General features: G+C 68.1%; 51 protein-coding genes and 2 pseudogenes (2 of these 53 cut by a window edge). 37 read left to right on the top strand and 16 right to left on the bottom strand.

All coding sequences use genetic code 11. From position 1 onward, the window contains the following. From ACSNOA_RS08695 to ACSNOA_RS08750, 12 genes are all read left to right on the top strand, one after another. A protein-coding gene (locus ACSNOA_RS08695; protein ID WP_436657431.1) for a hypothetical protein crosses the window boundary here: on the top strand, window positions 1-398 show its 3' portion. Its footprint begins 46 nt before the window's first position; the window shows 398 of its 444 coding nt (coding positions 47-444); the start codon falls outside the window, past its left edge; its stop codon occupies window positions 396-398. Next, the gene (locus tag ACSNOA_RS08700; protein ID WP_436657432.1) at window positions 395-2,311 is read left to right on the top strand and encodes a hypothetical protein; all 1,917 of its coding nucleotides are present in this window, start codon (window positions 395-397) and stop codon (window positions 2,309-2,311) included. The genes ACSNOA_RS08695 and ACSNOA_RS08700 overlap by 4 nt, the downstream gene beginning before the upstream one ends. Window positions 2,312-2,499: 188 nt before the next feature. Then, window positions 2,500-2,949, top strand: a complete 450-nt coding sequence (locus ACSNOA_RS08705; protein WP_436657433.1) for a hypothetical protein — start codon at window positions 2,500-2,502, stop codon at window positions 2,947-2,949. A gap of 784 nt (window positions 2,950-3,733) precedes the next feature. Continuing rightward, window positions 3,734-4,096 (top strand): hypothetical protein, encoded by a 363-nt coding sequence (locus ACSNOA_RS08710; protein WP_436657434.1) that lies wholly within the window; start codon window positions 3,734-3,736, stop codon window positions 4,094-4,096. Window positions 4,097-4,109: 13 nt separating this feature from the next. Further along, window positions 4,110-7,145 (top strand): FxSxx-COOH system tetratricopeptide repeat protein, encoded by a 3,036-nt coding sequence (gene fxsT / locus ACSNOA_RS08715; protein WP_436657435.1) that lies wholly within the window; start codon window positions 4,110-4,112, stop codon window positions 7,143-7,145. Window positions 7,146-7,556: 411 nt separating this feature from the next. Then, window positions 7,557-7,913 (top strand): hypothetical protein, encoded by a 357-nt coding sequence (locus ACSNOA_RS08720; RefSeq protein ID WP_436657436.1) that lies wholly within the window; start codon window positions 7,557-7,559, stop codon window positions 7,911-7,913. Between the two features lie 282 nt (window positions 7,914-8,195). Then, window positions 8,196-9,230 (top strand): hypothetical protein, encoded by a 1,035-nt coding sequence (locus tag ACSNOA_RS08725; protein WP_436657437.1) that lies wholly within the window; start codon window positions 8,196-8,198, stop codon window positions 9,228-9,230. Window positions 9,231-9,260: 30 nt separating this feature from the next. Further along, on the top strand, window positions 9,261-10,193 hold the full coding sequence (locus ACSNOA_RS08730; RefSeq protein WP_436657438.1) for a hypothetical protein: 933 nt from the start codon (window positions 9,261-9,263) through the stop codon (window positions 10,191-10,193). A gap of 30 nt (window positions 10,194-10,223) precedes the next feature. Next, a complete protein-coding gene (locus ACSNOA_RS08735; protein ID WP_436657439.1) occupies window positions 10,224-11,246 on the top strand; it encodes an ImmA/IrrE family metallo-endopeptidase in 1,023 nt (340 codons plus the stop codon). A gap of 687 nt (window positions 11,247-11,933) precedes the next feature. Continuing rightward, entirely contained in the window at window positions 11,934-12,503 is a 570-nt protein-coding gene (locus tag ACSNOA_RS08740; protein ID WP_436657441.1) for a hypothetical protein, read from the top strand. 9 nt (window positions 12,504-12,512) lie between these two features. Continuing rightward, entirely contained in the window at window positions 12,513-12,818 is a 306-nt protein-coding gene (locus ACSNOA_RS08745; protein WP_436657442.1) for a hypothetical protein, read from the top strand. Then, window positions 12,815-14,131 carry a hypothetical protein gene (locus ACSNOA_RS08750; protein ID WP_436657443.1) on the top strand — a complete coding sequence of 439 codons (1,317 nt, stop codon included), beginning with the start codon at window positions 12,815-12,817 and terminating at the stop codon, window positions 14,129-14,131. The genes ACSNOA_RS08745 and ACSNOA_RS08750 overlap by 4 nt, the downstream gene beginning before the upstream one ends. A 1,443-nt stretch (window positions 14,132-15,574) precedes the next feature. Here ACSNOA_RS08750 and ACSNOA_RS08755 read toward each other — a convergent pair. Together ACSNOA_RS08755 and ACSNOA_RS08760 are read right to left on the bottom strand one after the other, a co-directional pair. Beyond that, on the bottom strand, window positions 15,575-15,796 hold the full coding sequence (locus ACSNOA_RS08755) for a hypothetical protein (protein ID WP_436657444.1): 222 nt from the start codon (window positions 15,794-15,796) through the stop codon (window positions 15,575-15,577). 41 nt (window positions 15,797-15,837) lie between these two features. Beyond that, complete coding sequence (locus tag ACSNOA_RS08760) at window positions 15,838-16,500, bottom strand: hypothetical protein (protein ID WP_436657445.1); 663 nt, start codon at window positions 16,498-16,500, stop codon at window positions 15,838-15,840. Between the two features lie 186 nt (window positions 16,501-16,686). On the opposite strand from ACSNOA_RS08760, the gene ACSNOA_RS08765 reads away from it, so the two are divergent. The 3 genes from ACSNOA_RS08765 to ACSNOA_RS08775 all read left to right on the top strand — a co-directional run bounded on the left by ACSNOA_RS08765 (window position 16,687) and on the right by ACSNOA_RS08775 (window position 18,636). Further along, window positions 16,687-16,935 (top strand): helix-turn-helix domain-containing protein, encoded by a 249-nt coding sequence (locus ACSNOA_RS08765; RefSeq protein WP_436657447.1) that lies wholly within the window; start codon window positions 16,687-16,689, stop codon window positions 16,933-16,935. A 117-nt stretch (window positions 16,936-17,052) separates the two neighbouring features. Beyond that, window positions 17,053-18,099 (top strand): hypothetical protein, encoded by a 1,047-nt coding sequence (locus ACSNOA_RS08770; protein WP_436657448.1) that lies wholly within the window; start codon window positions 17,053-17,055, stop codon window positions 18,097-18,099. A 120-nt stretch (window positions 18,100-18,219) separates the two neighbouring features. Next, entirely contained in the window at window positions 18,220-18,636 is a 417-nt protein-coding gene (locus tag ACSNOA_RS08775; protein WP_436657449.1) for a hypothetical protein, read from the top strand. A gap of 275 nt (window positions 18,637-18,911) precedes the next feature. Here the strand turns inward: ACSNOA_RS08775 and lexA are convergent, their stop codons facing one another. Continuing rightward, the gene (gene lexA / locus ACSNOA_RS08780) at window positions 18,912-19,556 is read right to left on the bottom strand and encodes a transcriptional repressor LexA (RefSeq protein WP_436657450.1); all 645 of its coding nucleotides are present in this window, start codon (window positions 19,554-19,556) and stop codon (window positions 18,912-18,914) included. A 539-nt stretch (window positions 19,557-20,095) separates the two neighbouring features. Here lexA and ACSNOA_RS08785 point away from each other — a divergent pair. The 4 genes from ACSNOA_RS08785 to ACSNOA_RS08800 are packed head-to-tail and all read left to right on the top strand — an operon-like array spanning window position 20,096 to window position 27,232. Next, window positions 20,096-21,664, top strand: a complete 1,569-nt coding sequence (locus tag ACSNOA_RS08785) for an N-6 DNA methylase (protein ID WP_436657451.1) — start codon at window positions 20,096-20,098, stop codon at window positions 21,662-21,664. Beyond that, window positions 21,661-23,154 carry an N-6 DNA methylase gene (locus ACSNOA_RS08790; RefSeq protein WP_436657452.1) on the top strand — a complete coding sequence of 498 codons (1,494 nt, stop codon included), beginning with the start codon at window positions 21,661-21,663 and terminating at the stop codon, window positions 23,152-23,154. Before ACSNOA_RS08785 ends, ACSNOA_RS08790 begins: the two co-directional genes overlap by 4 nt. Beyond that, window positions 23,151-24,308: a restriction endonuclease subunit S gene (locus tag ACSNOA_RS08795; protein WP_436657453.1), complete on the top strand. Its 1,158-nt coding sequence runs from the start codon at window positions 23,151-23,153 to the stop codon at window positions 24,306-24,308. Before ACSNOA_RS08790 ends, ACSNOA_RS08795 begins: the two co-directional genes overlap by 4 nt. After that, complete coding sequence (locus ACSNOA_RS08800) at window positions 24,305-27,232, top strand: type I restriction endonuclease subunit R (RefSeq protein ID WP_436657454.1); 2,928 nt, start codon at window positions 24,305-24,307, stop codon at window positions 27,230-27,232. Before ACSNOA_RS08795 ends, ACSNOA_RS08800 begins: the two co-directional genes overlap by 4 nt. A 129-nt stretch (window positions 27,233-27,361) precedes the next feature. On the opposite strand, the gene ACSNOA_RS08805 is transcribed toward ACSNOA_RS08800, so the two are convergent. Then, window positions 27,362-28,213: an abortive infection family protein gene (locus ACSNOA_RS08805; RefSeq protein WP_436657455.1), complete on the bottom strand. Its 852-nt coding sequence runs from the start codon at window positions 28,211-28,213 to the stop codon at window positions 27,362-27,364. Window positions 28,214-28,703: 490 nt separating this feature from the next. Further along, window positions 28,704-31,403, bottom strand: a complete 2,700-nt coding sequence (locus tag ACSNOA_RS08810) for a zinc-ribbon domain-containing protein (protein WP_436657456.1) — start codon at window positions 31,401-31,403, stop codon at window positions 28,704-28,706. A 154-nt stretch (window positions 31,404-31,557) separates the two neighbouring features. On the opposite strand from ACSNOA_RS08810, the gene ACSNOA_RS08815 reads away from it, so the two are divergent. Further along, window positions 31,558-32,340 carry a transposase family protein gene (locus ACSNOA_RS08815; protein ID WP_436657457.1) on the top strand — a complete coding sequence of 261 codons (783 nt, stop codon included), beginning with the start codon at window positions 31,558-31,560 and terminating at the stop codon, window positions 32,338-32,340. A 6-nt stretch (window positions 32,341-32,346) separates the two neighbouring features. Here the strand turns inward: ACSNOA_RS08815 and ACSNOA_RS08820 are convergent, their stop codons facing one another. Next, window positions 32,347-32,481, bottom strand: a complete 135-nt coding sequence (locus ACSNOA_RS08820) for a hypothetical protein (RefSeq protein ID WP_275896027.1) — start codon at window positions 32,479-32,481, stop codon at window positions 32,347-32,349. 51 nt (window positions 32,482-32,532) lie between these two features. Between ACSNOA_RS08820 and ACSNOA_RS08825 the strand changes: the two genes are divergently transcribed. Continuing rightward, window positions 32,533-32,874, top strand: coding sequence for a hypothetical protein (locus ACSNOA_RS08825; RefSeq protein WP_436657459.1), 342 nt, complete (start codon window positions 32,533-32,535; stop codon window positions 32,872-32,874). A gap of 48 nt (window positions 32,875-32,922) precedes the next feature. Here ACSNOA_RS08825 and ACSNOA_RS08830 read toward each other — a convergent pair. The 8 genes and pseudogenes from ACSNOA_RS08830 to ACSNOA_RS08865 all read right to left on the bottom strand — a co-directional run. Next, window positions 32,923-33,462, bottom strand: a pseudogene (locus tag ACSNOA_RS08830) (transposase family protein); the annotation flags it as partial. Between the two features lie 450 nt (window positions 33,463-33,912). Continuing rightward, entirely contained in the window at window positions 33,913-34,860 is a 948-nt protein-coding gene (locus ACSNOA_RS08835) for an S-4TM family putative pore-forming effector (RefSeq protein ID WP_436657460.1), read from the bottom strand. After that, the gene (locus ACSNOA_RS08840; RefSeq protein ID WP_436657461.1) at window positions 34,857-35,717 is read right to left on the bottom strand and encodes a CBASS oligonucleotide cyclase; all 861 of its coding nucleotides are present in this window, start codon (window positions 35,715-35,717) and stop codon (window positions 34,857-34,859) included. Before ACSNOA_RS08840 ends, ACSNOA_RS08835 begins: the two co-directional genes overlap by 4 nt. 14 nt (window positions 35,718-35,731) lie before the next feature. After that, window positions 35,732-36,232 (bottom strand): hypothetical protein, encoded by a 501-nt coding sequence (locus ACSNOA_RS08845; RefSeq protein WP_436657462.1) that lies wholly within the window; start codon window positions 36,230-36,232, stop codon window positions 35,732-35,734. Then, window positions 36,229-36,711, bottom strand: coding sequence for a hypothetical protein (locus ACSNOA_RS08850; protein ID WP_436657463.1), 483 nt, complete (start codon window positions 36,709-36,711; stop codon window positions 36,229-36,231). The genes ACSNOA_RS08845 and ACSNOA_RS08850 overlap by 4 nt, the downstream gene beginning before the upstream one ends. Continuing rightward, window positions 36,698-37,609 carry an AAA family ATPase gene (locus ACSNOA_RS08855; protein WP_436657464.1) on the bottom strand — a complete coding sequence of 304 codons (912 nt, stop codon included), beginning with the start codon at window positions 37,607-37,609 and terminating at the stop codon, window positions 36,698-36,700. Before ACSNOA_RS08855 ends, ACSNOA_RS08850 begins: the two co-directional genes overlap by 14 nt. Window positions 37,610-37,857: 248 nt before the next feature. Next, a pseudogene (locus ACSNOA_RS08860) lies at window positions 37,858-38,892 on the bottom strand (YifB family Mg chelatase-like AAA ATPase); the annotation flags it as partial. Window positions 38,893-38,922: 30 nt separating this feature from the next. Then, window positions 38,923-39,282, bottom strand: a complete 360-nt coding sequence (locus tag ACSNOA_RS08865) for a YraN family protein (RefSeq protein WP_436657465.1) — start codon at window positions 39,280-39,282, stop codon at window positions 38,923-38,925. 165 nt (window positions 39,283-39,447) lie between these two features. On the opposite strand from ACSNOA_RS08865, the gene ACSNOA_RS08870 reads away from it, so the two are divergent. The 8 genes from ACSNOA_RS08870 (at window position 39,448) to ACSNOA_RS08905 (ending at window position 48,482) form a co-directional block, all read left to right on the top strand. Then, the gene (locus tag ACSNOA_RS08870) at window positions 39,448-40,620 is read left to right on the top strand and encodes a hypothetical protein (RefSeq protein ID WP_436657466.1); all 1,173 of its coding nucleotides are present in this window, start codon (window positions 39,448-39,450) and stop codon (window positions 40,618-40,620) included. A 246-nt stretch (window positions 40,621-40,866) separates the two neighbouring features. Beyond that, complete coding sequence (gene rpsB, locus ACSNOA_RS08875; RefSeq protein WP_436657467.1) at window positions 40,867-41,697, top strand: 30S ribosomal protein S2; 831 nt, start codon at window positions 40,867-40,869, stop codon at window positions 41,695-41,697. Between the two features lie 135 nt (window positions 41,698-41,832). After that, entirely contained in the window at window positions 41,833-42,660 is an 828-nt protein-coding gene (gene tsf, locus ACSNOA_RS08880) for a translation elongation factor Ts (protein ID WP_436657468.1), read from the top strand. Between the two features lie 158 nt (window positions 42,661-42,818). Beyond that, window positions 42,819-43,586 carry a UMP kinase gene (pyrH, locus tag ACSNOA_RS08885; protein ID WP_436657469.1) on the top strand — a complete coding sequence of 256 codons (768 nt, stop codon included), beginning with the start codon at window positions 42,819-42,821 and terminating at the stop codon, window positions 43,584-43,586. A gap of 76 nt (window positions 43,587-43,662) precedes the next feature. Continuing rightward, window positions 43,663-44,220 carry a ribosome recycling factor gene (frr, locus tag ACSNOA_RS08890; RefSeq protein WP_436657470.1) on the top strand — a complete coding sequence of 186 codons (558 nt, stop codon included), beginning with the start codon at window positions 43,663-43,665 and terminating at the stop codon, window positions 44,218-44,220. Window positions 44,221-44,511: 291 nt separating this feature from the next. Beyond that, on the top strand, window positions 44,512-45,996 hold the full coding sequence (locus ACSNOA_RS08895) for a phosphatidate cytidylyltransferase (protein WP_436657472.1): 1,485 nt from the start codon (window positions 44,512-44,514) through the stop codon (window positions 45,994-45,996). 100 nt (window positions 45,997-46,096) lie between these two features. Beyond that, window positions 46,097-47,248, top strand: coding sequence for a 23S rRNA (adenine(2503)-C(2))-methyltransferase RlmN (rlmN, locus tag ACSNOA_RS08900; protein ID WP_436657473.1), 1,152 nt, complete (start codon window positions 46,097-46,099; stop codon window positions 47,246-47,248). 31 nt (window positions 47,249-47,279) lie between these two features. Next, window positions 47,280-48,482, top strand: a complete 1,203-nt coding sequence (locus ACSNOA_RS08905) for a DivIVA domain-containing protein (RefSeq protein ID WP_436657474.1) — start codon at window positions 47,280-47,282, stop codon at window positions 48,480-48,482. A 126-nt stretch (window positions 48,483-48,608) separates the two neighbouring features. On the opposite strand, the gene ACSNOA_RS08910 is transcribed toward ACSNOA_RS08905, so the two are convergent. Then, complete coding sequence (locus ACSNOA_RS08910) at window positions 48,609-48,833, bottom strand: DUF2631 domain-containing protein (RefSeq protein ID WP_436657475.1); 225 nt, start codon at window positions 48,831-48,833, stop codon at window positions 48,609-48,611. Between the two features lie 92 nt (window positions 48,834-48,925). Here ACSNOA_RS08910 and ACSNOA_RS08915 point away from each other — a divergent pair, with 92 nt between their 5' ends. The 3 genes from ACSNOA_RS08915 to ACSNOA_RS08925 all read left to right on the top strand — a co-directional run bounded on the left by ACSNOA_RS08915 (window position 48,926) and on the right by ACSNOA_RS08925 (window position 52,347). After that, window positions 48,926-49,792, top strand: coding sequence for a tetratricopeptide repeat protein (locus ACSNOA_RS08915; RefSeq protein WP_436657476.1), 867 nt, complete (start codon window positions 48,926-48,928; stop codon window positions 49,790-49,792). A gap of 177 nt (window positions 49,793-49,969) precedes the next feature. After that, window positions 49,970-51,553, top strand: coding sequence for a Rieske 2Fe-2S domain-containing protein (locus tag ACSNOA_RS08920; RefSeq protein WP_436657477.1), 1,584 nt, complete (start codon window positions 49,970-49,972; stop codon window positions 51,551-51,553). 173 nt (window positions 51,554-51,726) lie between these two features. After that, on the top strand, window positions 51,727-52,347 hold the full coding sequence (locus ACSNOA_RS08925; protein WP_436658350.1) for a TMEM175 family protein: 621 nt from the start codon (window positions 51,727-51,729) through the stop codon (window positions 52,345-52,347). Here the strand turns inward: ACSNOA_RS08925 and ACSNOA_RS08930 are convergent. Continuing rightward, complete coding sequence (locus tag ACSNOA_RS08930; RefSeq protein WP_436657478.1) at window positions 52,344-53,939, bottom strand: phytoene desaturase family protein; 1,596 nt, start codon at window positions 53,937-53,939, stop codon at window positions 52,344-52,346. The genes ACSNOA_RS08925 and ACSNOA_RS08930 overlap by 4 nt on opposite strands. A gap of 139 nt (window positions 53,940-54,078) precedes the next feature. On the opposite strand from ACSNOA_RS08930, the gene ACSNOA_RS08935 reads away from it, so the two are divergent. The 5 genes from ACSNOA_RS08935 to ACSNOA_RS08955 form a co-directional block, all read left to right on the top strand. After that, window positions 54,079-54,624: a GNAT family N-acetyltransferase gene (locus ACSNOA_RS08935; RefSeq protein WP_436657479.1), complete on the top strand. Its 546-nt coding sequence runs from the start codon at window positions 54,079-54,081 to the stop codon at window positions 54,622-54,624. A gap of 100 nt (window positions 54,625-54,724) precedes the next feature. After that, window positions 54,725-55,231, top strand: coding sequence for a YcxB family protein (locus tag ACSNOA_RS08940; protein ID WP_436657480.1), 507 nt, complete (start codon window positions 54,725-54,727; stop codon window positions 55,229-55,231). A gap of 126 nt (window positions 55,232-55,357) precedes the next feature. Continuing rightward, on the top strand, window positions 55,358-56,002 hold the full coding sequence (locus ACSNOA_RS08945; RefSeq protein ID WP_436657481.1) for a Uma2 family endonuclease: 645 nt from the start codon (window positions 55,358-55,360) through the stop codon (window positions 56,000-56,002). Window positions 56,003-56,045: 43 nt separating this feature from the next. Beyond that, window positions 56,046-57,257, top strand: a complete 1,212-nt coding sequence (gene dxr, locus ACSNOA_RS08950; RefSeq protein ID WP_436657482.1) for a 1-deoxy-D-xylulose-5-phosphate reductoisomerase — start codon at window positions 56,046-56,048, stop codon at window positions 57,255-57,257. Beyond that, window positions 57,257-57,671: the 5' end (the start) of a M50 family metallopeptidase gene (locus ACSNOA_RS08955; protein ID WP_436657483.1), read on the top strand. The gene runs 836 nt beyond the window's last position; only the first 415 of its 1,251 coding nucleotides appear in the window; it begins with the start codon at window positions 57,257-57,259; its stop codon lies beyond the right edge, outside the window. Before dxr ends, ACSNOA_RS08955 begins: the two co-directional genes overlap by 1 nt.

Genomic DNA, 57,671 nt, shown 5'->3' on the forward strand with positions numbered 1-57,671 from the left:
CCGCCGACGAGCTCGCGGGTACCGGTTTGGATTCCACCACCGCAGAGAAGACCGTCGACGGAAGCCTCGACACGGCTTGGTCCGCCTGCACCAACCATGAGCACCACCCAACCACCGGCCAGGCATGCCGGGCATCGTTCCTTGACTGCTTTCACTGCGGCAACTGCCTAATAACTCAGGATCATTTGCCGCGGCTGCTCGCCCTGCTCGACGCGTTGTCCGCCCGTCGACTGAAGCTCTCCGAGGACGACTGGTGGACCCGCTACGGCCCGACTTGGGCAGCCATACGCTTCGATGTCCTTGCCAAATTCACCCCAGCTCAGATCGAGCAAGCAAAGGCTGCTAAGCCCGCCGACGTGCTGCTAGACCTTGTCGAACCCATCTGGGAGCACCCGTGACCACGCCGCTCACCACCGCCAGCAACCCTGTGCATCCGTTCGACGAGGTATTCGTCTTCCACAACCGACCTTTGCGTGAAGGCACGTCTCTTCAGGACACGGCGCGGTTCAGCGATGATGCCTGGCCCTTGGCGCCGGTGACGCTGCAACGACAGGAACGCGGACTGGTGCTGCACTTCGAGATGGTGCCCGCCCGCTACCGCCGTGTCGCCAAAATTGTCTGCTACACCCTGCTGTCTGGCGACCTACCCCCTGGTGAGCCACGTCCGTCGATCACCAGTATCGTGGGCATCTTTTACAAGATTCGCAGCTTTCTGACCTGGCTGGAGCGCCGACCGGTACACCCGCCACGCGCCTCCCCACCGAGGATCGCTGAAACTACAGACGCCGACCTGGAGGATTTCCAGCGACACCTGCTGTCCACATTCTCTGGACACCAGTATCGTCTTTCCCACCGCTCGGCGGTCCGATACCTCTGGCGACTGAGGCAAATTCTCGGCGAGCACGCATTGCCATTCGACCCTTTACTGCTGCCGGGGTGGGGCGAGACCCCGCGGCGAAGGGCCGCAGAGAACGCAACCGACAGGATTCCCGAGCATGTCCACGCGCCTCTGCTGGTGTGGTCGCTGCGGTTCATTGACGATTTTGCCCCGGACATCCTCGCTGCGGTGGACGCATGGCGGCCCCTGAGAGGTCCCAGAGGAGCGGCCAGCCGGGTGGGGGTGGGGCGCAACACCGGTCTGGCCGATGACCTCCGTCGGTACCTCGACGCCCACATTGCTCGCCAACAGCCCCTGCCAGGCTACAAGGGCAAGCCCAACATCCGTGCAATCTCCCTGGAACTGCGCTGCGCCACCATGCCCTTGCGCCGCCACCAGGACCAAATCGATCAGGCCGCCGCGGTCGTCGGCATTACCCCCTACGCCCGAATCAATATCCCGATTAGCGGCCACCTTGACGAACAACCTTGGATCGATGGCATCTCGGTCGAGCCCAGTCGCGACAACGGTGTGTCGGCCCTATCTCGGATGCTCCAAGCCGCATGCTATGTCGTCATCGCGTTCCTGTCCGGCATGCGCGACAGCGAGGTAAAGCACCTACGACGCGGCTGCCTCACAGTCCAACGCGATGACCAGGGCGTTCCCTACCGATGGAAAGTCAACAGCCTGGCGTTCAAGGGCGAGACCGACCCGAACGGTGTGCCGGCCACGTGGGTGGTCGGCGCACCTGCCGCCCGTGCCATCCAAGTTCTAGAACAGGTGCAGCCACCAGAAATCGACTGGCTGTTTAGGGCACTCCACGTCGGACCGGGCATCGGCTCGGCCGGCCGTTCTGGCAACGCCACCCTGACCCTCGCCGCTACCAACCGGCAGCTCAACCGGCTTATGAAATGGATCAATGACTATTGCGCCACCCACGGCCGCGGCGACGGCATCCCGGCAGTCGACGGTCGGACCTGGCTGCTGACAACCCGTCAGTTCCGGCGCACTCTGGCCTGGTTCATCGCCCGGAGACCCGGCGGAACCGTCGCCGGCGCCATTGCCTACCGGCACCTGAGCATCCAGATGTTCGAGGGGTACGCCGGCACCTCCGACTCAGGCTTTCGCGCCGAGGTCGAATCCGAGCTGGCCCTCGCCCGCGGTGAGCATCTCTTGGCCATGATCGACCATCATCAGCACGAAGAACTAGTCGGCCCCGCCGCTGAGGAGGCCGCCCGCCGGCTACAGCAGTTCGGCGATCAAGCGCGGTTTCTCGGCATTACGATCAACGACGAGCGCCGGCTACGGCGGCTCATGGAAAGAGAGGACCCGGCCATATACCCGGGCCGGTACGCGACCTGCATCTACAACCACAGCAAGGCCCTGTGTCGCCAAAGACAAACGCTCTCTGGCTACACGCAGCCGGACCTATAGGGATGTCAACCCCTAGCCTGCCGCAACGTTGCCCTTACTAACGACAACCGAACAAGTTGGGAAACTGAACGCGCCCACCTCGACCAGCAACTCGCCCAACGGCCACCGCTACCGCCATTCCTGCATGCACAGCTGCAAGCCCGCCGTGACCACATCAACGAGTTCCTCGCCAGGGCCCAGGAATCGGCATGACCAGGAAGATCGATAGACCCACAACGCCCCAGGTCCATCAAGCCCTCGCCGAGCTTGCGGCTGAGACTGCCGGCCCGCCGCCGAGCGTTGTCGCTCTGGCCCGACGCCTTGGCTTGAGCAACACCACCTTCTGGCGCTACTACCCTGACATTGCCCGAGACGTCGCGGCTGCACGACGCGCTGCCCTCGCGTCGGCACCGCATCATTCGGAGCCTCGCCAACGAGACCAACTACAAGCGCAAACCGCCGAGCTGCGCCGAGCGATCCAGCAGCTCACCGAACAACTCAACCTCGCCATCGCGAACATCCAACGGCTTTCCATCGAAAACGACCAGCTCCGTCGGCAACTGGAGGCCGCGAGCAAGGTGGCCCGAATTCCCCTTCAGGCGAAAGTGGCATCATCCGACACCGGCATGCGGCGCGTGAATCCCAACTCAGGCGGCTAGTAACAGGCGTCTTTTGAGAGGCAGCTGATGGCTGGTCTGCCTGCGCCCGCCGCCCACCTCATCGTCGCCTGCCCAGAGTTGGCAAACCTGCTGAGGATGCCCGCACGGACGTGGAGACATCACCATCACGGCACAGGTCGCACCTCCGTGCAGTGGGCTCTGCACGTCTCCGGCGGAACATCTTTCCGCAACGCGCACACTTCACGGTTGCCCAGTTCGCGTGGCACGTAGGGCAGCGAGGGACACCGGATTTCTTGGTCAAGGTAGTAGTTTGCCCACTTACGCCGCAACCGGCGCACCGCGCCAAACGTAAGGACTCGGCCTGCTCTTTGGACTTGACTGCCTTCGATTCCCGCTTTCGTCTCTGCCGCTTGGCAGCCCCTTGCTTGACCTGCGCGCGGCGGCGTTGCACCTCGATCAGATCGCGCATTTGCTTCCGGACCTGTGGATCTGAAGAACGCCCTGCTGCACGCGTGCCCTGCTTAAGCAGTGCAAGTGCGCCGACGAAGTCGCCAGCACGGATCGAGCGATCTACCGAGACCAGGACCCAGATGAGGAAATCTTCGGGGGCGACCGACGACGATCGTGGTTCGCCCCCAGGTTCGCTGTCTCCCATAGAAGTCATTGTCTGGGGCCTCTGTCTAGTGGACATCCACCGTTCGTCGGGTAGGAGTGCCGAGCTTGGGTCACGGCGCAAGAGCTAGAGAGCTACAACAGCCTCGCTGTCTCGCAGGGGATGCCTCACACTGGAGCCTTGAATGGTTGGCGAAGGGATCGAGGCCCGGTGTCGAACGTGGAGTTGATCGTGGCGGCGTTGGGCGCGGGCGCGACAGCTGGATTGACGGATACTGCGTCGCTGGCGGTAAAGGACGCCTACGCCGGGTTGAAGCGACTGCTGCGGCCGTGGATGCGCGGGGAAGCGCGACAGGCGTTGGAGGCGAACGAGACTGAGCCGGAGGTTTGGGACGCCCGGATTGGCCAGGAGCTGACCAGTTCGGGCGCTGCTGAGGAGGAGGAGATTCTAGCCGCAGCCCGTCGGCTGCTTGCCTTGGCAAACACCAAGACCGGGGGGAAGTACCAGGTGAACGCCTCACAGGCCAACGGTGTACAGGTCGGCGACAGCAACACCCAGACAAACAACTTCTGACGAGGGCACGCGCATGGGCGCTGAGAGCAAAGATCCGACGGATCCGCGGTGGGTTGACGCCTCACGGGCCAAGGGCGTTCTCGTCGGGGATTACGGCATACAGCACAACCACTTCTACGCCGGCACGTCCGCCACGTGGCCACACCGGGTCGGTGTCCTCCCCCCGCTGGCGGACTGCAGACAGCTGCGGTCCGCGGACGACAAATTGGGCACAGCGACCACCGGCGGGCAAACCGTTGTTGTCTGTCAGGTCCTCACCGGCCTGGGCGGGGTAGGCAAGACTCAGCTCGCCGCCGCCCTCGCCCACACAGCTTGGGAAGAGCAGACAGTCGACTTGCTCGTCTGGGCGACCGCCACCTCGCGCTCCAGCATTCTCAGCGTCTACGCCCATGCGGCCAGGGACGTCACCGGCATCGAAGACTCCAACCCTGATCACGCTGCTGTCCGATTCCTCGGCTGGCTCGCCGAGACCGACCGACGATGGCTGATCGTCCTGGACGACCTCACCGACCCCGCTGACCTGCGGGGACTCTGGCCACCCGCCAGCGCCGTTGGACGCACCGTGGTAACGACCCGCCGCCGCGACACCGCCCTGACCGGAGGCCGGCACGTCATCGAAGTCGGCCTGTTCACGGCGGACGAGGCCCGCGACTACCTGGACCATAAACTGGGCGGTGACCGCCAGCTTCTCCGCGAAGCCGACGATCTCGCCGCCGACCTCGGCTATCTACCCCTTGCCTTGGCCCAGGCCGCCGCCTATCTCCTCGACCGCCGTCTTTCTTGCGCCGACTACCGCATCCGTCTGTCCGACCGCCGTCGTAGTCTCTCCGAACTCGTTCCCGAACCCGGCGCGCTGCCTGATGAGCACCAGCAGACCGTGGATGCAACCTGGTCGCTCTCGACTGAGTTGGCGGATCAGCTTCATCCCCCTGGTCTGGCACGGCCGCTGCTGCAGCTGGCAGCGTTGCTGGATCCTAACGGCATCCCAACCGAACTGTTCACCAGCGACGTGGTGCTCGACTTCTTCGCCGAGCGGCGGCAGTCCGACATCGATGCCGAAGCGAGAGCGCGGCAGGAGCGGCCGGTGGACTCGTACGACGCGCGCGACGCCCTGGCTAACCTGCACCGGCTTAGCCTTGTCACCTTGGACAGCTCCGCGTGCACCGTGCGCGTGCACGCATTAGTTCAACGAGCCGTCCGCGAGGCCCTATCTCCTGACCAGAGGGAAGGCTTGGTCAACACCGCCGCGGACGGGCTGTACGCCATCTGGACGCAGATTGAGCCTGACCAGCAGTTGGCCCAGCTGCTGCGCTCCAATACCGCATCGCTTCAAATTCACGCAGAGGACCCCCTTCGGAACATTCTCGGCGGCGTTCATCCTGTGTTATTCCAGGCCGGAAACAGTCTCGGCCGGACGGGGCAGGTTAAGGGCGCGCTCGACTATTTCACCCGGCTGTACGCCACCGCCCATCATCGCCTCGGCCCCGATCACCGCGACACGCTGATCGCCCGCAGCAGCATCGCCCGCTGGCAGGCACCAGGTGGCGCAGTAGCGGCCCTCGAGCAGCTGGTTCCCGAGTTGGCGCGGGTGCTCGGCGCCGACCACCCCGACACCCTGATCGCCCGCAGCAACCTCGCCCGCTCGCGGAGCGAGGCGGGGGATCTAGCCGGTGCTGCGGCCGCCTACGAGACGTTGCTTCCCGACTTGGTGCGGGTGTTCGGCCCCGACCATCCCGACACACTGACAGCACGCAATAACGTTGCGGCCGTCCAGGGTGAGGCGGGCGATCCGGCCGGTGCCGTGGACGCCTACGAGCAGCTGCTTGCCGACCGGCTGCAAGTGCTCGGCCCCGACCACCCCGACACCCTGAACACTCGCGGCAGCCTTGCCCGCTGGCGAGGTGAAGCGGGGGATCCGGCCGGTGCCGTGGCTGCCTTCGAGCAGGTGCTTCCCGAGTTGGTGCGGGTGCTCGGCCCCGACTACCCCTACACCCTGGCCGCCCGCAGCAATCTTGCGCACATGCGAGGCAAGGCGGGGGATCCGGCCGGCGCCGTAGCAGGCTACGAGCAGGTGCTCCCAGACCTGGTGCGGGTGCTCGGCGCTGACCACACCGATACCCTGAACGCCCGCGGCAACCTCGCCCACTGGCTCGGGGAGACCGGGGATCCTGCAGACGCTGTGGTCGCCTACGAGCAGCTCCTCGCCGACCGGCTGCGGGTATTCAGCTCCGACCACCCCGACACCCTGATCACTCGCAACAACCTAGCTCACTGGCGAGCGCAGGCTGGGGATTCGGCTGGGGCTGTCTCCGCCTACGAGCAGTTGCTCCCTGACCTGGTGCGGGTGCTCAGCTCCGACCACCCCTACACTCTGACCGCTCGCAATGACTTCGCACGCTGGCGGGATGAGGCCGGGGACCCGGCCGGCGCCGGGAGCGTCTACGGTCAGTTACTCCCTGACTTGGTGCGCGTGCTCGGCTCCGACCACCCCCGAACCCTGACCGCTCGCGCCAACCTTGCCGGCTGCCTGGCCCGGACCGGGGATTCGGCCGGCGCTGTATCGGCCTACGAAGAGTTGCTCCCTGACTTGGTTCGGGTGTTCGGCCCCGACCACCCCGACACCCTGACCGCCCGCAACAACCTTGCTGGCTGCCTCGGTCGGACTGGGGATCCGGCCGGCGCCGGGGACATCTACGAGCAGTTGCTCCCTGACCTGGCGCGGGTGTTCGGCCCTGATCACCCCGCCACCCTGACCGCCCGCAACAACCTAGCTCACTGGCGAGCGCAGGCTGGGGATTCGGCCGGCGCTGTATCCGCCTACGAGCAGTTGCTCCCTGACTTGGTGCGGGTGTTCGGCCCCGACCACCCCGACACCCTGACCATCCGCGGCAACCTCGCCGGCTGGCGTGCGGAGGACGGGGATCCAGCTGGGGCTGTCTCCGCCTACGAGCAGCTGCTCCCTGACCTGGTGCGGGTGCTCGGCCCCAACCACCCCCATACGCTAGCAATCCGCACCAACCTGGCCTACTGGCGGCGGCGGGCTCGTTGACCGATTAGGCCCCCTGCGATCTCGAGTTGCGGGATCCATTGAAGCCGTCGGGCCGCGCGGGCTCATCACGTATGGCCAAACGGCCTGTTGCAGCTATCCATAAGGGACCCAGACCAGCGTCGCTACCCGCGTGTCGCGGAGCTGAAGCATATGCGTAACGGTCACCGCTTGTGATGCGCGATCGGCGACAGATCCGCGCACCCGCCGAGGATCTATGCTTGTATCCGCGAAGCTGCGTCAGCGGCGTAGGAGGGGCGAGTGGACTACTCGATCGTGCCCCCAGAGTGGGAACCCTTCGAGAGGGTTGAGCCGCCGAGGATCTCTTGGAAGCGTGCAAAGCGAGCCGTAGCCACCACTACGAGTCTTGACGGGTTCCTGACCATCGGTGGGTGGAACTCACGGTTGCGGTGGGTGTACGGCTCGCACAATAACGAAGGGCGGGTTCATCGCCTCTGCTCCACCCAGCCGCACGGGCTCGATCCGGATGGCGATCCGTGGTACACCGCCGTGTTATATCCAGCACCCCCTGACCCAATTTATCGGATCGACGACTTGGTTGGGCTGGTCGCTTGGGTCGGGCACGTCGGCTGCCTATGGCCCGGCCGTGATGGTGAGCTGATGCTGCCGTTGGTGCAGGCGCTTGGTCGCCAGTCTCAGCACTTCGTAGTCCCGGTCTTCTTCGGGCAGGACGCGAACGGGCTGGAGCGGCCAACTGTCCTGCTGCCGTACGCCGAGGAAGTGCAACTTCTCCTCGATCGATTGGGCTGACGGAGCCAGCGACAGGCTTCCTGGCACGTTGACCCGTACGCCGACCCACCGTCGATTCTCGGCCAGCGGAGGAGGCAGAGGCATGAGAGACGACGGTGCCGCGATGAGTGCGAGGTGGGACGTGGATGGCAGGTAGTCCGCTCATGCCGCCCGCTCCCTGGCGCGGTCGTGATTGACCTAACCGCCCTCGCGTCTTGCTCGAACTGCACGGGCAGGGCCGTAACCTTCCCCGCCGTCTGATCGTTTGCCGTTAGGGGAACGGCTGGCTTGAGTGAGGTATGGATGGCGGGGCAGCGGGGCGATGTGCGGGTGGAAGTGGGCGTCGTCGGGCAGCGGGCAGCGCTGGACGAGGGCCTCGGTGAGGACGGGGCACTGGGTGCCCTCGCCTTCGCTGAGCTGAGGTCATCTGGCCAAGCGGGCGCTGCCACTGTTGACTTGCTGGTGAGGCTTGGTCGGCAGTTCGTGCGGTCGCACAGCTTCCCTCCGCCCGACGCCTACTCCACCTGGAGTGATGAGGCGGTCGAGGATCTGCTTGCGGATATGTTCAGCAGACCGGGCGCGGGTCATAAGTTCGTCCTGACCTGCTATCTGAAAGCAACCGACGGGCCCTCATTGGAGCGGCTGCTGCTGGCGGCGATCCGGAGCTTCCTCATCGATCAGGCAAAGAGCACCGAACGGGGCAAGCTCCGACGCAGGCTGGAAACACTGCTGGACGGTGACGAGCGATTCGCTCGAAGCCAGACCCGGCTGCGCTGGTTCGCAGCGGGCGGCGTCGATCTTCCGTGGCAGGGCGACCGTGACGCTCTCGCGCGGGCTGCGATGGCCGTCCGTGGGGTCTCGCTCGCACGGTTGCCGGAATCGGGGCCTACACCCCGCGAGGCGAAAGTCGCGATTCTTGCGGTGGTTCAGGCCGCCTTGGCGGAGGCTGCAGGGGCGGTCTCGACCGAGGATCTTGCTTGGGTCGTGGAACAGCGGTTCGAACTGCTCCGGCCTCCGGTCTTCACCTCGCTTGAGGCGGACAACACCTGGCTCGAGGGTGTGGAGTCGAGCTATGGCGCGGACGACGTCGAAATAGATCAAAACGATCAAGTTGAGCGGCTGTGGGCCACGCTGTCTGCCGCGGATCGAGTCCTACTCCCACATCTCGCTGAACGGAACCGATGGGCCAACCTCTTGGGCGTTGGTGTAGCGAGAGCGACGACGGTGGGGGAGGCCCTGGCGGCGAGGCTGCGTGCAGCTACCGCCGACGACGCAGAGTGCGACGAGTTGCTGCTTCGGCTGGCAGAGCGATGCCGCGCCGCGCTGCCCGATGGTTAGGTCGTCCGAATATGTTGAGGCTAGAAGCACATGGGCCGGGTGAAGGAGGTGTCTGTCGTGTCGGCAAGTGCGAGTGGCGCACGGACTCGATTGTTGGAAGCGTTGTCACAGGAACGCGTACCGGACAGGGTGCTTCAGCTGTTCAAGGAAAAAGCTGGCACGCCTCGTGTGGGCCAGTTTTGGCGTGCGCGGTGGGGAGACGTCACCGAGCTGGTGCTGCTGCTGCAGGTCGATGCCGGTGAGGTGGGAGTAGCTCCTGCCTCACTGGAGGACGAGTATGCCGACGACCAGACCATCGTGCTGCCACCGGCTCTCACATCGCTCAATAGCCCGGTCGCTGTCTGGGCTGGGATATCACGGACAGTGCCTGTTTGCGTCCTAGACCGTCAGGTCGGCGAGGCAAGGTTCGACCTCACCATGAACTGGGTGAAGCAGGCGACCGCCCGCGGAGCAGCCTGCGGAAGGCCCGTGACCAGCGCAATCGATCCACTGGTTGAGTTCCGCAGCGGGCTCGTAGATGCGATGACGACCCTGACGGAAGCGACGTGGGCGCCTGCGGGCACAGGACAATTAACTCAACTGATCACCGCAGCCGGGATCACTATGAGCGAGTTGGTGGAGCGACTTGACGTCGCCCCTCAGCGTGCCCTGGCCATCCGCCGGGGCCAGGCAGCGGCGACTGAGACGGAGGCTCAGGCACTCGCGGCCGTACTCCAAATGGGCGTAGTGGACATTTTGAACGCCAACCCGACATTGCCGCCAGATTTAATTAGCGAATTAAGCCAGCCGAGCTGTCGACAAGATGTCTCTCGCCTTGCAAAGAGGTGGGGCCGCGACGAGCGTGAGGTCTGGCAAGTCGCCGCGTTCGGGGTGTACGAGTTGGCTGCCCGGCAGACAGGCAACGCGACGCAGCCCGCATGGGCCGAGCGCATCAACAGATACTTCTCCATTTTGCTGGAGTAGCGGGTGATTCAAGTATCGCGGGACCTCGCGGTGATCCAGGCCCGCGCGATGTCGGCTGAGTTGGACCGCCTGCGACCCGGCGCAGCCGACCGCCTGCGGCGTGACGCCCTGGCGGAGCTGTCAAGCTGGGACGACATCGTCGTCCGGCTCGACACCGACCCCGAGGTTACACAGGACCCTGATGCGCCGCGGTGTAGCGTGGCGGGCGCGTACCTGGCGGGGGCGGGAACAGCGGTACTGGCAATCGCTCGATCGGCCAGCCGGGGACGCCGGGCCTTCACTGGCCTGCACGAACTGGGGCACCACCTCCAGCGTACCCAGCCCAGTCTGATGGAGTTGCTCGTCGAGCAGCCGGACGGGGGATTGGCGCTGGAAGACGCGGCCTGTGACGCGTTCGCAGCGCAAGTCCTACTCCCTGAGCGTCTCGTCGATGCTCACATCGGGCCGCAGGGCCCCTCCGGTCAGAACGTGTTTGACCTGTGGGCCGCAGCATCGGCGTCGAGGGCCGCGGTATGCGTGCGGGCGAGCCAGCGTTTGACCAGCCCCGGCCACGTCATCCTGCTCGAAGCAGCAGGCACGGTGTCCTTTTCCGCGAGTCACGGGTTGCCCCCACTCCGTCGGGGCAGCGATCAGTCGTCCACAGCCATCATCCGAGACGCACTGGCCCGTCCATCCGGCCGTGCCACCGGCCGGACCCGCCTGCGGTACCGCGACGGAATTCTCGGCGATCAACTCCATGCGCAGGTCGTGCCGATGGACGGGTTCCTCGTGGCCGTCGCCGTCGTAGACGGCGCCGCCTGGGAGAGCTTCTCACTCTCGTCGCGCGAGGTCGGCCCGACCGGCACCTGGTGGACCTGTGGCTATGCCGAATGCGGCCACGAGTTCCCGTCCTTCATGACACGGTGTGAACGCTGCCGTGAGCCCACCTGCCCAGCCTGCGAGCGATGCGCGTGCGCCCCACGCGTCAAGGAGCGCCGATGCGCCGGGTGTTTCCTCTCCCTGCCGGCCCACGTGTTCATCGGCGCCGAGGAACGCTGCATCAACTGCTCCTGACCAGTCTTACGGGGACGAACTGCTGTCGTCAGCGAGCCGGCGGCCGCGCGCGTCGCAATCGGCGGTGAGGAACAGCCGTCATGACGTTATGACGCGCCGGGGGTCGAACTTGAGTCCCGCCCATCTCGGCGAAGTGCCCATAGATGTGGAGAAGCTGTCCACACGGTGTGGATAACCAGTAGTCGACGTTGACGCCGCCCGCTCCGGCCCGGAGACGTCCAGGGAGCGAGCCGCCGGTGCAAGCTACCGCCATGGGTGTCGTGTGGTTTCCGGGACTGGACCGTAACGATTACTGAGGGCGGCGAGACCGTGACACCTGTTGATAGGGTCGCCGCCATGACGGCGTTGCAACGGAAGAGCACGCCCATGGGGTGCATGAGCGGCCCCGTGACGGCAGCCGGCAAGACGGCCAGGGAGGCCTTCGTCCAATGATCCCCAAGCCGCCGATGGCGTCCGATTTCGGCATGGCTAAGGCTAACCCCGAAGTGGACGTTTATTCGCCCGACCGATCGGTCGCATTGCCGCCTCGGCCGGTGGTGATGTAGCGGTCCAGGTTCAGGGTTTGCATCGTCACACTGAGGTGTCACTAGCGCGGCAAGTGCGGGCAGCAGCCAGACTGGCATTGGCCTCCCTGCAACAGCCGACGCCGGAAATCGAGTCTTCCGTGATCGAGCGGCGATCTGGGTGGTGAGCATCCGGATGAGCAGGAAATCGATCGGGGTTCTGGCTGGGATTGCTGGACTGTGTCTCGGCCTGCTCGGGGTTTGGCAGTGGGGACCGCTAGGCGAGGACCAGGCCGTCCCCACCTGCGGTGACCTGGCTAAAGCTCTACCAAAGGCCGTGGAGGGGTCCTGGACCCTCACCCGTACCGAGCCGAAGCGTGAGGTGAGCAGGTCTGTGGTTCGGTGCGAGTTTGGGTTCCGCTCGGCAGACCAGACGTACTGGGGGAAGGTCGTCCTGGACGTCAGCGCAGGTGACGACGAGGCGGCTCTGCGCAAGAAGGCGACGGACGGACCCTGTTACGGCGAGGCTGTCCCCAGCCCGAGCGGCACCAAGTACAAGGTGGCACGCTCCTGCTCACAAAAGATCAACGACAAGGCTTTCGCCGGCGTCTTCGTGGCCTCCGACGAGCGATACGCACACACTCTCGCCGAGTTCAGCAGCTCCAGCCTGTCCCTGGAGCAGGTCGTCACCTACGCGAACACGAGCGCTCAACGCATCATCGACCACGCGATGACCCTCAAGGCCACCGACTAGGAGCGAGCCATGGGCAAGCTCGAGCGTTATTTCGAGGATGTCGCCCGAATTAAAGCTGAAGGCGTCTCCGCCAACCGCTGGGTGAAGGTCACCCGGAACCACGACGGGGACCTCGACGTCGACATTCGCCCCGGCATGCTGCGCCGATGCAGCCCGGACCAGGTGGCCTCCGAGATCCGGACAGCACTCCTCGCCGCCATTGTTGATCACCGGCGGCAGTACCGCCAACTCCGCATCAACTACTTCGGCTCGCCTATCGGAGCTAAGCCGTTCACGCCGACCGAGTTACCGCACGGGGAGGGGCAAGAGGCATGACCACGGACACGTCCGCCCTTCGGGTCGAGTCCCGAGCCTTGGTGGCTTTCGGCGTGGAGCGCTACGAGGACGCTGTGACCTACAGCGCCGTTCGCCGCTATCTCGGCGACGTCGGATCCATCCCGGCCGCAGCATGGGGGACTCTCGAAGGCATCTCCGAGAAGCTCAACCGAGACTGGGCGACCGCGCTCGGTAGCCGGCTGTCCGAGGCGAAGACCGCCGGTAACGAGATGGAACGCATGGCCGACGGGCTCATGCAGATCGCCGCAGACTACGAGGGCACCGAACTGGACGTCGCCACCAACTTCGACGTGATGAATCGAGACCTGCTGCCTTATCTGCCGCTTGGTGATGGCTACGGCAGCAGCGTCCGGGTCCGTCCCGGTGGAGCCGGGGTCCTTTCTCAGCCGCAGGACCGGAGGCTCGCGGACGACCGGCCTGTGGTGGTGATCCCCGACGGGAACGACCGCTTGGGTGCCACCCGCAACGAGCAGCTGCCACGAACCCGCGAGGTCGATGAACCGATCACCATCGGCAGCACAGACGGTAACAACCTCGGCTTTACCGGTGGCCGCACCACCTATTACGAGAATGGCGAAGGCGATCAACTCGACACGTTCATCCACGAGTACCGAGACACCCTGCTCCAGCTCGAAGCAATTTTGATCGAGCTCGGCACCGGCGAACGCCTTCCCCTGACCGACCTCATGGTCCACGCCTGGCGCTCCTCGCCCAAGATCATCCGCAACCGTGCCGACTTGGTCCACTCCGCCGCCAATACCTACGCCGAACTCCGCGCCGAGATGGACGGCGAACTGAAGAACCTCAAGCTCTACTGGGAAGGCAGCGCATCCCAGGCCTTCAGCCAGTACTCCGAGCGGGCATCGGCCTACCTGACCCAACTTGAAGCCCAGACGCGTTGGCTTGCTGAAGAGGGCAAGAAGGCCGCCAGCATGCTCGAGGGCCTGCGCAACGCCTACGCCAGCCTGGGCTACCAACACATCGGCACGCTCATCGGCGCCCTCAAGAGCTACATCGAAGCCGTCAACGGCCTGTTCTCATCGTGCAGCAACCCCGAGAAGGCACTGCTAGACACGGTGCACACGTTCATCTCCTGCCTGCTCGACGCAGAGCGACTGCACGTCGAGGCCATGTCAGATCTCATCAAGATCGATGAGCAGGAACGCAAGGAACGCCCCGATCTCGGCACCCGCGGCCACGACACGACGCCGTTCCCTCAAGCCGAGGTGGGGGCCAACGCCTGGTCAGACCGCAGCAACTGGGCTCCTCGACCAGACCGACCGGCGGCATGATCCGAGCTTTTAGGTCTCGTTGATCGCCGCCGGTCCCGGCGGCTGTGAGCCGGGTGATCACGTCGGAACCACGACAATCGGGTGGTGGGTGTCGTTGCCGTGTGGACAGCTACGTGCACAGCGACTGGCTTTGGCCGCAGGGCGGCACGCGAGCTTCCCCACCGCCCCGCCCGGGGAGCGGCCACGGGTTGACGTGGGGCAAGTCATCGCGGTTGAGGCTTCTGAATGTCTTGCTTACGGGGCGGCGGCAGTGTCCTCGGGCGGAGGGGCATCCTCGCCTTCTCTGGTGACCTCTTCGACTATTTCCCCGACCCCTGAAGGGGTCGGCGGTGGGGTCGGTTTGTACGCCTGCTTCTTATATAACGGGAAGTCCGGAAGGATATCGACGTCAATGGTCCGCCCAAAGTGTTGAGCGGTCAGCGCGGCAAGGTGGCGACTCGTTTCGACGTAAATCCTCGCGCAAGTTTTGGCCCCATGGATCACTAGCGTGTGCCGACCTGTCGGGGTCTCGCGTAATACGGAGCTTGCCGGCCGTGCGTTGGCTTTTAGCGGCCCCGGCCAGTGCTCTGCCCACCAACCGCTCGCGAGTCCGTGCGTGAGCAGATGTCGAACCTGCATCCATGCCTCCGCGTCCTGCTTCGCGGACGCCCAATCAAGGTCAGCCGGCTGCCACCACGTGGCGCCCGGTGCGGGAGGCCGGTGCCCTTGCGAATCGGTTTACCGGAGCCTGCAAGGGCTCCACGGGCCCTACCGATGGCACGCCTCACCCTCCCGCGTCTTGCCGCACACCGCAGCTTCTGATCTAGCATGCTGATCTCGGTCCGTCGCGCAATGGGCCCTTGCAGCCGGGCACAGTTGCCGATCAGCCCCAGGTGAGCCCCGGCGAGCGTGGTGACAACTACCGCTGTCCGTCACAAGGACCCACCGTTGACCGAGGACACCGCGCGACCCGCGGTTCTTTGTGCGTCACGCACAAAGAACCTGATAGCCTGAGGGTCGCAGGACGCCCCTCGGGGCTCCCGCACCCGCCTTAGGGCCCGCTAAAGCGGGCCCTTCGTGCATCCAGGTCAGCCCTGACTGGCCATCGGATCCCAGCACCACGAGTGGTAACAGCGAGGCTCGACCAGCGCCCACAACTGCTCGTTCACCGCGACGACCGGCGTCAAGGCATCCACCCTCATCCGCGAGTGGGTCGAGCTCGGCCTGACCGAACTAGAAAATGACCGGCTCGTGTCGCTGTCCGCGCTTCGCCGGGCGATCGCCCACGCTACCCAGACCGTCCATTGGGAAGCTGAACCAGACCCAGGGCCAGGACAACTGAGAAGCGGCCACTTCGCCTGGGAACTGACACGAGCCAGGTGGGTGGGCCTTACGAGCGCCTCGACCTGACCGGGCGGCTGCTTCGGTGGACTATAGGCAGTCACCGCGCTGGACGGCATGCCGTCAGGCGGCGCGCCGGTACGCCTCGCCCAGGAGGTCTCGCATCAGCTCGATCGGGTTCATTCCCCGCCGGCCCGCTTCGGCCACCAGCCACTCGTGCAGCTTGTCGTCGGAGTCGAAGCTCAGCGTGTAGCCCAGCCGTATCCGCCGATCCGTGGTGTCCACCTGGGCGGCACTCCAGTCGATGGGCTCGTCTGCCTGCTGCGCAACCTCGTCACGCCTCATCGACGTCCCCCTCCTGTCCATCTGCTTGTTGGAGACGAAACTCAACAGCCGGAACTCACTGCAGGTTGCGTCCTAATTCGATACAGGGGAATGCGTCCGCCACGAGCTTGATCAGTTAGCTGGGTGGCGACACCCCATCGCAGGATCTTTGCAACTGTCTCGTCGGCGATGTCGATGCCGAGCCTGTCGCTCGCCGCGTCAGCAAGCTCTGCTACGTCGCCGACGAATTGGCCCTCTGAGTCGGCCGCCGCGAGGATCGCCTGCCACACAGCCCGCCAGGTGCGGCGTCTTTCCGGGCTCCATGCTTTGGCACGGAGGTCGAAGGCCCGAAGCCGATGATCTTGCACGGGTCGCTGCGGCCAGGTCGACCCCCTTGGCTCTGGGATGCAGAGTTGGTACGTGTTGCAACGCTGGCCGTCGCCGTGGTCGACGATCTTCAACAATCCAGCCTTCTGCAACCATCTCAAGGAGGCCTGGACGTTGGCCCTGTTCGCCGGACGTCGTCCAGACGCGGCTGCGATCGCCGCTGCCAGCTGGGTTGGTGACAGCGCTACGTGCATGGCCTCGTCGGCGCCGTCGACTAGTGCCCGCCAAACCGCACGACGGAGGCTCGCCACCTTGCCAGCGACGGTGTGCGCGCTGACCCACGGCGCCGACGGATGGCGGTCGTCGAAGGCTCGGTAAGCCCGCTCACGATCGATCATCGCATCGCCGTCCTGCAGGCACGGGCGCCAGCGGGCCCAACTCGTTCGCGACCGCCCCGACCCTGCGATCCGGGTTTGGTCGCCGAAAGGAGCTGCAGCGAGGCGATGGGCGACGGCCTCATGCTCACAATTTAGGGCATTATCCTGCACTGACAAGAGTTCTAACGGCGACTTGCCTGAATTCTTGTGATCGAGCCGCCGCCGCCCGTGGACCTTGCGGCGCTCGGGCATGCGGTGGCGAAGGCCAGACAAGCGGCCAATCTCGCCCTCGACGGCCTCGCCGAGCGCAGCGGCATCTCACGGCGGATGCTGGTTGAGGTCGAGCAGGGCCGTATCAACTGCACGATCGGCGTCCTGCACGGCATCGCGCATGCCGTCGGCGTGCCGTTGGGCGACCTAGCCCAAACGGCCTGCACAGACAGTCGCACTAACTAGATCTACAGCCGCAGCTGGTCGTCCAGCTCAACCTGCGGGGATTGGCTTTGCCAGCGTCCCGTCCATGATCAGCGCGGCAGGCTTTCGGCGTTGGAAGTCTGATGCGACGCTGTAGCCATGGCCCAAGACCAAGCCGCAGCCGAGCGGGACCGGACAGCCGTTGACGACATCTCTGCCCGGGATCGCGCCGGGGCGAGCCTCGTCGACTCGGCGGCGAGGTGGATGGCCGACGCGCTCAGCGCGTGGGCGGTGGACGACTACAGGAAGGTGGCGGCCCTCGCTCCGCTCGCCGTCGAACACCTGGGGAAGGCGGTGTTGTGGCGGGCGAACCCCGTCCTCGTCGTCCCCTTGAAGGAAGACGCCGAAGCATCCCTGTTCAGTCTCGCGACCCAGCCCGACCTGGCGTACCCGAAGCTCAAAACTGTCGGCCTCGCGGTCCTCCTCCGTCGTCTTGACCGGCTGGTCGGCAACTTGCCGATCGACACGAATCAGCGAACGCGGATGGTGGAGGTCCGCAATGGGGCGATGCACGCCGGATTGCCAGCGCAATCCAGGCACATTCTCCAGGACTGCTTGGCCGTATGCGGCGTCCTGCTTGAGCACCTGGGCTTCGGCGACCGGGCCTGGGGCTTCTACGGCGACCACTATCCGATTGTCGTCAGGCTGCTCGACGCGAAGCGCACTGAGGTGGGGGACCGGGTCACGGCGAAGTTGGCGAAGGCGCGCGCTCGTCTCACGGGACTCTCGGAGAGCCTCGATGACGAGCTGTTCGGGCAGACTGTCGCCCGGCTTGTGGAGTCGGCGACCGACGCGCTGGACCCGGACGATTTCGGCAGCGGATTGTGGGGTGTCGACGCCAAGTGCCCGGCGTGCAAGTTGAAGGGCCGGCTGTTCGGACGCGTCGATGTGGATCACGACGTGGACTTCGACGTCGAGTCAGTGGGCAACGGCGAGTACGACTCCTACCCTGTTCTCGGCGGCTGGACGGTAGACCTCACCCCGCAAGCATTTGCCTGCAACGTGTGTCGGCTGACCCTTCACGGCCCCGAGGAGCTGGTCCAAGCCAAACTCCCGGCCGCTAGGCACGCGATCAGCCTGAAGGACCTGGGCGAGGATTTCGACCCCGAGCACTTCGCCGAATCCGAGTACGGAATCCGCGACTGACCAGGACTAGTGAGGCGCAAGCTCGGGCGTTCAGGGCCGAGTAGGCGAGCTAGGCCGGGTCAACGCCGTGCCGAGCACGGCGGCCTCCCGACGTCGCACAGGGGCCCTATCCTGGCGGGCATGCCACCCGCACCCGACGCCGACCACCAACGCCTATGTCACCTGTTCTCGATGTTGCCTGGGCCGGGCAACGGGTACTTCTGGGAGCAGGTTGCCGAGATCAATGGCACCTCGGTCGGCTACGTCTACGAGAAGATGTCCACTGCGGCGAACTTCGTCCAGCACCCGGTGCTGAACGACCAGGGTTGGGACGTCACGTACTTCTGCACGTACGTGATCATGTTCTTCGGTGGCGACAAGCCTGAGCTGTGGGCCCTGATCGCCCGCGAGCTGGCCGCCCTAGGCGACGAGTATGGGCACTTCGGTGCCCTGTTCGCCCGGGACTTCGTCGACACCGCCTGGCGGCTGTGGGCGCACTACACGCCGGTCGACACCGATCGGCCCGCGTCGTGGTTCGACGCGCATCCGCCCTCATAGCGATGAGGACAAAGCCCCACCACATCCCGGAGGTGGTGGGGCTCTTCTCGTATCGGCGGAGCGTCCAGACGACCGTCATCTCGGAGTTCGCTTGCCCTCCTTCATTCATCGTGGCTGGCCACGCGCGGGCGTCGCCTGGCCGTCGCCCGGTCCCGTGCCGCGCCGGCCACACAGTTTGGTCGGGTCGCCTGGATGTTCTCCACCCGCAGATCGCCAGTTGGCATCGCAGCAGAGCGAGGACGGCACCGATGCCCGAAAGCAGACGCCGGCCTGGCCTAGACGCGCCGAAGCACACAGACGACCTTGCCCAGGATGACCGCGTGTTCAGCGGAGATCACCTCGTAGAGCGGATTTCGCGGTACCAGCTCGACACGACCGTCGCGGGTCCGGTAGACCTTGACCGTCGCCTCGCCCTCGATCATCGCGGCGACGATGTCGCCGTTCTCGGCGACCACCTGCTGGCGCACGACGACGACGTCTCCGTCGCAGATCGCCGCCTCGATCATGGAATCGCCCTTAACAATCAGAGCGAACAACGTGCCGTGCCCTACCAGGGCGCGAGGCAGCGTCAGCTCGTCCTCCACATGTTCCTCGGCGAGGATCGGGGCACCGGCAGCGATAGTGCCGAGCACAGGAACTTTGATGCCTGGCTCGTCTGCTTTGTTCAATGCCGTACCAACCTGCGCCCTGCGGATGTCGACCGCCCTGGACGCGTAGGCATCACGACGCAGGAGGCCACGCCGTTCCAGCATGGTCAAGTGGTACGCCACGGACGAGGGAGAGCCAAGCCCGACCGCCGCGCCGATCTCACGCACCGTGGGCGGGTAGCCGTGCTGCTGGATCCAATCCCCTATCACAGTCAGGATGCGCTGCTGCTTGGCGCTGATTTGGGGCGGCTCGGCGCCATCGGAGGTTGTCATCCATGGACGATACAACGGATTTTAGGACACGTGTACTAACGCGCTGGCTGCAGTCGTCGATGCCCTCGCCGTCAACCTGGTGGCTGGCGAAAATGGCGGTGCGGGTCGGGTCTCACTCACGGTGTCTAGCAGCCGGACCAACAGGTCCGGGCATAGAAGCAGAGCGGCGCTGTGGACGGCAGGCGTCGACGGCTCGTAGTTGCCGTCGTGAACGAGGTGGCCCCTCCACCGGTGGCCGATGAGCCCGGGCCGTTTCCGTTGCTGAGCTGAACCTCATGGTTGAGACGTCAGCCTGGCTCGGTGCCGGGTGCGTGGCCCGTTCTGCGCGCCGGGGATGTTGTCCACGCTGCGCTACCCCCAGCGCGACGAGTGCATGGCCGCTATCCGCGCCGGCTGGGCTGACCGCCCGACCAGCGGCTCGCTCTTGCCGCCGGCCCGGGGGATTCCTCGCTGTCGGCCGTCGCGGCTACGGTAGGAGACCGGCATGGCGGCATGCCGGCAACGCCCGAGGAGACAGCAACACACATGGCCGTGGAATGGTGCCCGACGTGACCGAACGATACGCGCGGGTCCCCGCGGCGACCCATGACACACTCGCCATTCCGCTGAGCCTGTCGGAGCTGGAGCAGTATCTGGCTCGAGCCGCTGATCTGCTGCGCGGAAGCATTGACCAAGCGGACTTCAAGGCGTACATCTTCCCGCTGATGTTCTTCAAGCGGATCAGCGACGTCTACACCGAGGAGTACGAGCGGGCGCTGGCGGAGTCGGACGGCGACCACGAGTACGCGTCGTTCGCCGAGAACCACCGCTTCGGCATCCCCTCCGACTGTCTGTGGGAGGACGTGCGCGCCCGCACCGAGAACGTCGGGCAGGCCCTGGTGACCGCCTTCCGCGCGATCGAGCAGGCCAACCCGGCTGTGCTGTACGGCATCTTCGGCAACGCCGCCTGGACGAACAAGGACAAGCTGCCCGACGCCAAGCTGCGCGATCTCATCGAGCATTTCTCGACCAAGACGTTGAGTAACGCGGTCGTCGCGCCGGACGTGTTCGGTCAGGCGTACGAATATCTCATCAAGCGGTTCGCGGACCAGTCCAACAAGAAGGCCGGCGAGTACTACACCCCGCGCCCGGTGGTCAAACTGCTCGTCGACATCCTCGATCCGCAGGAGGGCGAGACGGTCTACGACCCGGCGTGCGGCACGGGCGGCATGCTCATCGAGGTCATCGAGCACGTGAAGGCGCAGGGCGGCCGGCCGGAGACCCTCGGACGCAAGCTCTATGGCCAGGAAAAGGTGCTCGCCACCTCCGGCATCGCCAAGATGAACCTGCTCCTGCACGGGTTCGAGGACTTCAAGATCGCCCACGCCGACACTCTGCGCTCGCCGGCGCTCTTCGGCCGTACCCGTCTGCCCCAGTTCGACTGCGTCATCGCCAACCCGCCGTTCTCGCTGAAGAACTGGGGCGAGGAGGCGTGGGCCTCCGACCCGTGGGGCCGTAACCGGCTCGGGGGCGTTCCACCCAAGGGGTACGCCGACTGGGCCTGGGTCCAGCACATGGTCACCTCTGCGGCACCCGGGACCGGCCGGGTCGCCGTCGTGCTGCCGCAGGGTGCGCTGTTCCGCCAGGGCGCCGAGGGGCGCATCCGCGAGTTCATCTTGAACGCGGACCTGATCGAGGCCGTGATCGGCCTCGCGCCCAACCTCTTCTACGGCACCGGCCTGGCCGCGTGCGTGCTGATCCTGCGCCGACACAAGGCCGACGACCGCAAGGGCAGGGTGCTGTTCGTCAACGGCGAGACGCTGTTCAAGCGCGGCCGTAACCAGAACACCCTCGAACCCGAACACGCCGACACCCTGCTGCGGACCTACCAGGCGTTCGACGACGCACCCGGCCTGGCCGCGGTCGCCACACTCGACGACATCAAGGCCCACGGTTTCAACCTCAACATCCCGCTGTACGTCGTTCCCCCCGACGACGGCGAACAGCGCACGCTGGAGCAGGCTCTGAACGACCTTGAAGCGGCCCACGCCGCCGCCCGCGAAACCCGCGCCGCGGTGGAGGCTGAACTGGCCAAGTGGGGCCTCAGCCCGAGGGAGGTGACGGCGTGAGCACCCGTGTCACCCAGCGCGAACTGGAGGCCTATCTGTGGGGCGCGGCCGTCGTACTGCGTGGCCTCATCGACGCCGGCGACTACAAGCAATACATCTTCCCGCTGGTGTTCCTGAAGCGGCTTTCCGACGTGTACGACGAGGAACACGCCGCGGCGCTAAAGATCTACGGTGACGACGAGCTGGCCGACCTGCCGGAGAATCACCGCTTCGCCATCCCCGACGGCGCCCACTGGCAGGACGTCCGCGGGACCAGCAGCGATGTCGGTGCGGCGGTGCTGGCCGCCATGCGGGCGATCGAGTCGGCCAACCCGGACACCCTGACCGGCGTGTTCGGTGACGGCGACTGGGGCAACAAGAACCTGCTGCCCGACCGGACGCTCAAGGAACTCATCGAGCACTTCTCCGCCAAGACGCTTTCGGTGGCGAACCTGCCCGAGGACGAACTCGGTCAGGGGTACGAGTATCTGATCAAGAAGTTCGCCGACGACTCCGGCCACACCGCCCAGGAGTTTTACACCAACCGCACCCTCGTCCACCTGATGACGATGATGCTCAAGCCCGAACCAGGGGAGTCGGTCTACGACCCGACCTGCGGCACCGGGGGGATGCTCATCTCCACCGCCGCCGAGCTGCGCCGCCAGGGCAAGGAGTGGCGCAACCTGCGCCTGTACGGGCAGGAACTCAACTACGGAACGTCTTCCATCGCCCGGATGAACCTGTTCCTGCACGGCATCGCCGACGGCCACATCGCGCACGGCGACACGCTCACCAAGCCTGCCTTCCTCGAAGGTGCCCGGCTGCGTACCTTCGACGTGGTGCTCGCCAACCCGCCGTACTCCATCAAGGCGTGGAACCGAAGCGCATTCACCAAGGACCCCTACGGCCGCAACATGTGGGGAGTCCCGCCGCAGAATGCCGCCGACTATGCGTTCCTGCAACACATCGCCAAGAGCCTCGATCCGGAATCGGGCCGGGCAGCGATTCTGCTGCCACACGGCGTCCTGACCCGAGTGTCGGAGACAGCGGTCCGTCAGGCGATGGTTCGATCGGATCTCGTCGAAGCGGTGATCGGCCTGGCGCCGGGCCTGTTCTACAACTCGGCGATGGAGGCAGTCGTTCTCGTCCTCCGATCCCGCAAGGCCGCTGAGCGCCGCGGCAAGATCCTGTTCGTCAACGCCGTGCGCGAGTTCGCACGAGTGCAGGCGCAGTCCTTCCTGAGCGACCGGCATCAGCAGCGAATCCTCGATTCCTACCAAAGGTTCGATGAAGAAGAAGGCTTCGCGGCCGTCGCGACCCTCGAGCAGATCGCTGACAACAATTACAACCTCGCCATTCCGCTCTACGTCAAACCGCCGCGCAGTGGGCGGGGAGCAACCGCAAGCGACCATGTCGAGGTCAAGGTCGCCACCTGGCGCGACGCCGCAGCAGCGGCCGACGCCGTCATCGAAAATGTGTTGACGCTCCTGCGGCAGGAGGTGGCCCGGTGAGCCTCAACCTCGACAAGAGCACCTGGAAACGGGTACGGCTGGGCGAGGTGATCCGTCGCTCGCGGACGCAGGTCGACCCGGTGAGTAGTGGTGTGGAGCGTTACGTCGCTGGCGGGCATGTCGACAGCGAAGGCGTGACGATCGAACGCTGGGGCCAGGTGGGCGACGGTCAGATGGGTTCCACCTTCCGGTACGTCTTCAAGCCGGGACAAGTTCTCTTCGTATCGGCGCGGCCTTACCTGCGGAAGGTTGGGGTGCCTGACTTCTCCGGTGTCGTCGCTGACAAGACCTACGTTCTGAACGCAGTTCCGGAAAACGGCTTACTTCAGGACTTCCTGCCGTTCGTGCTCTCTTCAGAGGCTTTCGTTGAGTATGCTACCGCCGAAGCGACAGGCTCCATGAACCCCCGTTTGCTTTGGGGGCCAATGCAACGGTACGAACTGGACCTGCCGCCCCTTCACGAGCAGCAGCGCCTCGCCAGCCTTCTTTGGGCCGTAGAACGCCACCGCAAGAAACTAGAGGATGTTGTTCCGGTGGTGGTGGAAGCCCAGGAATCCTTAATGGCGGCAGTTGGTGGGGGCGAGCAGACAGTCGCAGATGTCATTGCTGTTGCGAGGAGTGGTGCCACGCCGTTGAGGTCAAAAAAGGCCTTCTATGGCGGCGACATCCCTTGGCTTAAGTCTGGTGAAGTTGTCGGTGATGCCATAACTCTTACCGAAGAGACCATCACTGAGGAGGCTCTAGCAAATTCGGCGGCGTGGGTTGCCCCTGCGGGCGCTGTGGTGGTTGCCATGTACGGCGACGGGAAGACCCGCGGCCAAGTGGGACGGACTGCTGTGCCGATGGCAACGAATCAAGCGGTGCTGGCTTTGGTCCCCGACCAGTCGAAGTGTGACCCCGATTTCCTGTACTACTGGCTCCGGGCGCGCCAGGAGGATCTGCGAAACAAGGGCGCGGGGGCGGCGCAGAAGAATCTCTCGAAGGCTTTGGTCGTCAGCGAACCATTCCCTAGACTTCCTGTGAGTGATCAGCGGACACTCGTTCGGCGCGTCAAAGCGCTTGATCGCGTCGGGGATCATGTTTCTAGAGAGCTCCAGTCGATAAGCGCTGCACGTGCAGCGCTTATCGCCGAGATCTTCGGAGGGGCACAGTGACTTTTAATGAGGCCAACGCGGTTAGAGATCTCGTACGGGACCTTGTCGCGTCGCCTGAAATCCAATTCGTGCCCGGCAAACAGTTACCGCGCCGGGAGGATGAGGTGCTGCTGGAGGGGCAGGTCAAGGAGGCCCTGCAGCGGTTGAACCCAGTCATCGAGGCCGATCCCCGGCTGGCGGACGAGGTGATCTTTCACCTGCGGGCGATGGTTCTATCCGCTCGGCGTACGCCGAACCCCGTGGTGGCGAACGAGCAGTTCGCCGCGTGGCTGACCGGGCAGAAGTCGATGCCGTTCGGCCCGGCCGGAGAGCACGTCACCATCCGGCTCATCGACTTCGACAATCCCGAGCCGAGCGCCAACCAGTGGATGATCTCCACGGAGGTGACGTATCGGGTCGGGCGGGTCGAGCGCCGCTTTGACCTAGTGCTGTGGTGCAACGGTTTCCCGCTGGTCGTCGGCGAGGCGAAGTCTCCGGTCCGTCCTGCCTACTCCTGGATCGATGCGGCGGCGCAGATTAACGAGGATTACGAGGTCAACGTACCGGCGTTCTTCGTACCCAACGTGTTCAGCTTCGCCACCGAAGGCAAGGACTTTCGGTACGGCTCGGTCGGTATGACGATCGGCCTATGGGGCCCGTGGCGGGAAGAGACCGACGACGCCCCGGCGCGGACCGGCCTGGCAGCGGTGCGCGAGGCCGTCGAGGGCGTGCTGTCGCCGGCAGCGGTGCTGGACTTCCTGCGGTTCTTCACGGTGTTCGCCACCGACAAGAAGCACCGCAAGATAAAGATCATCGCTCGGTTCCAGCAGTTCCAGGCGACGAACCTCATCGTCGAACGGGTGCTGCACGGGCGGATCAAGCAGGGTCTGATCTGGCACTTCCAGGGTTCGGGCAAGTCGCTGCTTATGGTGTTCACCGCAGAGAAGCTGCGTGCCACGGCGGGGTTGACGAACCCCACGGTGATCATCGTGGTCGACCGGATCGACCTGGACACCCAGATCACCGGCACGTTCAACGCTTCGGACGTGCCGAATCTTGTCTCGACCGACAGCCGCAAGGAACTTCAGGGTCTTCTCAGCGCCGGCGCGCGCAAGGTCATCATCACCACCGTGCACAAGTTCGGCGAGGCGCCGGGGGTGCTGGACGCCCGCGACAACATCATCGTCATGGTCGACGAGGCCCACCGTTCCCAGGAGGGTGACTACGGGCGCAAGATGCGCGAGGCCCTGCCGAACGCCTTCCTCTTCGGCCTGACCGGCACCCCGATCAACCGGCGGGACCGCAATACATTCATGTGGTTCGGGTCCACAAAGGATGAGGGTGGCTATCTGTCGCGGTACTCGTTCCAGGATTCGATCCGGGACGGGGCGACGCTGCCGCTGCACTTCGAGCCGCGGCTGTCGGAGATCCACCTCGATGAGGCCGCGATAGACGCCGCGTTCGCGGAGTTGGCCGAGCAGCACCGGCTCACCGAGGCCGACAAGTCCACGCTTTCGAAGCGGGCCGCCTCACTGGAGGCGCTGATCAAGTCTCCCGGGCGGGTCCGCAGGATCGCCGAGGACATTGCCGAGCACTTCCGGGCTAAGGTCGAGCCGCAGGGGTTCAAGGCGCAGGTGGTTGTCTACGACAAGGCGACCTGTGTCGCCTACAAGGCGGAGCTCGACGAGATCCTCGGTCCCGACGCCTCCACGGTCGTCATGAGCCGCACCGCTCGTGACCCCGAGGAGTGGAAGGAGTACACCCCCGACCGGGACGAGTTGGAGCGCATCACCGCCCGGTTCAACGACCCGGCCGACCCGCTGAAGATCATCATCGTGACGGCGAAGCTGCTCACCGGGTTCGACGCGCCAATCCTCTATGCGCAGTATCTCGACAAGCCGCTCAAGGAGCACAACCTGCTCCAAGCGATCACTCGCACCAACCGCGTCTACCCGCCGAGCAAGACGCACGGGCTGATCGTCGACTACCTAGGCATCTTCGACGACGTCGCCAAGGCGTTCGCCTTCGACGAGAAGAGCGTCCAGCAGGTGATCAGCAACATCGCCGTGTTGCGGAACCAACTCCGCCCGGCCATCGAGGCCGCGCTGGCCTTCTTTCCCGGCGTCGACCGGACCGTGGGTGGCTATCAGGGGCTCATCGCCGCGCAGACGGCGATCAGCAGCGACGAAGCCCGCGACCACTTCGGCGCAGCTTACAGCGTCGTCGCCCAACTCTGGGAAACCCTCAGCCCGGACCCAATCCTCTCCACCTACGCGGCCGACTACCGGTGGCTGACCGACGTGTACGAGTCGGTGCGGCCGTCAGACATCGCCGGCCGCCTCGTGTGGCACACCCTCGGCGCCAAGACGCTGGAACTCATCAACGAACACCTCACCGTCGAGGTGCCACGCACCGACCTCGACACGATCGTCCTCGACGCCCAGGTGATCGAAGACCTCATGACGGGCCGGCGGAAGGACGTCGACCCGGTCGAGGTCGAGAAGTGGATCACCGCCCGCATCGCGAAGCACATCGGCAACCCGGTCTTCGTCGAACTCGGCAAGCGGCTGACGGCATTGCGGGAGAAGTACGCCCACTCCCAGCAGGCCAGCCTGGACTTCCTCAAGGAACTGTTCGCCCTCGCCAGGGACACCGTGGCCGCTGAGAAGGCTGCCGCCGAGGTCCCCCGCGAAGACCAAGGTAAGGCGGCGCTCACCGAGCTGTTCCAGTCCCTCAAGGGCAACGGAACCCCGATCATTGCCGAGAAGGTGGTCAAGGAGGTCGACGAGGTCGTTCGGGCGGTGCGGTTCACGGGCTGGCAGGACACCCGCGAGGGCGACCGACTAGTCCAGCAATCCCTCCGCAAGACGCTCTGGACCAAGTTCAAGATCCGCGACAACGAGGTGTACGAGCGCGCCCTCGGCTACATCCGTGAATACTACTAAAGATCTTTCGGTATCTTAGTTAGTAGCGTTTTGCGCCCGCGAGATCAACATTACCCGGGCTCCGGCACGTCGGCGTCCGAACGTACGGAGCGGCAGGCTCCCCGGTTGTTGCGCTGGCGGGAGTGGGTGCTACCGGGCGTCGGCCTCAAGTGCCGCACCCACAACCTGTAGATCACCGATGAGGTCGGCCCACCCCTCACGAGGAGCCAGGTCGGTGAATTCGGTAAGGTTTCGCTGCATCACGTCGCGAATCTGCGGCCATGCCTGGGCGAACGACGGCGACCAACTCGCTGCTGCCAGCTTGGCGCGGAGTCTCCGGAGGAACTCGGCGGCGTCGGGCATTGACGCTGCGAGTTGGGCTGCTGGGCGGATCACCGTCAGGCCATCGTCAACCTGGAGTTGGCCTGCGGCATTGAGAAAGGTGCCCTCGACGGCGCCCTCGCGATAGGCGAGTGGCCACCGGGCATCGTTCTCGTCCCGCACCGGCGCCACCAGGCCCTCTTCGCGCGCAAGGAAGGTTCCCCGGGATGCCCGTTGCCCAACTGCGACACCTAGCCGGCGCTGGTCATCGTCGACGAGCGCGGGCACGTTGGCCTGGAGGAGCCGTCGAGCAAGCTCGCCGGTGCGGAACACGTCGTGCTGCAGGTCGTTCAGCAGCGGTACCAGAGCGCCAGCCAGCACATGTTCCAGACGCCGCAATGCCCAGCGCACCCAGACCAGCGCGCCGTCGAGCGCGAGCAGAATTACCTCGTCCTCGACAACAGGCACGTGTGCCCGACCGTGGCCCGTGCCGTAGTCGTTGCGCAGTTCCCGGAGACGGTTCGCCATCTTCTTCGCATCCGAGGCCACACCAAGCGCGGTCTGACTCAGTCCTGGGCCCTGTTGTTGTACAAGTTCGGAGTGGGCGGCAGTCAGGGTCGGACTGAAATCCGCCGCGTCGCCGACTGGCCTACCGCGCGCACTCAGCACAACGCGGGCCACGGACTCGACCAGCTCCTTAGTGCAGCCGAGGACCAAGGGGCGGTCATCGCCGCGCAGCGCCTGGCGTAAACGGTCGGCGTGCGAGGTGATCGCTGCCCATGACCCGGCGTCGAGGCCGTGCGGTTGCGCAGGCAGGGAGAGGTCGTCCAGGGCACCTGGTCATTCTCGGCCACCGGAGGAATCTGGGCCAGCGCGTGCAATCCATCCCACAGCCTGTCGCAGCCTGGGGCGTACCTTGGCCTACTCACCGATGTCGCCATGCAGAGCGGGAACTCCTCGCCCGAGTCTTCCTGTCGGCGTAGGGTCAATGTGCACAGCCAGGTGCAGCTGAACGTGCACAGCGTCGTACAGATGGCGGAGGCAAGTCCGAGCCCTCAAACCGCCCGCGAGCCGGCCAGCGGAGTCAGCGAGACCAACAGGAACGGGCGGCCATCGTGGCATTCCGTTACCAGCAAGCCGGCATCGACCGTATGGCGCATCCGCTTCTTGTTCAGGTACTGGCGTTGGATGACGTTGATGTCTTTGACCCGAGCGGCCGCACTGCTGACGCGACGCTGTCGACGGCGGCGGGGAGGATCTCCTCGCCCTCAATGATTGTGCACTCGTTGGGCAGGACCGCCGCTGGCATTCTGCAGCTCGCCGCCAGAGCTGCATCGAGCGAGTCGATTGGCAAATGATGGTAGTCCCATGCTTCGGTATAGCCATCTTCGCGCATGGGGTAGGCGAGCTTGCGGCCTTTGCGTAGGCCCAAGCTGACCAGAACGGCTAGAAACATCTGCTCTCGTTCGCGGGCGAGTTCGCCGTCCAGCGCTGCGGATACCTCGAGTGGTTGCCACCCGTATCGGCGCAGCTTCGCCAGGCGGTCCTTTGGGACGTTGGTGATGCCGATCTTGCGTTGTTCACGGCCGTCAAACGTACGGCGCAGCAGGTACATGTAGCCCGGCTTGGCCGGGCTGTAGCCCGTAACGGCGCAAGTCGGACAGTTGGTGTCCCCGGAGGTTCGGTTCGATACCGCAGTGAGCCACGTATGGTCGGGGTTGTTTCGACAGCGCCAGGTGAGCCGTTTCTGGGTGCCGGCGAGGACCTGGTCGGCGGTCATGCCGTCGTTGAGGGCAGGGTCCATCTCGGCGGCGATCTCCGGGAAGCGCGTAGCGAGGCAGTTCGTCACGGACAGCCGTTTGCCGGCGCAGCATGGGCAGCCGTTGCCGGCATACGTTCTGCTGGAGACGGTCGCCGGCCACACGTGGTCGGGGCCCGCCGCGCAGCGCCACACGAGTTTCCGCTCGCTGGAGGCCATGACCCGGTCCGGGGTCAATCCCTCGTTGAGGACGCTGTCAAGCTGTTGGGCAACGGTGGGAAACAGTGTGGCGAGGGAGTTCGTCACCGACACCTGTCGGCCGGAACAGGCGGGGCAGCCTGTCGCTTCCGCGCCGGTTCGCTTGTCGATGGTGGCTGGCCATTCGTGGTCTGGGCCCTGATCACACTTCCACCAGACCAGAGTGCGGCTGCCGGCGACGACCTTATCCGGAGTGAGGGTGCCGTTACGGATTGGGTGCCACTGCGAGGCGATGTCCGGAAACCGGGCGGCGAGGGAGTTCGTCGCCGACAGCTGGAGGCCGCGGCAGCAGGGGCATCCGGTTCCGACGACGGTCCGCTGGTGGATTTGCGTTGCCCAGACGTGGTCGGGCCCTCGATGGCAGGACCACCAGGCGCGGACCGTGGAGCTGGTTCCGATGACCTGCTCGGGCGTCGAGGTCCCGTTGCGCGTCGGATGCCACTGGGCCGCAACGTCGGGGAAGGTGGCAGCGAGTGAATTTGTAACCGACAGCTGTCGGCCGCTACAAGCGGGGCAGCCGGCGTCCCGGGTTGTTCGAGCGGAGACAGCGAGGGTCCATACATGATCGGGACCTTTCACGCACCGCCACACGGCGCGGAAGCTGCTGCCGGCCACGACCTGGTCAGCGGTGAGCCCTCCATTGAGAGCGGAGTCGAACTGGGCGGCGATCTTTGGGTGCAAGAAGGCGAGGTTGTTTGTCGGCGAGGCGCGTTTGTTGACACAGTACGGGCAGCCGGTTCCCCCGCTGGTGCGGTTGTTTGGAGCGACCTCCCAGTTGTGGCCCGGTTCTTCCTGGCATTGCCACCAGGCAGGCTTATTGCTGTACGCGGTCACGCCTTCCGGCCGTCGGTCGCCGTTCTTCTTGGGATGCCATTCGGCAGCGACCGCTGGGAACAGGTTGGCTAGGGAGTTCGTCACGGACACTTGATTGCCTGAGCATGCCGGACAGCCGGTCCCGTCCGTAGTCCGACTTTTCGGCGAGGTCTTCCAGATATGATCGGGTCCGACCGGGCAGCGCCACCATCGATACTTGTTGCTGCCGGCGATCACTTGGTCCGCAGTGAGGCCGTCGTTGAGGTAATTGTCCAACTGCTCGGCGATATCCGGAAAGAGCATGGCGAGTGAGTTGGTAACGGACACTTTCTGGTTTACGCAGCAGGGGCATCCGGAGCCGGCAGTTGTACGTTGGACAACTTTCGCCGACCATTCATGGTCGGGCCCCGCACCACATATCCACCAAGCGGTCGTGGCGCTGCCGGCAGGCACGTCGTCGGGTGTAAGCGACTCGTTCCTCGTGGGATGCCACTGTGTGGCGACTTGCGGGTAGAGGGCGGCGAGCGAGTTGGTCGGCGATGCGCGTTTGTTGGTGCAGTACGGGCATCGGGTGCCGTCGACGGTACGGGAGAAGATCGCGGTTTCCCACTGATGGCGCGAATCGGCGGCGCACAACCACCAGGCTCGCTTATTGCTGCCGAAAACGACGGTGGCCGGTGTGAGTGTACCGTTCGCGTTAGGGTGCCACTCGGCGGCGATGTCTGGGTAGCGGGTCGCGAGGGAGTTCGTGACCGACACGCGCTGATTTACGCAGAACGGACACCGGCTGTTAGGGCGGGTCACGTTCGAGACGACGGCCTGCCATTCGTGGTCGTCGCCCTCGTGGCACTTCCACCACAATTTTCTGCCGTTACCCGCCGTCAGCGTGTTGAGGTCCAGGCCGGGGTTGCGGGTCGGGTGGAGCAGCGTCACCAGGTGCGGGTAGGCGTCACGTAGCAGAGTTCCACGCTCGAAGCGCATGTTCCGGGCCGGGCTACCAACGGTCGCGAAGACAGCTTCGCCCACCCCTGTGGCTTCCATGCCCAATAAACTATCCGCAGGGCACGACATTGAGCCATTTTCATCGTGATGGTGCAGGTCACGGGTGGCGGGTGAGGTCCGGTGTCTACAAAGGACGAGGCTCCTGGTAAGGCAGCAGTCGACTAAGATCCGATGCCGTAACGGGAGCCTCGCCATGCTGTCTTACCCTGCCGCGATTCCGCTGTCCACCCGGACCCTGAACCACCTCGCCGGCCTCATCCGCAGGCACCGTCACCAGCACCGATCCCGCTGGCGACGGCTCGGGCCCGGCCGTCAGGCGCTGGTCGCCCTGGCCCACCTGCGCAACGGTGACACCTACACCCGGCTGGCCGGCGGGTTCGAGATCGGCGTGGCGACCGCCTGGCGGTACGTCCGCGAGGCCGTCGACCTCCTCGCCGCAGCCGCCGACGACCTGTCCGCCGCCATGCGCAGGATCCGCCGCCTGGCCTATGTCGTCCTCGACGGCACCCTCATCCCGATCGACCGCGTCGCGGACCAGAGGCCCTACTACTCCGGCAGACACCGCCGTCATGGCATGAACGTGCAGGTCATCGCCGACCCGGCCGGTCGGCTCGTCTGGGCCTCGCCCGCGCTCCCCGGCTCCGTCCACGACCTGACCGCTGCCCGCACGCACGACCTGATCCAAGCGCTGAGTAGGGACAACGTGATGACCTTCGCCGACAAGGCGTACCAAGGCGCGGGCGGCAGCATCCGGACACCGTTCAAACGCCACCGATACCGGCAGCGGCTGTCACGAGGGCAGAAGGCCGTGAACCGTGCCCACGCCCGGATCCGCGCCATCGGCGAACGCGCCAACGCCACCCTCAAGGGCTGGAAGATCCTGACCAAACTGCGCTGCTGCCCCCGCCGCGCCACCGCGATCGTGCAGGCCACCCTCGTCCTTCACCGCGTCGAAGCCAAGCGTCACGCCGGATGAAATTGCTCACTGTCGCGACCGTGCGTCGCACCGTTCGGGCCAGCCGCCCGTGGAAGCGACGCCGACCGCATGAACGAGGGCGGCCAGGTTATAGGTCGTCAGGATCTGCGCCTGCTCGATCACCGTGCCGTTGGCCTCCACCGACCAGTGCCCGCAGGCCTCGCCGGGCCTGGGTGGTCGTATGCTGCTGCCATGTGGAGTGAGTCCGATAACCATGGCTTCGTAGACGAGCAGGACTATCTGCGGTCGCTCAAGAAAGACGACAGCTACACCTTCACGTATCAGTTCGAATACATCGTCAAGAACCACGGGAACGACAACTACGACATCGGCACTGCGGACATGGTTGTCCGCGTCGAGTGGAACAACTCTGAGGCGGGATACACCATCGCCTATGATGTCCCCGAGTTGTACAAGATCGATCCCGCCGAGGGAAACAGTGACGCTGAGGGCTTCTACGAGTCTGACGTGTACTGGCGATTGATGGACGACCTCGGGAGTCTCGGCATCGGCTCGCAACTCATCGCTCTATAGGGCCCTCTACGCCGGCGAGCACCCACGGGCGGCGCTCCGTGGGCTCTTCCTGACGGCGCCACCGGCGCCCTGATAGCCCTTGTCGGCCGAGGTCATGACGTTCGCGCTGGTTAGCGTGTCGATGATCGGTGGGTGCGGGCTGCGGTCAGGTCGTGGACGGCGCCGGGCAGCGCGGCCGACGCCCAGGCAAGGCGCCCAACCGCGTCCGCGATGACCTGCACGTTCCCACCGTGACGTCTGTGCTTCCCGGAGTAGTAAGGCCTCTGGTCCGCGACGCGGTCGATCGGGATCAGCGTGCCGTCCAGGATCGCATGGGCGAGGCGCCGGATGCGCCGCATCGCGGTGTCCAGGTCGTCGGCGGCCCGCGCTGAGCAGCATGACCGCCCTCCTGCACTAGCGCCAGGCGGTCGCGGTCCCGACCTCGAAACCGGCGGCGAGGCGGGAGTACGTGTCGGCGTTGCGCAGGAGGGCCAGGGCGAGGAGTGCCTGGTGGCCCGGAGTCAGTCGCCTTCACCGGGATTTCAGCTGCTGGCGGCAGCCGCGGATGCGGTTGGCAAGGTGGTTCAGGGTCCGGCTAAACAGCGACATCGTGGACGGGTAAGACAGCGTGGCGAGGCTCCCGGTCGTGGCATCGGGTTTGGTCGATTTGTTGCCCTGTCTGGAGCCTCACCCCCAACGATCACCGGCCCCCACCGACCTGCAAGATCAGGTTGGAAAAGGCTCATTCTGCCGCCCCGGGTTTAGTAGAGGCGTCTGGCAAACCGGGACAGTCGATGGCCGGATCGACGGCAGGGTGCCCGACCTCGGGGATCAATCGTTGAGCGCCGTTATGGACCGTTCCGTTCGACGTACCCGGTTGGGCACGTTGGCCCGTATGCCGACACTTCCAGCTCGAGCCACCTACCGGCAGCACCTGGTCGAGCACCCTACCGGGGTCACCTCCACCCCCCGGTCTCCGCTCGGACCGTGGGTGCCGTCCAGGACCAAGTCCTGGGCGGCACTGACGTCTCGTGCAAGGCCACGATCAGCACGTGCACGTTATCCAGCCAGCCGTTGTCGATGCCCTTCGGCTGTGCTGGCGAAGTCACGCTCGTCCGTATCACGGTGGCGCCGGTAGAACCATTCGGGAACTCGGGCGGCATCGAGGCGAGTACGGAAGATGCCGTCTTGGATGTCCCTGGCGGTCTCACGTAGCCTTCGCCGGTCGCCGTCCTGGACCGGGCCGGCTTCTGCGTTGCTTAGCTCGGTCAGTACCAGGCGAGATAGCCGCTCGCGTTCGGAAGCCACCCGGCGTTGTCCTGCCCAGATCTCGTGTGCGAGTTGAAAGGCGGCCAGGGATGGGATGAAGAAGCTGAGCAGGGTTTGAACGACGGTGGCGTCGATAAGCAGCCCGGCGAGCAACCCGATGACTGCCCAAAGGATCGCGGCGGCTAGGACCCAGTTGCTGTAGGTGCGGCGCAGGCGGGCATCCCAGGCAAGGTTCTGTTCCTGGGCGATGAGGACGTCGTAGGGATGGTGCACTCCGTTGGTCGGGTCGTACCAGCCGCTGGTGATCCTCTGGTCGCGCGTCCCGCCTTGCTTGAGGCCGCGGGCGAGCCGGAACACATCGTGATCGGCAACCGGGTCACCGGCGACAGCGCGCCGCCACGGCAGGTGAAACAGGGCGGTATCGAACTTTTCTTGAAGAAGTGCGCCCTGCCGCGCGGTCGATGAAGCCCAGCCCTTCAGGATGAAGGTCGAGATCAGGAACCAGGTAAACCCGCAAATCGCAAACCAACTGCGGCCCTGTTCAAGGAAGGTCACGACGAGCCCACCGAAGGCGAGCGCGATCGCCGAGGTGTTACGTGCAGCCTCGATCACCTGGCCACGTCGATGGCTTGCCGAAGCGGCGCGCTGCAGCAGCAGCATGTCGTCGTCAAGCTGCCGTTCGTGGATCGGTCGGACCGGGATACCGCTGGGTCCAGTGGCGATGTTCTCGATGGTCACGGGCGCGTCATCCGGCCGCCGAACAGCTTCTTCCACTCCGTGTATGCGGCGTGGTCCTGGCCCTCGTCCTCGAGGTCGACGGCTCGCTCGGCGATGTGCTGCGCCTGCCGGAGGGCGGTGGCGGCGGCACGCTTGTCGGCCGCGGTCATGACGGTGTTGACGTCCCCGCCGAGTCCGGCGGGGTCGGGCCAGGCCTCGTCGATCCGGTCGGCGGCGGTGGCTAGGAAAAGCACGATCTCGTCCTGGTAGCGGCCGACCGGGGCCTTGACGATGGTCTGAGCCATGACCTCAAGCAAGAACGACGGCGAGACCGGCTCGCCGAGTTCGCGGTTGATGCCCTTGATCATCTTGACCAGGGGGACGTACTTGCCGCCGCAGTCCGCGTTCTTGGCGATGCTCAGCTCGTGGTGCCGCTTCGGGTTGGTCGCGATCCAGGTGCCCGCCGCAGGCTCAGGGATGAAGTAGCCGCCGTTGGCGCGCTTGAAGGCGGGCACAGCCTCGATCGACATGACGTCGTCGCCGTAGGGGATGACGATGGCCATGCCATCCCGATGCGCGTCGGGCCACCGGTCGCACAGCACCACGAGGAGGGCGTTGAGCACGTCGAGCGGCGGCCGTGACCGGTAGCCGCCCTGCGGGCCGTCCGGGTTGATGACGAGGAAGATGTCCACGTCCTTGAGCTTCTTCGTCTTGGTGTCCCGCCGATAGCTGCCGGTGAGGAAGTCGTCGTCGAGGTTCCACTTCTCCCGGACGAAGTCCCGCACGGCGGCGTGCCGGGCAGCCGCGAGCTTCTGCTCGGTGGTGGTGATCTCCAGGTTGCTCTTCAGCTTTGCGAAGGCGTCGTCGATGTAGCTCATGGTCCCGTTTCTGACTAGTGGTGGTATCGCAGGCTGGCGGAAGCGTGCGGAGCGGAGCCGACGGTGCCGAAGCTCAGGCTCTGCAAGCCACTGGTGGAGGCGCGGGTCGTCGAACTCCAGCCATCCTGCGAGCTGTGAGGGCCGTTGAAAGTGCACACGACCTTGAAGGTGGTTCCTGCCGGTACCCGGTCGAGCTTGGCGCGGAACCGGGCCAGGCGTGCCCGTGACGCGGTGAACTCGGCATTCCCCGTGCCGGACGTGGTGTAGGTGACGGGGAACTCGATCACGGGCTTCGCTGGTCCCGTCGGCGGGTGGCACTCCAGCACGACCTGCTCGAGAGAACCCTCGCCGATCCACGCCTTGATGGCGTTCTCGTAGATCGCCCACTCGCGCTGCAGCGGTCCGCTGCTGATGCCAAGATCGGCGAGGATGTCCCCGATCGAACCGAGGATGACCTCGGTGAGATGCGTGGCCGTGTGCACCCGTGTGTAGCTGTAGGTGAAGGTGGCAGTCATCGCCCCGCCACCGCCTTCCGCAGAGCCTCGACGTCCACCAGAGCGCCGCCGGACGCGGTGGCCTTGTTGTCAGGCGTGGGCGGCGTCTCGTCGGACAGGCGAGCGTGACCGGAGACGGCGTCGGCGACGACCTGCTGGAGCGGGTCGGGGGCCGGCAGGTAGACCGTGAAGGACGTGGCGGCCGCGGCGCCGGGGATGACGTTGAGATTCTCCTCGGTCCGCAGCGCCTTTGTCCCCGAGATCGTGGTGATCTCGCAGTGCACCGCTCCCGCGATCAGGACGATGGGGTACCTGTCAAGGTGCCCGCCGGCGATGAGCATGCGCCCGACCGGCCCCGCCGTCCGCATGGCGGCCTCGGCTTCCGCCCGGGTGCAGGCAGCGGAAGTGGCCACCGTGTCGGCCACGAGGTCGGTGATTACCTGCCAGGTGCCTGTCGCGCTGCGCACGGGCGACGCCGCGATGGTCCTACGCCGCAGCATTACGGCCCCCCTTGCGCTCGGCGCGGTCCTCGGCCACGACGAGGTCGATGGTCTCCGCCAGATCGTCGAGGGTGAGGCTTCCCGGGGCTAGGACGGTGTCGAGCCGGCGGGCGAGGGCCTGGAAGACGGTCTTGCGGGCGCGGCGGCCATCGAGTCCGATGGCGCGGGCCGCGACAGTGCTGAGCCGGGCGTCATCGGCGAGCTCGCGCAACGTCGGATACTGCTCACCGAGTCGGACGAGCGTGGAGCGCAGGATGGCGAGCAGCGCCAGCTGGTTCGGCGGCGGGACGAGAATCGCGGCGTCGGAGCGGGACAGGAACGCCTCGTCCAAGGCGTCGGTGAAGTTGCTGGTGGCGACGACGAACAGGTGCGGGTGCCGCTGGGCGTTGCGGTCCAACGCGGTCAGGACGGCGTCGGTCGCTCGGTGCACGTCGGCCGGGTTCGCGGCGAGCGACGCCGCCGACCGAGCCACCGCCATCGACTCGACCTCGTCGAGCACCACGACCGTGGGCATGCCGTCGGCGGCGAGTGACGGCAGGTAGTCGCCGAGGAGCTCGTCGACCCGCTGCTGGGACTGGCCGTGCTCGGCGCTCATCAGCCCGTGCGGGTTGACCTCGATCAGCCGCACCGCCCGGTCACGCACGTACATGGCGAGCTGCTGCGGCAGCCCGCGGGCCAGGGTCGTCTTGCCGGTGCCGGGCGGCCCGTACAGCGTGACCATGCCGTGCAGCGCGGTGGTCACGAACGGCACGACCGGGCGTACCGTCAAAGCCAGCAGCGCCTGGTTCCTGAGCTGCTCCTTCACCGTCTCGGGGACGACGATCGCGTCCCAGATCACCTCGTTGCTCTCGCCCTCGCGGACAATCTCGTCCACCACGACGCACTCTTCGACCTTCACCTTGCGGGATCCCCCCTCATCGGTCACCGGCCCCCCGACCGGCGTCGAGCCGCGGATCGGCTCCGTCAAGGGCAGACGACCTAACTCCCGCGACCCCCTCAGCGATAGGAACGCGAACTGCGACACAGGCGCGGACTGCGGCACCTGTCGTTCACATAACCCCCCGCCATGGCTTCGCCCTCTTACGGATCCCCTGGGTCGCGAGCGGATCGGTGCCGCTAGTGGTCAATGACCAGAAGTGCACAATGGAGTACCAGTTGGGTGCGCGCCGGGTACTCCGTGGCGCCCCGGCTGCGGGCCAGCTGCACCCGGCCGTGCTCCAGTGGCTGCCGCAGCGCCTCGAGCGCGCCCTTGCTGAACTCGGGCGCCTCGTCGAGGAAGAGCACCCCGCGGTGGGCCAGCGACACGGCGCCCGGCCGTGCCAGTCCGGAGCCCCCACCGACCAGCGACGGCACGGTGGCCGTGTGGTGCGGCGCCTGGAACGGCGGGCGGCGCAGCAGCCGGCCGCCGGTGGGCAGCAGCCCGGCGATGGAGTGCAGCGCCGTCACCTCCAGCGCCGTGTCGTCGTCCAGCTCGGGCAGGATCGACGGGAGACGTTCGGCGAGCATGGTCTTGCCGGCGCCGGGCGGCCCGAGCAGAGCCAGGTGGTGCCCACCGGCCGCGGCGACCTCCAGGGCGCGCCGGCCGAGGTCCTGACCGGCCACGTCGGCCAGGTCGGGCCCGCCGGAGGGCGGCGGCGGCTCGGCCGCGGGCGGATCGATCAGCGGGGCCCCGTCACGGACGAAGCTGACGAGCCGGTGCAGCGTGTCGACGGCGCGCACCCGCACTCCGGGGATCACGGCCGCCTCGGCGGCGTTGCCCGCGGGGACGATCACCCTCTCGATCCCGGCGCGGGCCGCGGCGGCGACCATCGGCAGGACCCCGCGTACCGGCCGGACCGTGCCGTCGAGCCCCAACTCACCGAGGACCACCACCCGCTCGAGTGCCAGCAGCGGGAGCTCGCCCGAGCCGCCGAGCAGCGCCACCGCGATGGCCAGGTCGAACGCCGAGCCGAACTTCGGCAGTGTGGCCGGCAGCAGGTTCAGGGTGATCCGGCGGTTCGGCCAGCGCTGCCCCGAGTTGACCACCGCGGCGCGGACCCGGTCCCGGGCCTCGTGCAGCGCCGTGTCCGGCAGGCCGGAGATCACCACCGCCGGCAACCCGGCGGCCAGGTCGGCCTCCACCTCCACCAGGTGCCCGGTCACGCCGACCAGCCCGACGCAGAGCACCTTCGCGTAGCTCACCGGGCACCTCCGGTGCGTACGGGGCGCATGTCAGAACGCGCCCTTCAGGTGCTCGATCCGGGCCGGCCCGGCGTCGGGCAGCCGGACCGAGAGCACGTCGAAGCGGATCTCGTCGGCCGTGGTGCCGGTCTCGGCCAGCCAGCGGGCGGCGAGGACGCGCAGCCGCCGCGCCTTGGCCGGTACGACCGCCTCGGCCGGGCTGCCGAACCCGGCGCCCCGCCGGGTCTTCACCTCGCAGAAGGCGAGCACGGGGCCGTCCCAGGCGATCACGTCGATCTCCCCGGTGGAGCAGCGCCAGTTGCGGGCGACCGGCCGCAGTCCCGCCTCGATGAGGTGCCGGACGGCACACCGCTCGCCGTACGCGCCGACCGCCTGGTTCCGGTTCGTCATGCCCGGCACGGTGCCGTGGCCGGGTCGTCCGGGGCCACCCCGTGGGTGCCCGGCTGTGGACGACGGACCGTCTGTGGACAACCGGACGATCATGCTCGATCCGTGCTAGGGCACGGTGCCGGGGCGGGATGACGTGGGCGGAAGCGGTCGCATACGGTGCCGGACGTGGACGGACGACGAAGCTTCCCGGACGATCAGGAACTGCGCTGGTACGCCGGCGAACGCGGACGCGGCTACGAGCCGGAGTGGGTCGGCCCGGAGGAGGCACGCCACCGGGGCGAGGAGTTCCGGACCCCGGAGCAGCGCGGGCCGGCGGAGGACGCGCGGTATGCCGACGCCGCCGGCTACCGCGACCCGGCACCGTTCGGTACGCCGGAACCGGTCGCGGACGAGACCACGGGACGGTTCGGCGTGGCCGGACCGGTCGCCGACGACACGGCGGGACGGTTCGGCGCGACGGGCGCAGCGCCGGACGAGCGACCCGAACCCACCGGTTACCGGCCGCGGCGCGCCGAACGGGCCGTCGCGGACGTCTCCGTCGACCAGACGGGGGACCGGCCCGTGCCGCCGGCGGCGTGGGAGTCGCCAGTGCCGGTCGCGCCGGAGGTCGTGGGCGCGCGGGAGCCGGTGAGTCCGGCGGGGTCGGGAGAGCGGGCGGCGTGGGAGTCGCCGGTGCCGGTCGCGCCGGAGGTCGTGGGCGCGCGGGAGCCGGTGAGTCCGGCGGGGTCGGGGGAGCGGGCCGTGTCGCGGGCGGCGTGGGAGTCGCCGGCGCCGGCCGCTACGGAGACCGTGGCCGCGCGGAAGCCCGCCGGTCCGGCAGAGCCGGCCGAGCCGACCCGGCCGGCCCCGCTGGCTGGTTACCCGGTCGTCGAACCCCCGCGCGCGGCGGGCGTCGAGCCGAACACGGCGGCCGAGCCTCCGCACCCGCTGGAGGTGCCGACCGGGCCGATGCCGCCGGTCGGTCCGCGGGCCGACGTGCCGGCGACGCCGTACCTTCCGGGCGCCGTGCCGGATCCGGCACGTGCCGGCGGGGACGGGGTCTACCGCACCCGCCGGCCGGTCCTGGCGGTCCTGTTCGCGGTGCTGGCGCTGGTCTTCGAGGTTCCGGCGCTGCGGCTGCTGGCCAGCGGGCTGACCGGGGACCCGGTCTCGGCCGCGAACGTGGTGGCCGGGACCTTCCTGGTGACCGGTCTGCCGATCTTCGCGATCGGGCTGTACGGGCTGCGTACCGGTGGATTGTCGCTGGCCGACGGGAGCCGCGGGTGGCTGCGCCCCCCGACGGCCTACCTGACGGTCGCGCTGGCGCTCTTCCTCGCCGCCGCGCTGGCTGCCGGCTGAGCGGCCGCGCTGGCGTCCGACGAGCCGCCGCGCACCCGAGGGCTGCGGAGCGGAGGAGGGGCGTACACTGGTCGACTGGCGACCGCCTCGTGCGGTCGACCTCGCGTGCCCTCTCCACGGTTGGTCGTGGGGCGACGGCCTCCCTGGTCCCGATCCTGTTCGGGCCCACCATGGCCGGCGACCGGGCACCAGGACGCCCGGCCGCCGGCCGGGCGGGACAACCAGGGATCGTAGGGAGTACCCACCATGGCCGTCGTGACCATGCGCCAGCTGCTGGAGAGCGGTGTCCACTTCGGGCACCAGACCCGGCGCTGGAACCCGAAGATGAAGCGCTTCATCTTCACCGAGCGCAACGGTATCTACATCATCGACCTGCGCCAGACCCTCGACTACATCGAGAAGGCGTACGACTTCGTGCGCACCACGGTGGCCGAGGGCGGCAGCATCCTCTTCGTCGGCACGAAGAAGCAGGCCCAGGAGGCGATCTCCGAGCAGGCGACCCGGGTCGGCCAGCCGTTCGTGAACCACCGCTGGCTCGGCGGCATGCTGACGAACTTCCAGACCGTGTACAAGCGGCTGCAGCGGATGAAGGAGCTGGAGGCTCTCGGTGACCTGAGCGGCACCGCCGCCGGCTACACCAAGAAGGAGACCCTGCAGCTCTCCCGTGAGAAGGAGAAGCTGACCCGCACCCTCGGTGGTCTGCGGGACATGCAGAAGCTCCCGGCCGCGATCTGGGTGGTCGACACCAAGAAGGAGCACATCGCCGTCGACGAGGCCCGCAAGCTGGGCATCCCGGTCATCGCGGTGCTCGACACCAACTGCGACCCCGACGAGGTCGACTTCCCGATCCCGGGCAACGACGACGCGATCCGCTCCGCCGAGCTGCTGACCAAGGTCGTCGCCGCCGCGGTGGCGGACGGTCTCATCGCGCGCTCCGGCCGCCGTCGCGGTGGCGAGGAGAAGCCGGAGGCGGGCGTCGCCTCCGACGAGCCGCTGGCCGAGTGGGAGCGCGAGCTGCTCGAGGAGCCGAAGAAGGCCGACGAGCAGGAGCAGCCGGCGGCCGCTGCCGCCGAGTGACCGTCCCGTCGCTGCTCCGCCGTCCGTTTCGCGCCGACGGCGGACAGGGACGGCCCGGCGGGCACATCCGGCCCGGAACCGGGTAACCGGCACCTCCGACCATCCACACGCCGTCTCAACACCGAAGAGAGAGCCATGTCCCAATTCACCGCCGCGGACGTCAAGAAGCTCCGCGACCTCACCGGCGCCGGCATGATGGACAGCAAGAAGGCGCTGACCGAGGCCGAGGGCGACTTCGACAAGGCCGTCGAGATCCTGCGCGTCAAGGGCGCCAAGGACGTCGGCAAGCGGGCTGGCCGGACGGCCGCCAACGGGCTGATCGCGCACTCCGGCCAGGCGCTGCTCGAGCTCAACTGCGAGACCGACTTCGTGGCGAAGACCGAGTCGTTCATCGCGCTGGCCCAGCAGCTCGTCGAGCACGGCGCGCGCCTCGGCGTCAACAACGCCGAGGAGCTGCTCGCCAGCGAGCTGGACGGCAAGAGCGTGGCCGACCTCATCCAGGAGCAGTCCGCCAAGATCGGCGAGAAGCTGGTCCTCAACCGGTTCGCCAAGCTCGACGGCACCACCGCCGTCTACCTGCACCGCAAGGCGCAGGACCTGCCCCCGGCGGTCGGCGTGCTCGTGCAGTACGCCGGCAAGACCGACGAGGCGGGCGACGCCGACGCGCGCGGCGTGGCCATGCAGATCGCCGCGATGCGGCCGCAGTACCTCACCCGCGACGAGGTGCCGGCCGACGTCGTCGAGTCCGAGCGGCGCATCGCCGAGCAGACCGCCCGCGAGGAGAACAAGCCCGAGGCGGCCCTGCCGAAGATCGTCGAGGGCCGGGTGAACGCCTTCTTCAAGGACTTCGTCCTCCTGGAGCAGTCGTCGGTCACCGACAACAAGAAGTCGGTGAAGCAGGTGCTGGCCGAGGCCGGCATCGAGGTCACCCGCTTCGTGCGGTTCGAGGTCGGCCAGGCCTGAGCCGCCACCGGGCGCCCCGGCGCCCGCGGCAGGAACGTCGACGAGGAGGTCGCCGGTGTACGTGATACGCACCGCGGCCTCCTCGTCCCATAGGGTCGGCAGCGGCAGGTTGGCGGTACGCGGCGCGCGGGGCGTCGGCGTGGGAAAGGGCGGGGCGGATGACGCAGGTTGTGAGTGACCGGACGCTGGCGATGGACGACCCCACCGCCCCTCCGCCCGGCCGGGCTCGCCGGGTGGTGCTGAAGCTCTCCGGCGAGGTCTTCGGCGGCGGCGCGATCGGTGTCGACCCGGACGTCGTCCAGGCCATCGCCCGGCAGATCGCCACCGTGGTCCGCCGCGGCGTCCAGGTGTCGGTCGTGGTCGGCGGCGGCAACTTCTTCCGGGGCGCCGAGCTGCAGAAGCGTGGCATGGACCGGGCCCGCGCCGACTACATGGGCATGCTGGGCACCGTCATGAACTGCCTCGCTCTCCAGGACTTCCTGGAGAAGGAGGGGATCGAGACGCGGGTGCAGAGCGCCATCACGATGGCCCAGGTCGCCGAGCCGTACATCCCGCTGCGCGCCATCCGGCACCTGGAGAAGGGCCGGGTCGTCATCTTCGGCGCCGGCGCCGGCATGCCGTACTTCTCCACGGACACGGTCGCCGCCCAGCGCGCGCTGGAGATCCACGCCGACGTGGTGCTGATGAGCAAGAACGGTGTCGACGGCGTCTACAGCGCCGACCCCCGCATCGACCCCACCGCCAGCAAGTTCGACTCGATCACCTTCTCGGAGGTGCTGCGCCGCAACCTGCGGGTCGCGGACGCGGCGGCGTTCAGCCTCTGCATGGAGAACGGCCTGCCGATGCTGGTATTCGGCGCGCAGGGGGAGGACACCATCGTCCGCGCCGTGGGTGGCGAGAAGATCGGCACCCTGATCACCGCCTGAGCGGTCGCCCCGGCGGCAGCGGTCCTCGGACACACAGCAGAGCCCACGACGAGCACAGAAGGAGGCGAGGAGACCGGTGATCGACGACACCCTCCTCGAGGCCGAGGAGAAGATGGAGCGTGCCATCGAGCACGCCAAGGAGGAGTTCGGCGCGATCCGGACCGGCCGTGCCAACCCGGCCATGTTCTCCAAGGTCATCATCGACTACTACGGCACGCCCACCCCGCTGACCCAGATGGCGTCCGTGGCGATCCCCGAGCCGCGGATGGCCATCATCAAGCCGTACGACAACTCGCAGATCAACGCCATGGAGAAGGCGATCCGCGACTCGGACCTCGGCGTGAACCCGAACAACGAGGGCAACCAGATCCGCATCGTGCTCCCCCAGATGACCGAGGAGCGCCGCCGCGACATGATCAAGGTGGCTCGGCACAAGGGTGAGGAGGCCAAGGTGGCGATCCGCAACATCCGCCGCCGGGGCAAGGAGGAGCTGGACCGCATCGTCAAGGACGGCGAGGCCGGCGAGGACGAGGTCCGCCGCGCCGAGAAGGAGCTGGACGACCTCACCCAGCGTTTCGTGGGAACCGTCGACGAGCTGGTGAAGCACAAGGAGACCGAGCTGCTCGAGGTCTGAGCGCCGGCCACCGGCCGCCAACGTGACGCGAGGCCCGTCCCCGACCGGGGCGGGCCTCGCGCCGTACGTACGGCCACGGATCCGGGGTGGTGACGGGTCCCGGCGGCCGCCTCGTCCGCCGTGCGCGGGCGGCGGGTGCAGTAGGCTCGGCAGGATTCCCGGGCACCGGGCGGTGAACGTCGGGGATCGACCGGCCGTCGGTCCGGTCAGTCGGCAGGAACAGTCGCGCGTACAGGGGTTGCTTGTGGTTCTGCGTCATGTGGTGGTACTCGTGCCGCGTCACGGTGCGTGATGTCCCACCTCGACCCCTACGGCGGCGCGGAGCCGCGGGGCTGGGACCGGCCGGAGCGGCCGGCGGCCCTGCCGTGGCCGGAGACCGAGATCGAGCCGGGGCCGTGGACGCGACAACCGGGCACCGGCCCCGACCTGTACGCCGAGCCGCGCACCCGGCCCCGCCCGCACGCCGACCCGTACGCCGACCGCGGTGGACCGCACCCACCGGACCCGTACGACGAGGGCGGCCGCTACCCGACGGGCCCCTATCCGGACCGGGGCGCGCCGCGCCGCCGGGACGAGCGGGAGGCGTACCGGGAGCACCGCGCCGACCCGTACCGCGACCCGGGTCCCTACCGCGACGACCCGTACGGCGGGGAGCGGCCCGACCCGTACCGCGAGCGCTACGGCGACGGTGACGGCCCGGGCCACCACGGAGGCGACCGTCGCGGCCCCGAGCCGTACCCGGAGCGGTACGACGACCGTCACCCTGACGAGCCCGGCGCGTACGGCGCCCCACCCGGCCGCGGCTCCTACGACGACGCCGGGTACCCGACGGCGCAGCTGGAGGCCGTCCGGGTCGGGGCCGCCCCCGACGCCGCCGCGGAGCCGGAGCCGGAGCGCCCCCCGGGGCGGCGGCCGCGCGGCAAGCGGCGGGCCAGCGCCGACCGGCCACCCACGCAGCCGAGCCGCGCCGGTCGCAACCTGCCGGCCGCCATCGGCGTCGGGCTGGCCCTCGGCGCCCTCATCCTGCTCACGCTCTTCGTCTACACGCCGGCGTTCCTCGCGGTGGTCGTCGCCGCGGTCGGCATCGGTGTCTGGGAGCTGGGCCGGGCGGTCCGGCGCAGCGGCGCCCATCCGCCGCTGGTGCCGCTGGTCGCCGGCGGCGCCCTCACCGTGGGCCTGGCCTGGTTCGCGGGCCCGGACGCGCTCAGCCTCGGCCTGCTGGTCACCGTGCTCGGCACGATGATCTGGCGGCTGGGCGACGGGCCGGGCGGCTACCAGCGGGACCTGACGGCCGCCACGCTCATCGCGGTGTACGTGCCGTTCCTGGGCGGCTTCGCCGCGCTGCTGGCGGCGGCGCCGGGCGACGGTCCGTGGCGGATCCTGGCCACCCTCGTCGCGGTGGTGCTCTCCGACACCGGCGGGTACGCGGCCGGGGTCGCGTTCGGCAGGCATCCGATGGCCCCGTCGGTGAGCCCGAAGAAGTCCTGGGAGGGCTTCGGCGGCTCGCTCGCCGCGGCGGCGCTCGGCAGTGCCCTGATGATCTGGCAGGTGTTCGACGTGGCCCCGTGGTGGGGCGCGTTGTTCGGGCTCGCCGTGTCCTGCGCCGCGGTCCTCGGCGACCTCGCCGAGTCGATGATCAAGCGTGACCTCGGGGTGAAGGACATGAGCAACCTGTTGCCCGGGCACGGCGGTCTCATGGACCGGCTCGACTCGATCCTGTTCGCGGTGCCGACCGCGTACCTGCTGCTGGCGGTCATCGTGCCGGTGACCGGGTGAGAGGCGTCGGCGGCGCCGCCACCCCGTCCGGAGGGCCGGGGTCGGTTCGGCACCTCCGGACAGGTGCGTTGACCGTTCGGCGTGACAGACTGGACGCGCCATGACGAGCCTGCCCCTGATCCCCGCCAACTCCGGTGCTCCCGCCGCGCGCCGGGCCGCCATGCCTCCGCAGCACCTCGCCGACCTCGACCTGGCCGGCCGCCAGGCGTTGGTCGCCGAGCTCGGCGAGCCGGCGTTCCGCGCGAAGCAGATCTCCACCCACTACTTCGGCCGGCTGGTCCGCGACCCGCAGCTCATGACCGACCTGCCGGCCGCCACCCGTGCCCGGCTCGCCGACCGGCTGCTGCCGTCGCTGCTCACCCCGGTCCGGGAGCTGGCCTGCGACGACGGCGCGACCCGCAAGGCGCTCTGGCGGCTGCACGACGGCTCGCTGGTGGAGAGCGTGCTCATGGGCTACCCGGACCGGGTCACCGTCTGCATCTCCAGCCAGGCGGGCTGCGGCATGGCCTGCCCGTTCTGCGCGACAGGTCAGGCCGGCCTGACCCGTAACCTCTCCACCGCCGAGATCGTCGACCAGGCGGTCTACCTGGCGGGGGTGGCCGCGTCCGGCGCGGTCGCCGGGTCACCGTCCCGCCTGTCCCACGTGGTCTTCATGGGCATGGGCGAGCCGCTGGCCAACTATGCCCGGGTCGTCGCGGCTATCCGTCGGCTGGTCGCGCCGGCTCCGGAGGGGCTCGGCCTGTCCCAGCGGCACATCACCGTTTCCACGGTCGGCCTGGTTCCGGCCATCCGCCGACTGGCCAGCGAAGACCTCTCAGTGACCCTTGCGTTGTCGTTGCACGCCCCCGATGATGATCTGCGCGACGAACTGGTGCCGGTGAACCAGCGCTGGAAGGTAGCCGAGGTGCTGGACGCAGCGTGGGATTACGCGGCCCGGACGGGGCGCCGTGTGTCGATCGAGTACGCAATGATCAAGAACGTGAACGACCAGCCGTGGCGAGCGGATCTGCTCGGTCGGCTGCTGGCCGGCAAGTTGGCCCACGTGAACCTCATCCCGCTCAACCCGACGCCGGGCAGCCGCTGGGACGCGAGCCCGAAGCCGGTGGAGCGGGAGTTCGTCCGGCGCTTGCGCGAGGCCGGTGTGTCCACCACGGTGAGGGACACCCGGGGGCGCGAGATCGACGGCGCGTGTGGGCAGCTCGCCGCCGCCGAGGACAGGGACATCGACCGCGCCACAGCGGCATCGGCGTGACCGGGCGTGGCGAACGAGACCAGGAGACATAGTGGCGAGTCAGGGTCAGCGTTTCCGGCGTAAGGCGCTTCGCCGGGGATACAAGGTCGACGAGGTGGACGCCTTCCTCGACCGGGTGGAGGCGACGCTCGCCGGCCAGCCGGTCGGCGCGCCCGTGGCCTCCCAGGAGGTCCATGACGTCGTCTTCCGGGTCCGGTTCAACGGCTACGACGAGTGGCAGGTCGACCTGCACCTCGACCGGGTCGAGCGCCAGCTGGCCGAGTTGGAGGAGCGCGGCGGCCGGGGCGGCGATCCCCGGATGGGTGACCGGATGGGCCCGCCGGACCGGATGGGTCCGCCGATGCGCGACGAGCGCGGCCTGTCGCCGGTCCCACAGCCGCTGCCGCCTCGACCCATGCCCGCGCAGGCCGGCCCGCCGGCCGACCGCTACGGCCGCTACGACGAGCCCACCGGCGCCTTCGCGGGCGGCTACGACGGGCCGCCGCGGGGCGGCTACGACGCACCCCGCGCCCCGGGCGGTCCCGGTCCCGGCATGCCGATGGGCCCCGGCGCCCCGATGGGTGGGCCCGCCGGCCCGCCGCGCGGGCTGCCACCGGGCCCCGGCGGCTACGGCCCCGACGAGCAGCGCTTCGACGGCTTCGAGGCGGGCCGGCACGGTCGCACCGACATGACGGCCGAGATCCGGATGCCCGACCGGGACCCGCGGGACATGCGCCGCGGTCCCGCCGGCCCGCCGCCCCTGCCGCCGCCGCCGTTCGGCGGCGCGCCCATGGACCCGGGCTACGGCCCCGGGCCCGCCGACCAGGGCTACGGCGGCGCCCCGGTGGACCAGGGCTACGGCGCAGGACCGGTGGACCAGGGCTACGGCGGCGCGCCGGTCGACCAGGGCTACGGCGGCGCGCCGATGGCGGGCCCGCCCGCGGTGCCCGGGCCGCCGGTGGGTGGCCCGCCGATGGGCGGTCCCCCGATGGCCGGCCCGCCCGGCAGCGACCTCTACCGTGTCGACCAGATCCGCCGCAGGTTCCAGGTGCGCCGCTTCGGCAGCGGCTACGACCCGGACCAGGTCGACCGGTTCTTCGAGACCCTGCTCGGCGGGATGGCCGGGCGCAACCCCATGCCCGTCAACCCGAAGGACCTGGACACCCTGCGGTTCGGTCTGGTGCCGGGCGGCTACTTCGAGGCCGAGGTCGACGCCGCGCTCAAGGACGTGCAGGACATCCTCTTCGGCCGCTGAGGTCGCGCCGCGTACGACGAGGGCCCGCCCTTCCCGATCGGAAGGGCGGGCCCTCGCGCGTCTGCTGTGCGGTGCGGGCGGCGCCGGCGCGCCGCGACACCGCGCCGACCCGAGCCGGCGCCCGGCTCAGGACCGCAGGCCGTTGCGCCGCAGCACGGAGTCGCCGATGACGATGACCAGCAGCAACGCGGCCAGGCCGAGCAGCCAGATGTCCTCGACCTTGCCCTCGTGGTTGCCCCAGAACGCCATGACCGCCAACACCACCGCCGTCACCACCGCGCCGATCCGGCCCGACTTGCGGTGCCCGGGCTTGTGCTGATCGGGCGCGGTTACCGGCTCGCTTCCTGCCACTGTCGGTCCTTCCCTCGCGATCGGATCTCCGGTTAGTCTGGCACGCCCCGTGCCGGGCCCGGCGCAGGGTCCGACCGGATGGGAGACGGCACGTGCCCGGCAGCGAGGATCGCGACCTGCTCAAGCGGGCGTACGAGGCGTGGGACGCGGAGGACTGGCCGGTCGCCGGGGAGACGTTGGAACGGCTGGTCCGGCGGAATCCGGACCATCGGCGGGCGGCGGTCTGGTGGTACGACGCGGCGCTGGCGTACAAGTTCCTGCGGAACTGGGCCAAGGCGTACGAACTCGGGCGTGAGGCGGCCGCGCGGGCGAAGCGCGGCACGCAGGATCCGGCGTTCTGGAACCTCGGCATCGCCGCGACGATCATGAAGGACTGGGCCACGGCCCGCGACGCCTGGCGGGGCTTCGGCATCGCCCTGCCGAACGGCGAGGGAGAGATCGTCGAGGACCTGGGCGTCACCCCTGTCCGGTTGAACCCGGGAGGGCGCGCGGAGGTCGTCTGGGCTCGCCGGCTCTGCCCGGCCCGGGCGCGGGTGCTCAACGTGCCGACGCCGGAGTCGGGACGCCGGTTCGGGGAGATCGTGGTGCACGACGGCGCGCCGAACGGGGAGCGGGTGGTCGACGGGCACTCGTACTCGGTCTTCGACGAGCTGCTGCTGTGGCAGGCGTCCGAGCTGCCCACCAGCACCGTCGCGATCGAGGCGGAGACCGTCGAGGACGTCGGCGCGCTGGTGGCCGTCTTCGAGGAGCGGGAGTACGGCGCCGAACCGTGGAGCAGCCACCAGATGATCTGCGCCTGTTGCAGCGAGGGCGAGGTCAGCCAGGACCCGCGGCACGCGGTCGCCGGTGAGCAGCGCGTGAGCCTGGCCGCACCCCCGGAGGAGGTGCCGGTGCTGCTGGAGCGGTGGCGGGCCGAGGCGCCGGCACGTCGCCGCTGGGCGGCGCCCGCGGCGCACTGACGGGACGGGCGCGGGGGCGTGCCGCCGCCGCGACGGCGGCGGACGACCGGGCGCCCCGGGCCGGAATACCGGTCGACCAGGGCCGAACGGCACTACCGGCGTCGCGGACCGGGGTCCGGAGTCGCTCCGGTAGCGTTTGTCGTACACCTTGATTGTCTGTTTGAGGGGGAAACTGCGGTGCGAGTGACCGGTACCGGGCACGCCAGCATGCGGATCGACACGGCCGCGGGCAGCATCCTGTGCGACCCGTGGGTCAATCCGGCCTATTTCGCATCCTGGTTCCCGTTTCCCGACAACTCCCAGCTCGACTGGGAGTCCCTCGGCCAGGTCGACTACCTCTACGTCTCCCACCTGCACCGGGACCACTTCGACGCCGAGCACCTGAGGCGGTACGTGTCGAAGGACGCGACGGTGCTGCTGCCCGAGTTCCCGACCTCGGAGATGGAGGACGAGTTCCGGGAGCTGGGCTTCACGAAGTTCCTCAAGGCGCCCAACGAGCAGGTGGTCGAGCTGGACGGCGGCCTGAAGATCATGATCCAGGCGCTGACCAGCCCGACGGACGGCCCGATCGGTGACTCGTCGCTCTGGGTGGAGCACGACGGAGTCCGGCTGCTCAACCAGAACGACGCCCGCCCCACCGACCTGAGCGCCTTCGCGAAGCTCGGGCACGTGCACGCCCACCTGCTCCAGTTCTCCGGCGCGATCTGGTATCCGATGGTCTACGAGCTGCCGCAGGCGGCGAAGACCGCGTTCGGCAAGCAGAAGCGGGACCGGCAGTTCGACCGCACCTGGCGCTACATCGACGACCTGAAGGCGTCGCACGTCTTCCCGATCGCCGGCCCGCCGTGTTTCCTCGACGACGAGCTGTGGCAGTTCAACGACATCTTCGGCGACGAGGGCAACATCTTCCCCGACCAGTCGGTGTTCCTCGCCGAGTACGCGAAGGTGGGCGGCACGAACGGCATCGTGTTGCTGCCGGGTAGCGTCGCCGAGGTCACCACGGAGGGCGCGACCACCACCCACCCGGTGCCGGTCGAGGAGTTCTTCGCGAACAAGGTCGTCCACCTGGAGGAGATGCGGGAGCGCAAGCGCCCGATCATCGAGGCGGAGAAGGCGTCCTGGCGGCACCCCGAGGTGGACGTACTCGGCGAGATGAAGCGCCGCATCGAGCCGCTGCTCGACGAGTCGATCTACCTGGCGAAGGGGGTCGGCGGGCCGGTCCGCTTCGATCTCGTGGGCTACGACGGTGAGAGCGTCGAGTCGATCGTGGTGGACTTTCCGGGCAAGGAGGTGCGGCCGTACGCGGATGAGAAGGTCCGTTACCGGTTCCGCACCGAGCGGGCGCTGATCGAGCAGCTCCTGCACAGCGGCGAGGTGGACTGGGTCAACTCGCTCTTCCTCTCCTGCCGCTTCTCGGCGGCCCGGATCGGCCAGTACAACGAGTTCGTCTACGCCTTCTTCAAGTGCCTCTCCGAGGAGCGGCTCCAGTACGCCGAGGGCTGGTACGACGAGCACGAGCGGGCGGTCGACGCGGAGGACATCACGATCGGCGACTGGGTCGTGCAGCGGCGCTGCCCGCACCTGAAGGCGGATCTGAGCCGGTTCGGCATCGTCGACGGCGACCAGCTCACCTGCCAGCTGCACGGGTGGCGGTTCGACCTGGCGAGCGGCCGCTGCCTGACGAGCGTGGGCCACAAGATCCGTGCCCACCGCGCCGACGAGGTGCCCACGCCGGCCCCGACGCCCGAGACCGCGAGCTGATTCCGCCCCGTCCCGCCCCGCGCGGCCCCCGTCGGGGCCGATCATGGAGTTGTGGTGGGTCACGAAAGCGACCTCTCACCCCGTAGCGGGCACCACAACTCCATGGTCGGCGGGAGCGGGGCGTGACGGAGAGCGACGACGAGTCGCGGTACCGGTACGGGCGGGATCGCGAGATGGCCCGGGACGCGTCCCGGGTGGAGGCGTTCAGCGACGCCGTCATCGCCATCGTGCTCACCCTGATGGCTGTCGACCTGCTCCAGATCGGCCCGGTGCGCACCGACCAGATGGGCCTGGTGGACGCACTCCTGCACGAGTGGCCGGCCTACCTCGCGTACGTCATCACGTTCGCGATCGTCGGCCAGGTCTGGCTCACCCACCACAACATGTGGCGGTACGTGGTCCGCGTGGACCAAATGCTGCTCGTGTTCAACCTGGCGCTGCTGCTGTTCGTGGCGGCCATCCCCTTCGCCGCGGACCTGCTCGCGGACCACCTGCGCGGCAGCGTCCTCGACCAGCGGCTGACCGCGGGGCTCTACGTCGGGGCGGTGCTCGGCGAGGCGCTCTTCTTCAACCTGAGCTGGTGGTGGGCGCGCCGCCGCGCGCTGCTGCACCCGGACCTCGATCCCCGGCTGGCCCGCGCCGTGGCCCGCCGGTTCCTGCTCGGGCCGCTGCTCTACGTGGTCGCGTTCGCCTTCGTCTTCGTCGACCCGATCCTCAGCCTCGGCCTCTACCTGCTGCTCGTCGGCCTCTACCTCGTCCGCGGCCCGGGCGACCTCCCCTCGTACGCCCGCTAGCGACCCAGGTCGGCCAGGATGCGGCGGGCCGCGTTGTGACCGGCCGCACCGATGACGCTGCCGGCCGGGTGGCAGCCGGCGCTGCCCGCGTACACGCCGTCGACGCCAGTGGCGTAGGGCATCCGGTCGGTGAACGAGACGGTGTTGTCCACGTGGTGGATGTGGCCGCCCGTGATGCCGAAGTGCGCCTCGATGCCCGGCGGGGGCAGCGGCACGGCGTCCGCCACGAGGTCGCCGGCGCCCGGTGCGTACCGCTCGCAGATCGCGAGGAGACGCTCCACGTAGCCGGGCAGCGCGGCGTCCCAGGTGGTGCCGGCCAGCTCGTAGGGGACCGACTGCACGAACAGCGCCGACGAGTGGTGCCCCGCGCCGTCGGAGAGCGACGGGTCGACGGTCGTGTGCAGGTACCACTCGATCGTCGGCTCCTCCGGCAGGCGACCCACCTGCACGTCCGCCCACATGGCACGCAGCGCCGCCATCGGCGACTCGCCGCCCCCGCCGACCAGCGAGGCCGACCCGGGCAGCAGGTGGATGGTCGAGCCGAACGGGCTCGGCGCGTCCGCCGGCAGGCACGAGAAGCGCGGCAGCCCGGTGAGCGCTAGGTTGAGCTTCAGGGTGGTGCCCGGGCGGCGGACCGCCGCCATCCGCTCCCCGAGCGGCGCCGGGAGCGCGCCGTCGGGCAGCAGGCCCATGAGCCGGTACGGGTCACAGGCGCCGAGCACGACCCGGGCGGCCACCTCCCGGCCGTCGGCGAGCACCACGCCGCTCGCCGCACCACCGTCGAGGGTGATGGCCTGGACCTCCGCGCCGGTCAGGACGCGCGCTCCGGCGGCCCGGGCGGCCTCGGTGAACGTACGGGAGACCGTGCCCATGCCACCTTCGGCGATCATCCACGTCCCGCCGGAGCCGGGGAGCCGGCACATGTTGTGCACCAGGAAGTTGTGGCCGGTGCCGGGGTCGTCCGGGCCGGCGTTCAACCCGGACAGGCCGTCGGTGACGGCGTACATGCTGACCAGCAGTTCGGACCGGAAGTCGAAGCGGGCCAAATAGTCGGCGACCGACCCGCGCACCAGGTCGACGAAGACCTGCCGCAGCGCCGGCCGGACGTACCGCTCGGCGGTCTCCTCGACCGGCAGCGGCTCGGCGAGCCAGGCCGGCGCCAGGTCCTCCCGCAGCGCGGCCAGTTCGGCCTGGAGCGCGTCGTCGGCGGCCGCGTCGGCCGGGGAGAAGAACGCGCCGAGCTGCGCCCGGGACGCCGCGCTGTCGCTGCCGAAGAGCAGGTACGGCGAGCCGAGACCGCCGGGGGTGGGCAGGAAGTAGTGCGGGTCGCGGCGCAGCACCGGAATCCGTACGTCGAGCGCGGCGAGCAGTTCCGGCGGCATGAGCCCGAGCAGGTACGAGCCCGTGGAGTGGCGCAGGCCGGGAACCCTGGGGAACGGGTTCTCGGTGCGGGTGGCGCCGCCGATCACGTCGGCGGCCTCCAGCACCAGCACGTCGAGCCCGGCGCGGGCCAGCAGGACGGCGGAGACCAGGCCGTTGTGCCCGGCACCCACGACGACCACGTCGGTGCGGGCCGGAAGTTCACTGCTCATGCCGCCGCAGCCTAGCCCGCCCAGCCCTCTCCCCGCGCCCCACACCGTCCCGGTGATCATGAAGTTATCGCCCGTTGGGAGCGCTTCCCGCGGCAACAACTTCATGATCATGCAGAGGGGGAAACTAGGATCGGCGGCCATGACCGTCCTGAGCACCGAGCGCCTCGTCCTGCGCGACTGGACCGACACCCCGACGGACCTGGCCCGCCTCTACGACATCTACTCCCGCACCGAGATCACGCGCTGGCTGGCCGCGTCCGGGCTGCCGCTCACCGACCCGGCGCAGGCCGCCGACCGGCTGCGGATCTGGCGGGACCGGCACGCCGACCACGGCGACCGGTACGGCACCTGGGCGATGGAGGTGCGCGACACCGGGCTGGTGGCCGGCACGCTGATCCTCAAGCCGCTGCCCGGGGCGGACGGCGAGACGCCCACCGACGACATCGAGATCGGCTGGCACCTGCACCCGGACTCCTGGGGGCACGGCCATGCCACGGAGGCCGCCCGGGCGGTGCTCGCGCGGGAGTTCGCAACCGGCACCCCGCGGGTCTACGCGGTGGTCTCGCCGGGCAACGAGCCGTCAATGGCCGTGTGCCGCCGCCTCGGCATGACCCACGTGGGACGGCGCACCGAGTGGTACGGCGGCGAGGAGCTGGAGACGTTCGTCCTGGTCGCGCCGGCCTGAGGCGCTCCCCGGGCGCTGGCCACGGCGTCCCCGGGGCGCTGGCCACGCCGCGGGAGGCGGGGCGGCGGACGGTCGGTCGAGGGACCTATCGTGTCCGACCGTGATGATCGATTTCGAGACGCAGCCGGACCGGCCCCTGCTGACCGCCGCGTTGCGCCGTGCGCTCCGCCGGAGCCTGCGCCTGTTCACGATCTGTGGCCTCATTCTGCTGCTTCCGATGGCGATGGCCATCGCGCTCGGCGATCGGGTCATGGCGGTGGTCTGGTTGGCGGCGGCGGTTTTCTTCCTGATCCTGTCGCCACCGGTGGTGCGTAGCGCGGTCGAGGCGAACTGGAAGACGTACGGGCAGCGGATCGCCTGGCGGATCTCCGACGAGGGTGTGGGGATGGCCTCGCCGCTGATGGACAGCCTCATCCGCTGGGCGGCGCTGGAGTCGGTCGAGCCGATTCCCGGCCAGCTCCTGCTCAAGATCAATCGTCAGCACGTCATCCCGCTCCCGATCGGCGGTCTGACCCCGTCCGACCGTGACACGCTGCTCGCCTTCCTCCGGGGTCGCGGTCTGCTCCCCGGTGACGACCAGAGCACGCGCGCCGCGATCGCCGGCTGACCCGGACGCCGGGGCCGGGTCGGGTCGGGTCGGGTCGGGTCGGACAGCGTGTGCGACCCGGCTCGGGCGGGGCGGCGCGACTAGGCTGGTCTGGCGAAGGATGTCCCGCTGAGGGGGTGAGTCCGGATGGCCCAGGCCGCTTTCGCGCCCGAGCCGGCGCCGCAGCCCGCCGAGCCGTCGTTCGACGTGCTGGGCTGGCACGACGAGCCGTGGACCGCTCAGCTCGCCCTCGACCTGTTGCCGGAGACGAACGGGCCCAAGGTCGAGGTCCTGAGCGGGAGCGTCATCGTGACACCACACGCCGGAATCGATCACCAATCGGTGGAACGCGAGTTGCCCTATCTGGTGCACCGGGCAGCGCGGCGGGCGGGGTACTGGGCGTATCCCGAGATCAACGTCGTCTCGGGTAAGGATCTGTTCATCCCCGACCTGGTCGTGCTTCGCCAGTCTGGCGGCGGGCGGAGCGCGGTGCCGATCGCGGAGGTCGTGCTGGTAGGGGAGATCGTGTCGCCGGGCAACCGGCGCAAGGACGTGATCGACCGCCCGCGCGAGTACGCGGCCGCCGGCGTGCCCTTCTTCCTCCGCGTCGACCTGCGCGACAGGGTGCCCTCCCTCGCGCTCTTCGAGCTGACCGAGGGGGAGTACCGGCCGCTGGCCGCCGCCGCGGCCGGCAGCACGTTCCGGATGCGTACTCCCTTCGAGTTCTCCGTCGACCCGGCCGACCTGCTCGACGAGGAGGCCCCGGAGCAGCGGGTCGACGGCGAAGATTGAGGCTCCCAGCGGACGCACAGCCCGTCTGGGGAAGAATGGCCGGGTGACTTCCCCGCGAGATCTCGTCCTGCTGGGTTCCACCGGCTCGATCGGCACACAGGCGATCGACATCGTCCGCCGCAACCCCGACCGGTTCCGGGTGGTGGCGCTCGGCGCCGGCGGTGGCAACGTCGAGCTGCTCGCGGCCCAGGCCCTCGAACTGGGGGTGGACGTGGTCGGCGTGGCCAAGGCGTCCGCCGCCCAGGACCTCCAGCTCGCCTTCTACGCGGAGGCGAGCCGGCGCGGCTGGGCCAGCGGCGACTTCAAGCTCCCCAAGATCGTGGCGGGGCCGGACGCGATGACCGAGCTGGCCCAGTGGCCCTGTGACGTCGTTCTCAACGGGGTGGTCGGCTCGCTCGGGCTCGCGCCGACCCTCGCGGCGCTGCGCGCCGGTCGTACGCTCGCGCTCGCCAACAAGGAGTCGCTCGTGGCCGGCGGCCCTCTCGTGAAGGCCGCGGTGACGCGGGCCGGGCAGATCGTGCCGGTCGACTCGGAGCACTCGGCCCTCGCCCAGTGCCTGCGCGGCGGCACCCGCGGCGAGGTGCGCCGGTTGATCGTCACCGCCAGCGGCGGGCCGTTCCGGGGCCGGCGGCGCGACGAGTTGACCGAGGTCACACCCGAGCAGGCGCTCGCCCACCCGACCTGGAACATGGGACCGGTCGTCACGATCAACTCCGCCACCATGGTCAACAAGGCGCTCGAGGTGATCGAGGCGCACGAGCTGTTCGACGTCCCGTACGCCGACATCACCGTCATGGTCCATCCCCAGTCGGTGATCCACTCGATGGTGGAGTTCGTGGACGGCTCCACGCTCGCCCAGGCCAGCCCGCCGGACATGCGGCTGCCGATCGCCCTCGGCATCGGCTGGCCGGACCGGGTGCCGGCCGCCGCCGCCGCGGTCGACTGGACGAGCAGCCACACCTGGGAGTTCGCGCCGCTGGACGACGCGGCCTTCCCGGCCGTCGCGCTGGCCAAGGCGGCCGGCGAGGCCGGGCGCTGCCGTCCGGCGGTCTACAACGCGGCGAACGAGGAGTGCGTGGCCGCGTTCGTGGCCGGCCGGTTGCCGTTCCTCGGCATCGTGGACACCGTCGCGAGGGTCCTGGAGGACGCTCCCGACTTCGGCGAACCAGGTACCGTCGAGGACGTGCTCGCGGCCGAGTCGTGGGCGCGGGGACACGCGCAGGAGATCATCGCGGCGGCGGTGGAAGGAGCTTGATGGCATACCTGCTGGGGGTGGCGCTCTTCGCGCTGGCCATCCTCGTCTCGGTGAGCCTGCACGAGGCGGGGCACATGCTCACCGCCAAGGCGTTCGGGATGAAGGTCACCCGCTACTTCGTCGGCTTCGGGCCCACCCTCTGGTCGTTCCGCCGCGGCGAGACCGAGTACGGCATCAAGGGCATTCCGCTCGGCGGCTTCTGCAAGATCGTCGGGATGACACCGCAGGACGACGACGTCGACCCGGCCGACGAGCCGCGGGCCATGTGGCGCTACCCGGTCTGGAAGCGGACGATCGTGATGTCCGCGGGCTCGATCACCCACTTCGCCCTCGCCCTGGTCACCCTCTGGATCCTCGCCGTCTCCGCCGGCCTGCCCAACCCGAACTTCCCGAGCACCGACGCCGAGGTGCGCC

This window comes from Micromonospora sp. URMC 103, assembly GCF_051386435.1.
GTDB lineage: Bacteria > Actinomycetota > Actinomycetes > Mycobacteriales > Micromonosporaceae > Micromonospora.

What these genes read in the sequence shown, in the direction of transcription:
- ACSNOA_RS08705 (WP_436657433.1), top strand. Translation starts at nt 2,500, where the DNA reads ATGACCAGGAAGATCGATAGACCCACAACGCCCCAGGTCCATCAAGCC.
- fxsT (WP_436657435.1), top strand. Translation starts at nt 4,110, where the DNA reads ATGGGCGCTGAGAGCAAAGATCCGACGGATCCGCGGTGGGTTGACGCC.
- ACSNOA_RS08725 (WP_436657437.1), top strand. Translation starts at nt 8,196, where the DNA reads ATGGCGGGGCAGCGGGGCGATGTGCGGGTGGAAGTGGGCGTCGTCGGG.
- ACSNOA_RS08730 (WP_436657438.1), top strand. Translation starts at nt 9,261, where the DNA reads ATGGGCCGGGTGAAGGAGGTGTCTGTCGTGTCGGCAAGTGCGAGTGGC.
- ACSNOA_RS08745 (WP_436657442.1), top strand. Translation starts at nt 12,513, where the DNA reads ATGGGCAAGCTCGAGCGTTATTTCGAGGATGTCGCCCGAATTAAAGCT.
- ACSNOA_RS08750 (WP_436657443.1), top strand. Translation starts at nt 12,815, where the DNA reads ATGACCACGGACACGTCCGCCCTTCGGGTCGAGTCCCGAGCCTTGGTG.
- ACSNOA_RS08755 (WP_436657444.1), bottom strand. Translation starts at nt 15,796, where the DNA reads ATGAGGCGTGACGAGGTTGCGCAGCAGGCAGACGAGCCCATCGACTGG.
- ACSNOA_RS08760 (WP_436657445.1), bottom strand. Translation starts at nt 16,500, where the DNA reads ATGATCGATCGTGAGCGGGCTTACCGAGCCTTCGACGACCGCCATCCG.
- ACSNOA_RS08770 (WP_436657448.1), top strand. Translation starts at nt 17,053, where the DNA reads ATGGCCCAAGACCAAGCCGCAGCCGAGCGGGACCGGACAGCCGTTGAC.
- ACSNOA_RS08775 (WP_436657449.1), top strand. Translation starts at nt 18,220, where the DNA reads ATGCCACCCGCACCCGACGCCGACCACCAACGCCTATGTCACCTGTTC.
- lexA (WP_436657450.1), bottom strand. Translation starts at nt 19,556, where the DNA reads ATGACAACCTCCGATGGCGCCGAGCCGCCCCAAATCAGCGCCAAGCAG.
- ACSNOA_RS08810 (WP_436657456.1), bottom strand. Translation starts at nt 31,403, where the DNA reads ATGGAAGCCACAGGGGTGGGCGAAGCTGTCTTCGCGACCGTTGGTAGC.
- ACSNOA_RS08815 (WP_436657457.1), top strand. Translation starts at nt 31,558, where the DNA reads ATGCTGTCTTACCCTGCCGCGATTCCGCTGTCCACCCGGACCCTGAAC.
- ACSNOA_RS08825 (WP_436657459.1), top strand. Translation starts at nt 32,533, where the DNA reads ATGTGGAGTGAGTCCGATAACCATGGCTTCGTAGACGAGCAGGACTAT.
- ACSNOA_RS08840 (WP_436657461.1), bottom strand. Translation starts at nt 35,717, where the DNA reads ATGAGCTACATCGACGACGCCTTCGCAAAGCTGAAGAGCAACCTGGAG.
- ACSNOA_RS08845 (WP_436657462.1), bottom strand. Translation starts at nt 36,232, where the DNA reads ATGACTGCCACCTTCACCTACAGCTACACACGGGTGCACACGGCCACG.
- ACSNOA_RS08850 (WP_436657463.1), bottom strand. Translation starts at nt 36,711, where the DNA reads ATGCTGCGGCGTAGGACCATCGCGGCGTCGCCCGTGCGCAGCGCGACA.
- ACSNOA_RS08865 (WP_436657465.1), bottom strand. Translation starts at nt 39,282, where the DNA reads ATGACGAACCGGAACCAGGCGGTCGGCGCGTACGGCGAGCGGTGTGCC.
- rpsB (WP_436657467.1), top strand. Translation starts at nt 40,867, where the DNA reads ATGGCCGTCGTGACCATGCGCCAGCTGCTGGAGAGCGGTGTCCACTTC.
- tsf (WP_436657468.1), top strand. Translation starts at nt 41,833, where the DNA reads ATGTCCCAATTCACCGCCGCGGACGTCAAGAAGCTCCGCGACCTCACC.
- pyrH (WP_436657469.1), top strand. Translation starts at nt 42,819, where the DNA reads ATGACGCAGGTTGTGAGTGACCGGACGCTGGCGATGGACGACCCCACC.
- ACSNOA_RS08895 (WP_436657472.1), top strand. Translation starts at nt 44,512, where the DNA reads ATGTCCCACCTCGACCCCTACGGCGGCGCGGAGCCGCGGGGCTGGGAC.
- rlmN (WP_436657473.1), top strand. Translation starts at nt 46,097, where the DNA reads ATGACGAGCCTGCCCCTGATCCCCGCCAACTCCGGTGCTCCCGCCGCG.
- ACSNOA_RS08925 (WP_436658350.1), top strand. Translation starts at nt 51,727, where the DNA reads ATGGCCCGGGACGCGTCCCGGGTGGAGGCGTTCAGCGACGCCGTCATC.
- ACSNOA_RS08930 (WP_436657478.1), bottom strand. Translation starts at nt 53,939, where the DNA reads ATGAGCAGTGAACTTCCGGCCCGCACCGACGTGGTCGTCGTGGGTGCC.
- ACSNOA_RS08935 (WP_436657479.1), top strand. Translation starts at nt 54,079, where the DNA reads ATGACCGTCCTGAGCACCGAGCGCCTCGTCCTGCGCGACTGGACCGAC.
- ACSNOA_RS08945 (WP_436657481.1), top strand. Translation starts at nt 55,358, where the DNA reads ATGGCCCAGGCCGCTTTCGCGCCCGAGCCGGCGCCGCAGCCCGCCGAG.